Genomic DNA, 56,702 nt, shown 5'->3' with positions numbered 1-56,702 from the left:
CGCCTAGCCCCGGGACGGCCCGGCAACGGCGCCGCCGTCCCTGTCTTCTCCGGGAAGTCCCGGGATTGATTGTCCTTTGCGGACAACGCTCCCAGCCAAGTCCGCGATGGCCTGTAATCAGCACAGCACGGGTTTCCCGCTGACGCAGGCAGGTCGGACGCACCGGTCGTTCCGGCGGAACCCGTTCTCCCACGGATTTCCCCGGAAGGACAGGTCATGCTCGACAACGGCATCCCGGTACGGATCCCGCCCGCCCCGCGTCCGCCGGGGCCCGGTGTTCACCGACGCTACGCGGCCTATTGCGCCATGTCTGCTTCGATCATGCTGCTCGCCGCGGCGATCTGGCTGTCGACGCGGGTGCAGCCGAACACCGCGTGGCACGACATCGCGCTGTTCGCGCACCTCGCGTCACTCGTGGTCGGTTTCGGCGCGGTCCTGGTGGCGGACTGGTTCTTCGCCCTGTGGGCACTCGGCCGGGTTTCGTTCGCCGAAGCCGTCCGCAGCGCGTCGCGCCTGCACCTGCTGGTCTGGGGCGGGGTGACGGGGCTGGTCGCGAGCGGCGCGCTGCTCTCGCCCGACCTCGGGTCCGCGGCCACGGTCGTGAAGCTCTGCCTCGTCGGCGTGCTGGCCGTCAACGGCGTGCACGCGACGGTGCTGGGCGGGCGGATGGCGCTGGTCGACGCCCCGGTCCCGCCGCGCCTGCTCGTCCAGGGCGGCCTCACCACGGCGGTCTCGCAGCTGTGCTGGTGGGGCGCGGTCGTCATCGGCTTCCTGAACGCGACGCGGTGAACGTGTCCGGATCCGGCCAGACCGGGGACACCGCCGACCGGCACGCTGGGTTTTCCCCCGAGAAAGGAAAAAAGGATGATCGCCAAACTGGTCCGCGCGGTGAGCGCGGCGATGCGGCCGGCGCCGTCGGCCACGACGGTGGCGCAGCGCATCGACGCGGCCCGCTCGCAGCCGGGTTACCTCATGACGATCGAGCTGTTCCGCCTGCGCGGCCTGGGCTGACCCGGCTCGCTCGCTTCGCCGGCCGGGCGCCGCCCGGGCTGGGCCACTCCCCAGCCCGCCCGCCCGCCTCGACGAATCGAGTGAACCCTTGACGCACCAACGGCTTCTGATGTGTTCCGCGCGGTACTTCCGCGTCGACTACGAGATCAACCCGTACATGCACGTCGCGGTCCAGCCCGACGTGGACGCCGCCCTCACCGAGCACGAGAACATCGTGGAGGCGCACCTGGCCGCCGGCCGCAAGGTCGAGTTCGTCGACGCGGACCCGGCGTGTCCCGACATGACCTACACCGCCAACGCGGCGGTGGTCCAGGGCGACCGCGCGGTGCTGGCCACGCTCCCGGCCGAGCGGGCCGCGGAAACCCCGCACCACCGCGCCTGGCTGGAATCCCACGGGTTCGAGGTGGCCTCGACGCGGTACGCGTTCAGCGGCCAGGGTGACGCGCTGGCGTGCGGCTCGCTGCTGCTGGCCGCGTACGGGCAGCGCACGGACACCCGGGCGTTGCGCACGCTGGCGCGTCACCTGGACTACGACGTCGTCCCGCTCCGCACGACGAGTTCTCGGTGGTACGACCTGGATCTGGCGGTGGCGGTGATCAGTTCCGGTGTCCTGGCCTACAACCCGGAGGCGCTGGACGCACCGAGCCTGCGCACTGTGCGCGGACTGGGCGTGGAGCTGATCGAGGTGGCCCCGGCCGAGGCGGCGGCGTTCGCGCTGAACCTGATCAGCGACGGCCGCACGGTGACGATGACGTCGGGGGCCCCGCGGCTCGCGGCCGACCTGCGGTCGATGGGCTTGACGGTGACGGAGCTGGACACGACGGAGCTGCGCAAGGGCGGCGGCGGGATCCGCTGCACGGCGCTGACGCTGGACAACCCCTGACGGCCGGGTGCCCGGCGGGCTCGCCGGGCACCGCGGTTCGCCGCCGCCGTCCCGCTGACCTGCGCCGCGGCGGGAAACGGCCGGTCATGCCCTACGGTGATCACCGTGGACAACGGCATGGCGAGGGACCACGAGCCGGGTGAGGTCGCCTACCGGGTCCTGTCGATCCGGATGATCTGGTTCGCCTCCGCCGTGATCGTGGTGCTCGGCGTCGCGGTCGCGGTGTGGTTGCTGGCGGCCTTCGGCCACGGCGACGCGTAGGAGCGCAACCAGCTGGAGGCGATCAAGACGGCCGGCACCGTCGTGGTCGGGGACGGGCGGGGCGGCGGCACTGCTGCTCGCCGCGCGCCGGCAGCGGAGCGCCGAAATCGGCCTCAAGCAGAAGGACCTGGACCAGGCGGCGGTGGCGCGCACGCACGCGCTGCAGGAGCGGATGGCCGAGGACGCCCGGCTGGACGCGGCGGAACGGCGGCTCACCGAGCTCTACAGCACCGCCGTGGACCAGCTCGGTTCGGAGCGGCTGGCGGTGCAGCTCGGCGGCCTCTACGCCCTGGAGCGGCTCGGCCAGAGCAGCCCCGGCCAACGGCAGACGATCGTCAACGTGTTCTGCGCGTACCTGCGGATGTTCACCGACGCGGCCGCCGACGTCGTCGAAAACCCGCTCGGGCAGCAAGGCCGCGTCCGGCAGGCGGTCGGCGAGGTGCTGGCGGCGCACCTGCGTCCCGACGCGCCGGACCACCGCTTCTGGCCGGACGTCGACCTCGACCTCGCCGGCGCGAGCCTGCTCGGCTTCGACCTGAGTGGCTGCCGGGTCCGGTCGGCGGCCTTCGGGGCGGCGACCTTCGTGGGCCCGGCCCGCTTCGGCGGCACGACGTTCACCGGCGCGGCCGGCTTCGCTTCGGCGACGTTCACGGCGGACGCGGACTTCACCGGGACGACATTCGGCGGCCACGCGAATTTCGCGGCAGCGAGCTTCCGCGGCGACGCGGTGTTCGAATCGGCGAGCTTCGCCCACGGCCCGGAGTTCGCCGACGCGGTGTTCCTGACCCGTTCCCGCTTCGATTCGGCGGTGTTCACCTCGGGCTCGGTCTCGTTCGAGGACCTGCCGGACGAGCTGACGAGGCAGTTGACCGCGCTGCCGGCGCACGTTCCCTACGCCGCGGTGCCGTCGGCCGAGGCTCTCCCGATCGGGTTGCGCCTCGACGGAACCGCGGCCGTCTGGGATCCGCGGGCCGACCCGCACTTCGTGGCGTTCATGGGCCCGGAATCGGGCAAGACGACGCTGCTGCGCAGCATCCTCCGCGGCATCGTCGAGCGGCACACCCCGGCGGAGGCGGTGATCCTGCTGGTGTGGTGTAGGTGCCCGCCGACGCGGGGAAGGCGACCTGCGAGCCGTCTTCCTGCCGGATCGTCACCCCGCCGTCGGCGGCCGTCGGCGCGCTCAGGTTGTACGAATGGGTCCAGCCCCAGCCGAACGGCCCGTCGGCGGCCGGCGTCTTGTTGGGGCCGTTCGGATCGGCGATGCCCTCGGCGTAGCTGCGGGTGAAGTCCAGCGCCTTGCCGCGGCCCGGTGTGCTCAGGTCGGTGAAGGTGTCGCCGAAGTAGCCGGTCGAGGTGTCGACCGGCTCGCCCGCGGTCCGCCGCGCGCAGCCGCAGGCGATGAACGCCGGGTTCGAGCCCTTGGGCGCGTCCTGGATGCCCGGCGGGCCGCCGATCGGCTGGCCCGGGGTGCCGCTGCGCAGGTCAGTATCGCAAGGTCTGCGCCCTCACCACGCTCCGTACGCGCGGGCCTCGGTACACCCTCGCCCCTCACCGATGGGGGCACGTTGCGCCGGCCGGAGCACCTGGATGTTCGGCGACCATGTCGCGGTGGAGAGTGCCGGACATGCACTCCGGTGGCTGAATTCAGACGAGTTTCATCGTCGAGACATCAGGCAACCGATCGGGTGGTTCGTCGGTCACCCACGCGTATTCGATGGCTGACAGGTAACCACCACCGACCCAGACAAGCACCTCACCCAGGTACTTCCCGGCGCGGTCGCGGACTTCCGACCCGGACGGTATCTCGCCGTCCGGCACCCGCGCCGGGGCGACGGTCGCGGGCACGGCAAGGTCGACGCTCGGCTGCCCCGGCACCCACACCGCCACGACCCGGCATTGGGGTATTTGCGCACGAAGAAGGTCAACGCCGTCGAAATCCGACGACAACATGAATTCGAGAACTTCGCGTTCCGCACGCGTCAGATCCCGGGGAGTGATGGGTACCGGTGCCATGATACGAAGATCATAGCACCGGCACCGGTCGATTCACGGAATGAATGCAGTGCCGATTTTGAACACCCCGTTGATCATGGCGCCGCGAATGGTGACCGTGAATCCGTTGATGACCCGGATCAGCGGATTCGTCTTCCCGTAGATCCCGTCGGCCGCACCCTGGACGCTGTCGATGATCTGGTCCATCGTCGCGCCCTCGCTGCCGCATGACTGGATCAGCGCGCCGAGTTTGTGTTTCGGCACGAACACGTGGTCCATCTGGGACTGCTGGCGCCCGTAGTCCTTGGACGCCTGCCGGTTCGCGTCCGCCGCGCTGCGGGAGGATCCGTTGCCACTGCCGGAATTGCCGGAGGACGTACCGCCGTGGCTGACGGAATACATCAGCCCGCCGTACGCGCCCGCTGCGGCGCCCCACGAAGCCGCCGTGCCGATGCTGATCCCGCCGGCCGCCACCGCGCCGCCGCCGGCGATCGCCAGTTCGCCGAGGCCGCACGGTTCGGCGATCAGGCAGGCCGCCGTGCCGACGATGGCCGCGCCGGCGAGCGCGCCCTGCCCGATGTTCTTCCAAGTGTCGCTCGACCAGGAGAACGGGTTCCACCAGTCGCGGCCGGACAGGTCGACCGCGTTCACCGGGTTGCCACCCGCGTAGGCGTACGGCGTTCCCGTGACGTCGACGTCCGGGTCCACGGTCAGGAACTCGGCGGTCGCCGGGTCGTAGTACCGCGCGCGCAGGAACACCAGGCCGGACTCGGCGTCGGTGTACTGCCCCGTGTACCGCAACGGTGTCGAGACCGTGCCGGTCGCACTCACTCCGCCGTACGGCGAATACGTGTACGCCGCGACTCGCGCGCCGGACGCGTCCAGCAGGGCGGTGGTCGAGCCGATCTGGTCGTGGACGAACCAGTAGGTGCCGGCCGCCGACGTCTGCTCCACCGGCAGGCCGCCCGGCCCGTACAGGTAGTCGTTCGTGCCGTCCGTGAGCAGGTTGCTCAGCGCGGCGTCGTCGTAGACGAACGACGTCGTCACGCCGCCGACCGTCTTCGCGACCCGGGTGCCGGCCCCGTCGTACCGGTAGGAGGAGGTCGTGCCCGGCTTGGTGAACGACGTCAGCCGGCTGTTCTGGTCGTAGCCGTAGCCGGCGCCGGTCCCGGACTGGGCGGTCCGCTCGCCGAGCGGGTCGAAGGTGAACGTCTGGGCACCGGCCGGCGCGGTGGCGCACGCCGGCGCGGGACCGGCGGCCGTCGAGGTCCAGCACAGCTGCCCGGCCGCGTCGAACGCCTGCGTGGTCGCACCGACCTGGACCGGGTTGTCCGCCTTGTCGTAGGCGAAGGCCGCCGTCGAGCCGCCCGCGGTCGCGGCCAGCTGCTCGCGGTCGGTGTAGGAGTACGTGGTCGCCGCCGCGCTGTTGTCCTGGCGGGAGCCGACCTGGCCCGCGTTGTCGCGGCCGAGGGTGAGCGAGCCCGCGCCCGGCCCGGAAACCGTGGCCGAAGTCAGCGTGTCGGTCGTGTCGTACCCGTTGGTCACGACGTCACCGTTGGGGAACGTCGTTTTCGCCAGGACCCCGTCGGCGCTGTAGTCGAACGCCGTCTTGTTGCCGCTGGTGTCCGTCACCGAAGCAAGGCGGTTGTCCGCGTCGAAGGCCCGCGCCACCGGCGTCGTCCTGCCGGGGTAGATGATGGCGGTCAGGTTCCCGCCGTCGTCGAAACCGTAGGAGACCGGGACGCCGGTCCCCGTGGTCTTCTTGACCAGCTCACCGAAGACGTCGTAGGTGTAGTTCGTCGTCCCGGTCGCATCGGTCATGCCGATCTTGCGGCCGGCCTGGTCGTACCGGAACGAGACGGCCGCGGTCGCGGGGTCGGCGTACGTCACGGACACGAGCTCGCCCGCGGCGTCGTAGGTCATGGTCGTGGCGCGGCCGGCGGCGTCGGTCGAGCTCGTCACGCGGCCCGCCGGATCGGACGTCGTCCGCACGACGTGGGAGTCCGGGTCGGTCCGGGACGCCTTGCGTCCCTGGCCGTCGTAGCCGTAGGTCGTCTTGGCGCCGAGCCCGTCGACCGCGTCGGCGACCGTGCCGTCCGGGTTGTAGTCGGTCTTGGTGTCGGTGCCGTCCGCGGCCGTGGCCTGGACGGCCTGGCCGACGGGGTCGTAGGTGACGGTGCCGGTCTTGCCGTTCCCGTCGGTCGTGCTCACGACGTGACCGTCGAGGTCGTAGGCGTTGGAAACCGAGTGTCCCAGCGCGTCGGTCGTCTTGGTGACCTGACCCCATGCGTCGCGGGTGTACGTCGTGACGTGGCCGGACGGCGTCGTGGACGTCAGCAGCCACCCACGCGCGGTGTCGAAGGAGCTCTCGGACCGGGCGCCGGTCGCGTCGGTGACGGAGGTCTTGTCCCCGAACGCGTCGTACGCCGTGGTCGTCGTCTTGCCCAGCGCGTCGACGACCCGGGTCGGGTCCGCCGGGTGGGCGCTGTCGTCGTAGTAGTAGTTCGTCGTCCGGACCGGCTCCGGGCCGAAGTTCCCGGTGGTGGACTCGACGACGTTGTTCGCCCGGGTGACGGTCGTGGACGTGTGGTCGAGGACCCCCGCGGCCCCGGCGGGGATGTGGCCGGCCTGGTCGAACTGCTCGACCTGGGCGACCCCGTCCGGGCCGATCGTCTCGACGAGGTTGCCGTGGTCGTCGTACTGGAAGTTCGTCGTGTTGCCCAGCGCGTCGGACTGGGAGGTCCGGTTGCCGTGATCGTCGTAGGTGTAGGTGGTCAGGTGACCGTCCGGGTCGGTCGCGGTCGAGACGCCGAGGGTCACCGGATCGTAGGTGTAGGACCAGGTGCCGGCATCCGGGGTGCCGAAGCCCTTGATCTCCTTGGTCAGCAGCCCGTTGGCGTAGGTGAACTGGGTCTGGTGGCCCGCCGGGTCGGTGACCAGCGTCGTGCCGTCGCCGCCGTAAGCGAAGGTCGTGGCGTGGCCGTTCGCATCCGTCTGCTTCGTGACGCGCTCGGCGTCGTCGTAGACCATCGAGGTGGCCGCGGAGGCCGGGCCGCCGTAGTTCGCGGGGCTGCGCATGGAGGTCATCAGGTGGTGCGCGTCGTACCCGTATTGGCTGTGCGCGCCGCCCGCGTCGACGACGTCGGTGAGGTTGTCGCCGGCGTCGTAGGAGTAGGTGACGACCCGGCCCGCCGAGTCCGCCAGCTTCGTGATGTGCGCGCCCGTCCAGGTGAACGTGTACACGCGCTGCGCCGGATCGGTGACGGTCGCCAGGTGCCCGGCGGCGTCGTAGGCGAGAGTCGTCGAGTACGGCGGCGAAGCCTTGCTCCCGGCCAGGTCCTGTTCGGACAGCAGGTGACCGGTCGCAACGTCGTAGGTGAAGGTGGCCTGCCCCTGGCGCGTGTAGATGTAGGTGCTGCCGGACTTGACGAGCGTGGCGTCGAAGCGGGGCGCGCTCGGTGTGTAGCTGCCGCCGGAGTTCACGAAGGTGACCGAGGAAGCGTCTTCCTGTCTGACGGTTACGTTCCCGTTCGCCGGATCGGTGGTGGCGGTCTGGTTGTAGGTGAACGTCCAGCCCCAGCCGAGCGGGCCGTCGGCGGCGAGGGCCTTGTTCGGCCCCTGCGGGTCGGCGATCGCCTCGGCGTAGGAACGCGTCATGGTGAGCTGCGCGCCGCGGCCCGGGGTGGTCAGGTCGGTGAAGTCCTGGCCGAAGTAGCCGGTCGTGGTGTCGACCGGGTCGCCGGCGGTCCGGCGGGCGCACCCGCACTGGATGTAGGCGGGATTGGAGCCCTTGGGCGCGTCGATCACGCCGGGCGGGCCGCCGATCGGCTGGCCGGGCGTGCCGCCCATGGGGACGAACGCGACGGCGTCGTAGGCGACGTCGAAGTCCGAATAGCCGAAGCCGCCGTTGTCCTGGGAGCTGCCATTGTTGTTCAGGGTGACGTTGCCGCCGTTTTCCATGGCGAACGTGCCGATGGTGACCCACTGCTCGGAGTTCCACGCCTGGTTGACGCGGATCTTCCACGGCGGGACACCGCCGCCCGGGTTGATGTCGTAGACGACGTTGGTCGCCTCGGCGCCGAGGCCGGGCAGGTGCAGCTTCACCTTGTAGTACTGCAAGGACGGCAAGTTCGGCGTCCAGACACCGGTGTTGATCAGGGCCGGGTTCGAGCCGTCTTCGGTGTGGGTGAACAGCACCCGGCCGCCGAGGCCGGTGCCGAGCTGGTGGGTGTCGATCGCGCCGATCGGGTCGCCCGCGGAGTTCGTGCCGTAGGTGTAGGTGAACGTGCCGTTGCTCGACCAGTTCGCGCCGCCGCAGCCCTGCAGGTTCAGCCGGTTCGGCTCGTCGTCGACGATGATCGACCCACTCGGCACCTTCGACGTGTCCTGACTGCACGTCGGCGGATTCTGCGTCGGGTTCGCCGGCTCACTCCCGCCGGACACGGCGTAGGGGCTCGTCGCGCACGTCGTGGCGCAACTGGGGATCCACGTCACCGGGTTGTGCCACCAGCACTGGAAGTCGTCGAGCATGCAGTGGCTGGCGCCCGGGTTGGAAGTGTTGGTGTTGTTCGGATCGCACTGGTTCGCGGACAGGGAGCACATCGTGGTGAACGGTGCGGGCTGCACCCAGTGCTGCCCGCCGTTGTACGTCGGCTTCGCATAAGCCGGGCTGCCGTAGCGGATCAGGGGACTCGCCGTCCAGCCGAGCACGCGCTCCTGATACGGCCAGCTCGCGGGGTGTGCGGCGTCGGCGTAGGTGTCCTGCAGGTACGGGTCGCGGTTGGGCGGGTAGTCGAGGTTGGCCGGGTTGTTGGTCCAGCCCAGGCCCCAGGTGCCGTGCGGGCCGGTGCAGGACGGGCCGGGTGTGCAGCCGGTGGTGTTGCCGTTGGCCGCGTTCGGCTGGATGCCGGAGTTGTACGCCCAGGCCGCGAAGTACCAGTTCTCCAGGTAGCGCGGGTCGGCGTTGTTCGCGGTGATCCCGGCGCTGTAGAGCTGGTTCCAGGTGGTCTCGAGGATCTGCAGGCCGGCGGCGATGTTCTCCTGGTAGTCGACCGCGACCTTCCACTGCCCGTGCTCGGACAGCGAGTGGTCGCCGATGTGCATGCCGTCGGTGACCTGGCTGATGCCGTAGCCGCAGTCGGAAGCGGCGTAGTTGATGGAGACGATGTCGCCGCCGGCGCCGTAGTAGCTGGCGATCAGCGGGTCGCCGGCGGTGCCGGCGGGGGCGTGCCACGAGGCCTGTGACCAGTTCGACTCCTGGGCCATGATGCCCTCGAAGATCGACCGCGGCACGGTGTTCGTGCCGCCGGCGGGGTGCGACAGCGGGATCAGCGGGAAGTCGCTGTTGGGCGCGTAGGCGACGAGGCCCATGTTGCCGAAGCCGGCCGGGCGCGTGTAGGCGCTGCCGGTGAGCAGGCCCTGCTCGGCCAGCTGCACCGCCCAGTTGACCTGCGCCGGGTTCGGCTGCATCACCTGGCGGTTGGCGTTCAACGGCGGCACCGCGCACTTCGGCGTCTGCGCCTGGGTGGTGTTCGTCGTCTGCGGGGCCGCGTCCGCCTTCGGGCTCAGCCGGTTCTGGTGCGGGGGCTGGGCGGTCTTCGGGGCGACGGAGTAGGTGGGCACGGCGGTGTTCGCGGCCCGGGTCGCGGCCGGGACGGCGGGGGCGAGCACCTTGCCGGTGTTCGTCGCCAGCAGCGCGGGTTCGGACTTGCGGCCGTCGGCGTCCGGGCCGAGCAGCGCGTCACCGTCCAAAGAAGACGCTTCGGCGCCGTGCGCGAGGCCGCCGTCGCCGACGCTGCGCACCCCGGCGGCGGCGAGCGCGCCGGGCGCCGCGGGGGTCGCGCCGGCCAGCACGGCGTGCCCGGCACGGCCCTGGAACAGCTGCACGCGGGTCAGGTCACCGGAGCCGAGCGGGGTGACGACGCCGGCGTGCGCGTGCGCGGCGGTCGCGGTGCGGGTGCCGGGCTTGGTGTGAAGGAACGTGACGCCGCCGTCGGCGGCCGCGCGGACGTCGTACACGTCACCGGGCAACGTGGCCAGGACAGTCTCGGCCGGGACGGAAACCAGCCGGTTGCCCGCGACGCCGACGACGCCGGCGGCGGTCGGCACGGCGGAGGTGAGCTGGCCCGCCGCGGTGACGTCCGCGTCGATCTTGCCGGTGGCGAGGTTCGCGGTGACCAGCCGGGTCCGTCCGTCGAGGGCGACGGTGAAGACGGCGGTGTCCCCGGTACCGCAGCCGGGCGAGTAGTACTTGAGGCCGACCCCGCCGGCGAGCGCGCGGACAGTACCGCTGCCGAGGTCGACGGAGTAGGCGAAGGCACCGTGGTCGCGCGCGGCCTGGGTGTTCACGGCCGTCGCGGGCAGGATCGCCACGGCGGCGTACTTCCCGTCGCCGGAGAGGCACTGGTAGCCGGTCCACGGGCCGTCGAACCCGGCCGGCTGCAGCAGCGCGACCTCCTGCCAGGCGAACCCGCCGGATTCCCGGCCCAGTTCGAGGTGGTAGCCCTGCGCGTCCCCGTAACCGTCGACGGCGAGATCGGCGGACTTCGCCGCACCGGGCCCGAAATCCGCGGGTTTGGGCGCCGCGGGTCTCGGTGTCGGCGGTTTCGGCGCGGCGCCGGCGACGGAAGTGATCCCGCCGGCGAGCGACAGAACGGCGACGAGCAGAACGAAAAGTCTCCACACCCGACGGGCACCACGGGACGAAAAGGACACGGTCCGGACCTCCCCCAAGATGGCCCGACCCGGGCCGCGCTCCGCGCAACCACCCGGAAACCCCGAGGCCGCAAGCGAAATCTAGCGCGGCGGCGGAAAAGGTCCATCAACCGTTGGAGTGATCTTGGTTCAAGGGAAGAGAAGGTCCCGACGTGGATCGATTACCTTTTCTTTGCCTTCGGCAGGCCTTTTCTCCGCCGGCTCCTCAAAACGACTGAAACCGTCATTTGAGGTTTCTTTCGTCCTTCGATACAGACTGTGGCCCTCACCTTGATCGCACGGCCCCGCGGCGGCGCACGCGGACACCAGAACTGACATCCGCTACCCCGCCCGAGCCAACCTCGGTGTCACGATCTGTGACACCAACGGGGTCGGCGCCGGCCAGGCGATCTCCGGGTTCGTCAGCCGGTCAGCGGTCGTATCCACGGATCTTCTCTCGGCGCGGCCGGGAAAACAGTGCCACCACTCCCGGATTCGCGGGGAGAGACCACCGACCGCCGGGCCAACCGACTGCCGCCGGACGCCGGCCGAGCAGCGTCCGCGCGAAGACCAGCTCGGCATTCCCGTCGGCCAGTGCACGAGCGAACGACTCGAACTCCGCCAGGTCATTCGCCGAAGCGGCGTCCACTTCGAACGGATCGAGATCATCGAGGAACAGCTCCGCGACAGTCCCGGTGGACCGCAGTTCCACCCGAGGCCCGCGCGACGTCACCGGCTCCAGCTTCGCGACCGTCTGCTCACCACTGCCGTCGACGGTCAGCGACACCACCCCGCTCTCCAGCAACCGGTGGTACGCGGACCTGAGGGTAGCCAGGAAGCGATCGTCCGGGTGGTTCATCGTCGGCGGCAGCGAGCCGAAACGCTCAGCGGTCGAGCCACGGAGCGAGCAGCTTCTCCAGATCGGCATCCGACAGCGCCCGCGGGCCGCCGTGGAACTCGTGCCACCGCGCCGCGTCACACGCCGCCGTGTACTCCACCTCGTACGCGCGCATCAGTACGTACATGAACGTCACCGAGCTGAACCGGTCGCCCAGCAACGTCCGCGCCTCGCGGGCGACGTCCGTGGCGCCGGTGAAGTCCGAGAGCTTCAACGATTCCGCAGCCGGGTCGAGCAGGCTGGGGGCATACATCACGACAATTTCTCCATCACTGAAACAGAAATCAGCCTTCGGCGGCCAGCTGGCCACAGGCCGCGGCGATCTCCTGGCCGCGGGTGTCCCGCACCGTGCACGCTACTCCGCCCGCGTTGACCAGCCGCACGAACTCCCGCTCCACCGGCTTCGGCGACGCGTCCCACTTCGAACCCGGCGTCGGGTTCAACGGGATCACGTTCACGTGCACCAGCTGGCCCAGGTGCTGGCGCAGCCGCTTGGCCAGCAGCTCCGCCCGCCACGGCTGGTCGTTGATGTCCCGGATCAACGCGTACTCAATGGACACCCGCCGACCCGACGTGTCCGCGTAGTACCGCGCCGCCGACAAGACCTCGTCGACCGACCACCGGTTGTTCACCGGCACCAGGGTGTCCCGCAGCTCGTCGTCCGGCGTGTGCAGTGACACCGCCAGCCGCACCTGCATCTTCTCGTCCGCCAGCTTGCGAATCGCCGGCGCCAGACCCACCGTCGACACCGTCACCGACCGCTGCCCGATCCCCAGACCACCCGGAGCCGGGTCCGTGATCCGACGCACCGCGGCCACGACCCGCTTGTAGTTCGCGAGCGGCTCACCCATGCCTACCCTCTTACAACAGCGCTACCAGCACCGATGACCCATCAGTCTCAGACGGCGACGCGCTGTGCGGATCGTCGCCTCCGACGCACCGCACAGCGCGTCGCCCTGTCCGGCCTCGTCGGAAGCCGAAAGGCCGATTCCGGTGCAAGCGATCGTGCGGCCCTACGGCGGCAGCACACCTGACCTGACGTGACGGGCAACCCGCCCACGAATACGCACTCTCAGCCGACGAGCGTGCGTTCAACTCGTGAACAGATGTCGAGCCGCCCAGTGATCCACCGGACCAGGGTTTCGACGTGGCCGGGCATCGAAGCCGTCCCACCATGTACTTGAACACCGTGGTGAGCCTGAGGTAGCAGGTCGACGGTCGAGGTGATCGTGGCGTTGGTCGGCCTCCTGCTGAACCGGCCGCTCGCCCGGCTGGCGTCCGACGGCTGAGTACCGGCTCCTCAGCGCCGGCCTTCCTCGATGAGCGTTTCGGCCAGCGCCGTTGCGGCCGCGGATGGCGGGAACCGCGCCGACGCGGCGAGGGCCAGAGTCCAGGTGATCACCGGCGTGACCGCGACGGTGCAGAGGTCGGGATAGCGACCGGCCGGGGTGGCGGGGAGGAGGGTGACGCCGAGCCGGTTGCGGACGAGCCCGGCCGCGGTGTCGTAGTCGGACACCTCGTACGGCGTGGCCGGGGTGATCCCCGCGGCGGCAAAGGCGTCGTCGGCCTGCCGGCGAATGCCCCAGCCCGCGGCGAAGCGGATGACAGTCTCGGTGGCGAGGTCCGGCACGCCCACCCGGTCGCGGGCGCCGAGCCGGTGATCGGGACGGCACAGCAGGACCAGCGGCTCCTGGGCGATCGTGCGGAGGGTGACGTTCGGCGGTGGTGCGGGTGCGGCCACCAAGGCGAGGTCGAGGGTTCCTTCGGCGATGGCGTGGAGATGCCCGGTGGTGCCGGCGACGCTTTGCCGCAACCGAACCGAGACCAGCGGGTAGCGGGTGTGGAAGCGACCGAGCGCGGCAGGCAGGTCGAGAGGACCCGAGGACATGAGGGTGCCCAGGTCGACGCGGCCGGAGAGCTGCTCCCGATAGGGCGCCACCACGTTCTTCGCGCGCCGGGCCGCGGTGAGCGTGGCGCGTGCTTCGGTCAGGAACGCGGCACCGGCCGGGGTGAGCGCGACCGGGTACACGGCTCGGTCGAGGAGCTGGATGTCGAGTTCGCGTTCGAGCTTGGCGACCGCGGTCGAGACGGCCGACTGGACGACGTGGGCTCGCTCGGCGCCGCGGGAGAAGCTGCGTTCCTCGGCGACCGCGACGAAGTACTCGAGCTGGCGCAGGTCCATGCCCCACTATCTCATAGTGAGATGCTGATTATCCAAACTCTTCGTTGGACGAGATGGGCTGCCTGCGTGATGCTCGTGATGAGCCGAACGAAGGGAGTCGAACGATGTCGATCGACCTGACCGAGGAAACGATCACCGAGGCGGTGCGGAAGACCTTCGACGGCGCCGCGGAACCGCGGGTCCGCGAGGTCTTCGTGAGCCTGGTGCAGCACCTGCACGACTTCGCCCGCGAAGTCCGCCTCACGAGCGAGGAATGGTTCGCCGCGGTGGACTTCCTGGAGCGTGTCGGCCGGATTTCCAGCCCGACGCGCCAGGAGTTCGTGCTGCTGTCGGACATCCTCGGCTTGAGCGTGCTGGTCGACCAGATCGACCACGGTGCGGGCTCGGCCACCGACTCGACCCTGCTCGGGCCGTTCTTCGTGGAGGGCCGCCCGCGCGTCGCCGACGGTGCCGACATCTCCGGCGACGTCAGCGGTATGCCGTTGTTCTTCACCGGCCGGGTCGTGGACACCGACGGCCGGCCGATCGACGGTGTCGACGTCGACACCTGGCACAGCGACAGCGAAGGCTTCTACGACGTGCAGCAGGCCGACAAGCTGCACGGCGAACCAGCGATGCGCGCCCTGCTGCGCACCGGCTCCGACGGCCGCTTCTCCTTCCGCTCGATCGTCCCGCGGTACTACCCGGTGCCCACCGACGGCCCGTGCGGGGAGATCCTCCGCGCGGCTGGGCGCTCTCCGATGCGGCCGGAGCACATCCACTTCTGGTTCCACGCACCCGGCCACGAGCCGCTGGTGACCATGCTCTTCCGCGCCGGGGACCCGTACCTGGAAAGCGACGCGGTGTTCGGCGCCAAGCGTTCCCTGGTCGCCGACTTCGTGCAGCACGACGCCGGGGAGACCGCGCCGGACGGCACCGTCATGACCGAGCCGTTCCAGACGGTCGAGTGGATCTTCGTCCTCGCCTGAACGCCCCCATTCCGAAAGGACATCTTCGTGCGCGCGCTTCGCTTCGACCGGTTCGGCGGTCCCGACGTCCTGCAGGTGACCGAGGTGCCACAGCCGGTCGCCGGTGACGGCGCCGCGGTGGTCGCCGTACGCGCCGCCTCGGTCAACCCCTCCGACCTGAAGAACGTTGCCGGCGTGATGGAGGGCACCGTGCTGCCGCGGGTGCCCGGCCGCGACTTCGCCGGCGTCGTCGTCGACGGCCCGGCCGAGTGGCGCGGCACCGAAGTGTGGGGAACCGGTGGCGACGTGGGGTTCACCTTGGACGGCTCGCACGCGGAGTACCTCCAGGTCCCGGTGACCGCCCTCGCCCGTAAACCCACGCGGTTGAACTTCGAGGAGGCTTCGGCCGTCGGGGTCAACTTCGTGATCGCCTGGCTCGGCGCCGTCGAAATCGCCCAGTTGGACCGCGGCGAAACCGTCGTCGTCTTCGGCGTCTCCGGCGGCGTGGGCGGCGCCGTCGCCCAGATCGCCCGCGCCCGCGGCGCCCGGGTGCTCGGGGTCGACCGGGTCGCGCCGGCCGGCGGAACCCCGGCGGCGGAGATCGTCGACGAGTTCGTCCCGTTCACCGGAGACACCGTCGAAACCGCCGACGCACTGCGCAAGCACACCGGCGGCCACGGTGCCGAAGTCGTCTACGACGCGGTCGGTGGCGTCACGACGCCGGCCGCGTTCGCCGCGCTCGCCCAGCGCGGCCGGTGGGTGGTGATCAGCGCCGTCGGCACGCCGGTGGTGGAGCTCAACCTGCCGGACTTCTACCACCGCGAGGCCCGGTTGCTGGGGGCTGACAGCCGCAAGCTCGACGTCACCGAATCCGCCGAGCGGCTGACCCTGCTCACCCCGTACTTCGAGCGCGGCGAGTTCCGGCCCCTGCCGGTCGCGCACCGGTTCGCCCTCGAGGAGGGTCGCGACGCCTACGCCGCGGTGGCGGCCCAGGTGCCCGGCCGCGTCGTCCTCACCCCCGACCCCCGCTCGTGACCGACCAGAAAGGCGAGACCATGACGCGCTGCGCCGGTGTCCGCATCACCGTCCTCGACGAAAACTTCATCGACATCCTGCTCCCGTCCACCCCCCGCCTGCGCCGGTACAACATGGACCAGCACTTCAGCTCGCGCTACGGCGAACTGCTCGCCGAGAACGGGCTGTGCTTCCTCGTCGAGACGTTCACCCCGACGACGTCGACGAAGGTTCTCTTCGACGCCGGCTTGACGGCCCCGGTGGTGCTGCACAACGCGCGGCGTCTCGGCGTGGACTTGTCCGAAGTGGACGCTGTGGTGCTCAGCCACGGCCACCCCGACCACTTCGGCGGGATCAACGGTGTCCTCGAGGCCATCGGCCACCCCACCCCGGTGGTGGTACACCCCGACGCCTTCGACCCGCGGATGATCGTCAAGCCGCACGTCACGCTGCCGATGATCAACATCGGCCTGACCCGGGACGGGGTGCGGCAGGCCGGCGGGCACTTGATCGAGGCGCGTGACCCGGTACCGCTCGGACCTGGGCTGATGACCTCCGGTGAAATGAAGACCAGCACGGAATTCGAGTTCGAAGCACCCACGGGACGGCTGTGCGTGCACGCCGGCGGGCACGTCGAAGCCGACGACATCAACGACCACCAGGTGCTCGGGATCGACGTCGAAGGCCACGGGCTGATCGTCATCGACCCGTGCGGGCACCGCGGGGTGATCAGCTCGATCGAGCACATGCGCTCGCTCACCGGCACCGAAACCCTGCACGGGGTCCTCGGCGGCTTCCACACCGGGCACCCCGGGATCAGCGCCAACCGCATCGACAACACCGCTAAAGCGCTCGCCGCCTTCGAACCCCGGCTGGTCGCCCCCATGCACTGCAGCGGCTTCCCCCTCAAGAAGGCCGTCGCGGACCTGATCCCGGACGCCTTCGAGATCCTCACCGCGGGCACCGTGCTCACCGTCGGCGACGTCCCGCCCGACACGCGCACCTGGCGCTGAGAACGCCCATCACCGGAGGTCAACGATGACACGTACGCTCATCCGAGGTGGCGCGATCTACAGCGTCGACCCCCGCATCGGTGAACTGCCGCAAGGGGACGTCCTGGTCGAAGGGGACACAATCGCGGCAGTGGGCGAGCACCTGCCCGCCGACGGGGCCCGAATCATCGACGCGACCGGCATGATCGTGCTGCCCGGGCTGGTCGACACCCACCGCCACCTCTGGCAGGCCGCACTGCGGCAGATCGCGGCCGACTGGACCCTCGGCCAATACGTCGACCGCATGCTGTCCACCCTCGGGCCCCGCTTCTCCCCCGCCGACGTCTACGCCGCCGAGCTGCTCGGCGCACTCGAAGCCGTGGACGCCGGCATCACCACCGTCATGGACTGGGCCCACATCATGCGCAGCCCCGAACACGCCGACGAAGCGGTCCGCGGACTGGCGGACTCCGGGGTGCGAGCCGTGTTCGGCTACGGCAGTCCCGGCGGCCCACCCGCCGAGTGGTACGCCCGCGACGTCACCCGGCTCGCCGAACGCTGCTCCGGCACCGGGCTGATCGGTTTCGCGCTGGCCAGCATGGGCCCGGAGTTCGGGCCGATCGAGGACACCGTCGCCGACCTACGCCTGGCCCGCGAACTCGGCGTCCGCGTCTCCCTGCACGTCGGCGTCGGCCTCCTCGGCCGGCAACGGTCGATCACCGAGCTGCACCGGCGGAACCTGCTCGGTCCCGACCTGATCTACGTCCACTGCAACACCTGCACCGACGCCGAACTCCGGCTGATCGCCGACACCGGCGGGCACGCCTCGATCTCACCACGGGTGGAGATGCAGATGGGGCACGGCTACCCGGCGACCGGCCGGCTCCGCGCGGCCGGGGTGGACCCCAGCCTCAGCGTCGACGTCGTGTCCGGAGTGGGCGGCAGCCTCTTCGCCGAGATGCGCGGAACCCTCGAAGCCGAACGCGGCTGGCAGAACCACCTCGCCCTCGCCCGCGGGGAAGCGCTGCCGGAACTGACGATCACCACCCGCGACGTCGTCCGGATGGCCACGATCGAGGGCGCCCGCACGCTCGGCCTCGACGACCGGATCGGGTCGCTCACCCCCGGCAAGCAAGCCGACATCGTCCTGCTCGACACCAACCGGCCGAACCTGACGCCGGTGAACCACCTGCCGGCGGCCATCACGTTGGCGGACAACGAGAACGTTCACACCGTGCTGATCGCCGGTCGCGTGGTCAAAGAAGGCGGGCGGTTGCGGCGACACGACTTGGCGGCGGTGCGGGAGCGGGCCAGAGCCTCCCGGGATCGCCTGCTGGCATCGTCGCCCGCTCGGGCGGGAGTGTGAAGGGGTGAACGCCGACCGCATCTTCGTCAACGGCCTGGTCTGGCCGGGGCGCACCCGCCCGCCGGGTCCCGAGCCGACCGCGCTCCTGGTCCGGAACGGCCGGATCGGCGCCTGCGGCACCGACGCGGAGATCCGGGCCCTCGCCGGACCCGGCGCGGTGCTGACCGACCTCGGTGGCCGCCGGGTGATCCCCGGCCTCATCGACGGCCACATGCACGCCGTGCGGGCCGGCTCGACCTGGACCGGCGAACTGCGGTGGAACGGCGTCCCCGACCTGCCCGCCGCGCTCGCCGGGATCCGCGCCGCCGCCGGCCGGACACCCCCGGGCACTTGGCTGCGCGTCGTCGGCGGCTGGCACCCGTCCCAGTTCACGGAAGGACGCGAACCCACCCGGGCCGAACTGGACGCCGCCGCCCCGGATCACCCGGTCTACGTGCAGGCCCTGTACGAGGTCGCGGTGCTCAACTCGGCGGCCATGCACGCGGCCGGGATCGACGCAACGGCCACGGACCCACTGGGCGGGCAGATCGACCGGGACCCGGCGACCGGCGAGCCGACGGGACGGATCTTCGGCATGGGCGCGTTCAACCGGATCCTGGCCGCCGTGCCGCCGACGACGCCGGAGGAGGAACGCCGATCGACCGCGGCGATGTTCGCCGACCTGCACGCCCTGGGACTCACCGGGATCGTCGACGCGGGCGGATTCGGCATGTCGCCGCAGCGGTACGAACCCCTGTTCGCGTTGTGGCGCGACGGCATCCTTTCCATGCGGATGCGGCTGTTCCTCTCGGCGACCGACCCCGGGCAGGAGTACGCCCAGCTGGCCACGTGGATACGGCACACCCCGCCCCGATTCGGTGACCCCATGCTGCAGTTCCTCGGCATCGGCGAGGTGGTGCACTTCGGCTGCCACGACTTCGAAGGGCTCGAGGACTTCACCATCACCGACGACGCCGCGAAAGATCTGTACGACATCTGCCGCCACGCGGCCGAACGCGGCTGGCCGGTGAACATCCACGCCGTCCTCGACGAATCGATCGATCGGATCCTCACCTGCTGGGAAGCGATCGACGAGCACATCCCGCTCCGGGACCTGCGGTTCACGCTGTCGCACGCGGACCGGATCAGCGTTCGCAACCTACGGCGGCTGAAAGGGCTGGGCGCCGGCGTCGTGCTCGACGATCATCACGTGTTCAAGGCCGCGCACGCCGAACGGGTCTGGGGCTCCGGGGCGACGGCCGGCGTCCCGCCGATCGCCGACCTCTTCGCCGCCGGGATCCCGACGGCGGCGGGCACCGACGCCACCCGCGCGTGTTCACACGATCCGTGGCTAGCGCTGTGGTGGCTGGTCACCGGCAATTCCGCGGACGGCGTGCCGCGCCGCGCCGGCCGCCACCGGATGACGCGGGAGCAGGCATTGGAGTGCTACACGACCGGCAGTGCCTGGTTGAGCTTCGAGGAGACCACCCGCGGCCGGCTCGCGCCTGGTGCTTGGGCGGACTTCGCCGTGCTGAGCGAGGACTACTTCACCGTTCCGGTGGATCGCCTGCCGTCGATCCGCTCGGAACTCACCGTGGTGGGCGGCGAGACTGTCCATCGGCCAGGGTGAACCTCAGTCGCCATCATCCAGCTCTACCTGGCGAGGACCATGCACGCGACATGGGACTGGGTGCTGCCGCGACTTGCGCTACTGCCACGGCGGAATTCGGGGTCGCCGCTGACCTCGCCGGCCATGTGTCGCCCGCTTGGATACCGCGTACGCCGGTCAAAGCACGTTCGCGCAAGCGGCGACGGCTCACCCCGGTGACCGCTCCGACCGCGGCACCTGACCGAGCCCGGTTGTCGTCCGGGACGCAGTTGGTCTCGCCGACATCGGGCCGATGACGTCGCCGGGCAGACGACTGACCTGCACCCTGACGATGGTCGAAGTGGTCAGCGACCAACCCACGGAGCGAGCAGCTTCTCCAGATCGGCATCCGACAGCGCCCCCGGCCCACCGTGGAACTCATGCCAGCGCGCTGCGTCGCACGCCGCCGTGTACTCCACCTCGAACGCCCGCATCAGCACATACATGAACGTCACCGAGCTGAACCGCTCACCCAACAGAGTCCGGGCCTCACGCGCCACCTCGGTCGCACCGCGGCCCACCACGTCCGCGAGCCTCAGCTCCTCCGCAGCCGGATCCAACAGGCTGGGGGCATACATCACGACAAACACTCCATCATCGAAACCAACAACTCAACCTTCAGCAGCCAGCTGGCCACAGGCCGCGGCGATGTCCTGACCCCGGGTGTCCCGGACCGTGCACGCGACACCACCGGCGTTCACCAAGCGCACGAACTCCCGCTCAACCGGCTTCGGCGACGCGTCCCACTTACTGCCCGGAGTCGGGTTCAGCGGAATGACGTTGACGTGGACAAGCTGGCCTAGGTGCTGGCGCAGGCGCTTCGCGAGAAGCTGTGCTCGCCAGGGCTGGTCGTTGATGTCTCGAATCAGCGCGTACTCGATCGAGACGCGCCGTCCGGAGGTGTCGGCGTAGTACCGCGCGGCCGAGAGGACCTCGTCGATCGACCACCGGTTGTTCACGGGCACCAGTGTGTCCCGCAGCTCGTCGTCCGGCGTGTGCAGCGACACCGCCAGACGGACCTGCATCTTCTCGTCCGCCAGCTTCCGGATCGCCGGAGCCAGACCCACCGTCGACACCGTCACCGACCGCTGACCGATACCCAGACCACCCGGCGCGGGGTCTGTGATCCGGCGAACAGCCTTCACAACTCGGGCAAAGTTCGCTAAAGGTTCACCCATGCCAACCCATTTACAACGCTTCTGTCAGGGAGACGCTGCGCGCGCTGCCCGGAAGCACGACGCGGCGCCGGCGCACTGGCCCACCTCTCGCCGATCTTCGAGGTACACCTCAACCGGGCGCGGAACCCGTCGGACGTCGACTGGGCGGCCTACGACTTCGTGGGCCTGATCCAGCTGAGCATGGACACGGTCGCGCTCTCGTCTGGATTGGACGGGAACCCGGGGGCGCCCTGGGAAATGGTGCCGGACGAAATGACCCGCGGTGCCGCACGGATGGCACCGCACCGGTCGGTCGCCGAGCACGAACGGGTCGCCCGGTTCATGCTCGGCCACCTCGTCCGGCACGACGAACCTTCCCCCTCCCCCGGACGGCCGACCTCGCGCGCACGTTCCCGAGCGGTGTCGGCGATCCGGGGACTGGTCGCGGAGCATCCGGTCGAGATAGGCCGCACGCGAAGAGACCGAGCCCTTGATGACTCGCCGGAGTTCCGCCGTCCCCGCCGCCTGCGCGGGATCGGTCACGTCGTCGAACATCCGCCGCAGCGACGTGCACAATGGCTCGTCCAGCGGCCGCGCCTTGAGAGCCTTCGACGAACTGGTCGCCGAGGCGCTCGTGCTTGCCGGGATTGACGTCTTCTTCCTGCCGAAGCAGCGGAAGAAGCTGCGCTTGGACATGCCGGCCGCGGCGGCGATCTCGTCCACCGTCGTCTGCTGTCTGCCTGCCCCCACGGGCAAAGGTCCGCGCGTAGGCAATCCGGAACGCCCGTTGAAAGGGGTATTGTGCCGCCATGATCAATGCTCTGGACCTCATTCCCGGCGCCATCGACCGGTTTGGCGCCCGGGTGCTCGAGGTGCCCGCCGGTGCGTGGAACGACCCGACGCCGTGCACCGAATGGAGCGTCCGCGACCTGGTCAACCACCTGGTCGGCGAGCATCTTTGGGCACCGCACATCCTCGCCGGCGAACCCTTGGAGCAGGTCGGCGACCGCTACGACGGCGATCTGCTCGGCGACGACCCGGCAAAAGCCTGGGAACAGGCGGCACAGCGGTCCGGGAAGGCCTGGCTCGACACCGACCTGTCGGGAAACTACCGGTTCTCGTTCGGTGAGGCTCAGTTGACCACCTACGCGGACCAGATGCTCGTCGACCTGACCGTCCACGAATGGGACCTGGCCCGCGGCATCGCCCAGCCCGGCTCGCTCGACCCGGACGCCGTCGAGCTCTGCCTGGCCTACGCCCGCGCCAACGTCAAACGCTGGGACGGCCTGGGCATCATCGCCCCGCCCATCCCCACCGACAGCACCGACCCTGTCGTCCAGCTCCTCTCGCTGACCGGCCGCGCCGTCTAGTGCGCCGGCTTGGAAAGGGCACCTTCTCTTCAGGCCTGCTGTGACTGTCCCAGGGGTGGCGGTGTTCGCTGCGGACGCGGGCAGGTTGCGTCAACGCAAGCAGGCGTGGAGGTCATGGACCAGGACGAGCCGACGGTCAGGCTTCGGGAATTGTGGCGAACGCACTGATCAACGGGAGCAGGATGATGACGGCTTCCCGGGTGGCGGCTTCGGCGCTCCGGCGCGCCGGAATACTCTCAAGATAAGTGATCTCGTCGCCGAGTTCCAGACCTTGAAACCATTCCCCACGAGGCAGCCCATCCTCGAATAGGTCATGTCAACTCACCATAGATGATCTGTTATACACCGCAACAAAACTCGCGTCGCTGTCCCTCGTCCTCCGCCGGTGACGAGGTGCGCCGCAGCGGCTTGGTCCGCCCGGTCATGCGCCGCTCGGCAGGGATTCGATCAGCGCTGGTGCTCGCATGGTTCCCCGACGCGCGTAACCCGACGCCTCGACGGCCACTCACCCGGTCAGCGGTCGAGCAACTGTGCCGAGGGCCACGCGCCGTCCGCGACGGCCGCGCGGATGATCCGGGCCAGTTCCGTCGCGACCGCCTCGACGGCTGGTGGTGTCCGGCCGGTCCGCGGCAAGCCGAGGCCGATGGTTCGCGGGATCTCAGGGTTCCGCAGTGGAGCCGCGCTCAACGTGCCTTCGGCCAAGTCCGTCGCGACGCCGGAGGCAGGCAGGACGGTCCAGCCGCGTCCGGCCTTGACCAGGACCTTCTGCAGTTCCATGGAGTTCGCCTGCACGACCGTGTTGGGCTCGACTCCCGCGGACAGTCGTGCCTGGTCGAACAGGATCCGCAACCCGTGGCCGGGCACCGGGACGATGAACGGCTGCAGCAGCGCGTCGCCGACGTCGACCGGCTGGTCGGGACGCAGTCCGGCAGCCGGCGGCCCCACCACCCACAACCGGTCCCGCAGCAGCGGGATGACGCGCACCGCGGGGGTGTCGTCGAGGTTGTACACCAGGGACAGATCGAGCTCTCCGGTGTCGAGCCATTCGCGTAGATGGCCTGAGTACGCCGTCGAGATGCGCAGATCGATCCGCGGGTACTTCTCCGCGACGACCGCAACCAACGGCGGGACCAGCAGGTCGATGGCGCCGCCCAGGATGCCGACGTGGGCGATGCCCGTCACGGCGCCGCGCACCGGGCTGATCTCGGCGCGGGCCCGCTCGAGCTCACCCAACGCCCGGCGCGCCCGTTCCACCAGCCTCGCGCCGGCGGCCGTCGGGCGCATGCCCTGCCGGGAGCGGTCGAACAGCGGTACGCCGAGTTCTTCTTCGAGGCCGAGAATCTGGCGCGTGACAGCGGACTGCACGAGGTGCAGGAGTTGCGCGGCCTTGGTGACGCTGCCCGTCTCCGCCACGGTCACGACCGCGGTCAGTTGCTTGAAATCCATCTTCCGCCCTCCCCATGTCTCCTCGGCATCCGGTAATGAAATCTTGTCATTCGACTTCAGGCAACATGCTCCTTCAAGATGGATCCACCTGCGCGGCCGGCGCGAGCGTGGCGATGGAGGAACGTTGGCGATGACAGTGGAGACGAACTGGCCAGACTGGATCGGGACCACCCGTTCCAGCACGACTGTGCTCGACCCCGGACCGGCGAACGGGCTGGCGGTCACGCTCGACCGCGCGCCGCTGTTCAAAGCCGGTGACACTCTTCCGCCCGCGTGGCACTGGCTGTACTTCCACGACACGGTTCGGGCGTCGCAGCTCGGCGCCGACGGGCACCCCGCGCTCGGTGTCACGATGCCGCCTGTGCCCTTGTCCCGGCGCATGTGGGCAGGCGGCGACCTCGCGTTCCACTCCCCCGTCCCGCTCGGCGCCACGACGACGAAGATCTCGACCATCCGCGCCATCTCGGAGAAACAGGGTCGCACCGGCCCGCTGTACTTCGTCGACGTCGCCCACGAGATCAGGGTGGCCGGCCGGACGGCGATCACCGAGACGCAAACCATCGTGTACCGGGAACCGCCGACCGGGCCGGCCGGGCACGAAGGGCCACCTGCGCCGGGCGATGCGGAGTTCAGCCAGACCTGGCAGCTCGACAGCACCGCGCTCTTCCGGTACTCCGCGCTCACGTTCAACGGCCACCGCATCCACTACGACGCCGACTACTGCCGGGCCGTCGAGGGCTACCCGAACCCGGTGATCCACGGGCCGCTGCTGGCCACGTTGCTGCTGGACCTGACCGTCCGCCGGCACCGGCCCCTCGCCTCGTTCCGCTACAGGGCCCGCTCCCCGCTGTTCCTGCCGGAGGCGTTCACCGTCAACGGGCGGCGCGACGGGGACACGACGGTGCTCTGGGCCGCCTCCGCAGACGGCCGGCTCGCGATGGAAGCCGAAGCTCTCGACCGGGAGGACTCCTCCGATGCCTGAACTGACCGCGGACGAAGCCGAGCTCGCCGCTCTGGTGCGCACTTGGGTGGACCGGGAAGTCCGGCCCGTGGTGCGCGAGCTGGAGCACGCCAACACCTACCCCGGACGGCTCATCGAGCAGATGAAGGAGATGGGCGTCTACGGGCTGGCCATTCCCCAGCCCTGGGGCGAGGTCGCGGTCAGCACGTCCTGCTACGCCGCCGTGACCACCGAACTCGCCCGCGGCTGGATGAGCCTGGCCGGCGCGATGGGCGGCCACACCGTCGTCGCGAAACTGATCCTCGAGCACGGCACGCGCGAGCAGCAGGACCGTTACCTGCCGAAGATGGCGACCGGCGAGATCCGCGCCACCATGGCGCTCACCGAGCCGGGTGGCGGATCCGACCTGCAGGCCATCCGCACCACCGCGCGCGCCGACGGCGACGACTACGTCATCAACGGCACCAAGACCTGGATCTCCAACGCCCGCCACTCCCAGCTGGTCGCCTTGTTGTGCCGCACCGACCCCGGTGCGCGCCCGGCCCACCGCGGGATCAGCATCCTGCTGGTCGAGAAGGGCCCGGGGTTCGAGGTTTCCCGCGATCTGCCCAAGCTCGGCTACAAGGGTGTCGAGTCCTGCGAGCTGTCCTTCGCCGACTTCCGCGTCCCCCGCGCCGCCCTGCTCGGCGGGCAGGAAGGCCGCGGCTTCGCCCAGATGATGCGGGGCCTGGAGATCGGGCGGATCCAGGTGGCCTGCCGCGCACTCGGCGTCGGTCAGGCCGCGCTCGACGACGCCCTCCGCTACGCGCAGGAGCGCGAGGCGTTCGGGAAACCGATCTGGGAGCACCAGTCGATCGGCAACTACCTCGCCGACATGGCCACCGAGCTGGAGGCCGCCCGCCAGCTCGCCTTCCACGCCGCCCGCACCTACGACTCCGGGCAACGTGCCGACCTGGAAGCGGGCATGGCCAAGCTGTTCGCCTCCGAAACCGCGATGAAGATCGCCCTCAACGCGGTCCGGATCCACGGTGGCTACGGCTACTCCACCGAGTTCGACGTCGAACGCTACTTCCGCGACGCCCCCCTGATGATCGTCGGCGAAGGAACCAACGAGATCCAGCGCACCGTGATCGCCCGCCAGCTCATCCAGCGGAACAAGGTCATCTCGTGACCGCGCTGCCCCTCGACGGCGTCACCGTGGTCGCCCTGGAACAAGCCGTCGCCGCGCCGTTCGCCACCCGCCAGCTCGCCGACCTCGGTGCCCGGGTCATCAAGATCGAACGCCCCGGCACGGGCGACTTCGCCCGCGCCTACGACCACACCGTCCACGGCGAGGCAAGCTACTTCGTGTGGCTCAACCGCGGCAAAGAAAGCATCGAGCTAGACCTCAAGAACCCCGGCGACCGCACCCTGCTGGGCCGCATGATCGACCACGCCGACGTGGTGGTGCAGAACCTCGTGCCCGGCGCGGTCGATCGGCTCGGTCTCGACGCCGACACGCTCCGTGCGACGCGCCCCGAGCTGATCTACTGCTCCATCTCCGGCTACGGCAGCGAAGGCCCGTACCGGGCGAAGAAGGCCTACGACCTGCTCGTGCAGTGCGAGACCGGCTTGGTGTCGGTGACCGGGACGCCGGACGAGCACGCCAAGGCCGGCGTCTCGATCGCCGACATCGCCACCGGGATGTACGCCTACAGCGGCATCCTGACCGCGCTGTACGAGCGAAGCCGCACCGGCACCGGCAGCACCATCACCGTCGCGATGATCGACGCACTCGGCGAATGGATGATGCAGCCCGCCTACTACTCCGTCTACGGCCGGCGCGCGAACGTGCGCACCGGCGCGCGGCACGCGTCCATCGCGCCCTACGGCCCGTACCGCGCCGGCGACGGCTCGACGGTCTTCCTCGGCGTCCAGAGCGACCGCGAATGGGCGGCCCTCTGCGCCGAGGTGCTGCGGCAGCCCGAACTCGCCGTCGACCCGCGGTTCGTGACCAACACCGACCGCGTAACACACAACGATGCGATCACCCCGCTGATCGAGGCCGCGTTCACGCAGCTGACCGCCGACGAAGCCGTTGCCTTGCTCGACGAAACCGGCATCGCGTCGGCGCGAGTCAGGACGCCCGCGGAGTTCTTCGAGCATCCGCAGCTCACAGCCCGCGACCGCGGGCGGGAGATCAAGACCACCGGCGGCACCGTCCGGGCGCTCCTGCCGCCGGTGACGGTGCGCGGCCGCGAAGCCCGGATGGGCGCCGTCCCCGCACTCGGCGAACACACCGAAGCCCTGCGCGCCGAGTTCGGCGCCTGACCACACTGTGGAGGAGACCGGCGATGGCGGCACCTGCCCTCGAAACGGCCCGGACGTTCCTCTTCGTCCCCGCGGACCGACCTGACCGGTTCGGCAAGGCGGTCGCCGCCGGAGCCGACGTGGTGATCATCGATCTCGAAGACGCGGTCGCGCCTGAGAACAAGGTCCACGCCCGAGCCGGGGTGACGCGGTGGCTGGCCGGCGGAGGACGCGCCGCGGTGCGGATCAACGGCCGGACCACGCCGTGGTCCGATGACGACGTAGCCGCGGTCAGCACGGCGACGGCGGTGGTCGTCCCGAAAGCGGAGTCGGCGGAGGACGTCGCGGCCTGCCACGACAACGGCGCCGTCGCGATCATCCCCATCATCGAAACCCCACGCGGTTTGCTGGCCGCCGGTGAGATCTGCCGCGCCCCGGGCGTGGTCAGGGTCGCCTTCGGCAACGTCGACTTCGCCGCCGAGCTGGGCGTCGACCCGGCCTCCCACGCGGCACTGGCCGCCGCACGGTCGCAGCTCGTCTACGCCTCGGCGGCGGCATGCTGCGCGCCGCCGATCGACGGCGTCACGACGGCTTTCGACGACCCCGAGTCCCTGGCCCTCGACGCACGACACGCCCGCGAGCTGGGGTTCGGCGCGAAGCTGCTCATCCACCCCGCACAGATCAAGCGCACCGCCGAGATCTTCGCCCCGTCGGCGAAGGACGTCGCATGGGCGCGCGGCGTGCTGGCGTCTCCGAACTCGGGCGTCGGTGCCGACAACGGACAGATGATCGACGATCCGGTCCGGCGGCGTGCTCGGCGTCTCCTTGCCGCTGCCGAGCTCACCTGATCGGTAGCACGGCCTGCTCCGGCGCTTCGGCGAGCCCGGGGTTGACTAACCGTATTACGGTATTATGGTTAGGACACCGACGACCGGAGGACCCAGATGACCACCACTGATCACGATCCGCAGACCTACATCGACGACATGGCGCGCAAACGGGGCTACGTCCTCGACTACCACAAGGTGATGGCCAAGCAGGACTTCGATGTGTTGCGGGCCGCCAACAGGCTGGTCAGCGCCGCGTACCTCGACCAGCGCACGCTGGACCGCAAGACGAAGGAGCTCATCTTCATCGTCAGCCTCACGGTGATGCGTGCCACGAAGGGGCACATCCAGAGCCACATCAAGGTCGCCCTCGAACTCGGCGTCACGCCCCGCGAGATCCTCGAAGCGATCGAGATTTCTTTGCCCGAAGCGGGGATCGTCGCGTTCCAGACCGGTTTCGAGGCCTGGCGCGAGGTCGTCGGCGCGGACGGCCTCGAGCCGACCGTCGCCGCCTTCCAGGGCTGACCCGCCGGACATCACGAAGGGAAGTGGTCATGGCAGCCGCCGTCACCTTCATCGGCCTGGGCACGATGGGACAGCCGATGGTCCGCAACCTCGCGCGATCCGTGCCGGTCGCGGTCCACGACGCCGACCGTGCCGTGGTCGACGCGGCCACCCGGAACGCGGGGGTGACGGCGTTACCGGGCCTCCTCGACGGAGCCGATGCCGACGTCGTGATCCTCATGCTGCCCGACAGCACCGTGGTCGAGCGGGTGCTCGGCGATCCCGGAAACCCGCGAAGCTTCGCCCGCCGGTTGAGACCCGGCACGCTGGTGGTGGATATGGGATCGTCGGCGCCCCGTGCGACTCAGGAACTGGCCGGGCGACTGAAAGAGGGCGGCGTCGCGATGGTCGACGCCCCCGTTTCCGGCGGCCCGCGCAAGGCCGCGACGGCCGAACTGACGATCATGGCGGGCGGCTCCGCCGAAGACTATGAACGGGTCCTGCCGATCCTGCGCACGATGGGGACGTCCGTGACACACGTGGGCCCCGTCGGGGCCGCGCACGCGCTGAAGGCGCTCAACAACCTCTTGTCGGCCATCGGCCTGGTCGGGGCGCTGGAGGTGCTCACCGCGGGCGCCAAGTTCGGCCTGGACCCACGGATCATGCTCGACGTCGTCAACCGGTCCACCGGCCGCAACCAGTCGACGGAGGTCAAGATCGGGCCGGAAGTGCTGGACGGGCGGTTCCAGGTCGGCTTCTCGCTTCGGTTGACCGTCAAGGACATCACCACCGCGCTGGACCTGTCGACTTCGCTCGGGCTGGCGCCGGAAGTGTCGCGGGCCTGTGTCCGGTTCTGCCGTGAAGCGCTCGCCGACCTGGGCGAGGGGAACCCGGACCAGTCCGAGATCGCCCGCCACCTGGCGAAGGTGACCGGCGTTGACCTGACGAGGCATACTACAGTGATACCGTCTTAGACCGATGACGAGGAGACGGCCGCGTGACAGGACAAAGAGTGCAGCGCGTGGCCGCTCCCTTGCGGGCGCAGGTCCTCGAAGCGCTCCGGCACGACATCCTGGCCGCGGAGTTCAAGCCGGGTGAGCGACTGGTCGAATCCCGGTTGTGCGCGCGGTACGAGGTTTCCCGCACCGTCGTCCGCGAAGTCCTGCGGCAGCTCGACTCCGAAGGCCTGGTGACCACGGTGCCCAACCGGGGACCGGTCGTCACCGAGCTGACCGCCGGCGACGCCGAAGCGCTGTTCGAGGTGCGCGGCGCACTCGAAGGCCTGGCCGGAGCCCTGTTCGCCCAGCGAGCCACCACCGAACAGCGTGAGCTGATGGGCAAGGTCGTCCGGCGCTACGCCAGGACGCACCGCAAGGCGGATCTGGCCGAGCGGCTGGAGATGAAGGACGAGTTCTACGACGTCCTCATCGACGGCGCGGCGAACCCGATCATCGCTTCGACACTGCGCGGCATCCACGCCCGCGTGCAGCTGCTGCGTGGCCTGTCCATGCAGGCCGAAGGCCGCGGGCCGGAAACCGTCCGCGAGCTGACCGCCATCCACGACGCCGCGGCCGTTCGCGGTGACGCCGCCGCCGCTCGTGAGGCGTGCGAGGACCACGTCCGCAACGCCGCGACCACCGCGCTGCGCGAACTCGCCGCACGGCAGTCGGGCTGAGCGGGACCCGGGAGTCCTAGAGCTTGTTTCCTTGTCGTAGCCACTCGTTGATCGCCGCGATGTGCACGGTTGCCGCACAGCGAACCGCGAGTTCGTCGAACCGTCTGGCGACGCCTCGGTTGCGTTTGAGCCGGTTGATGCCGCACTCCACCGCGTGCCGTTGCTTGTAGATCTCCGGGTCGAATGCCGGTGGCCGCCACCAGCCCGGCCGCGGTTGCGGCGCTGCCGGACCTGATCAGCGGGCTGGGGAATCGTGCACGCGATCCCGCGCCGCCGTAGATAGGCCCGGTCGGCGCGGCCGCCCGGTTGGTCGTGGAATCCACGCTCACCTCCCAGGTGATCAGCCCGGCGGCGTCGGCCCGGGTCGGCAACGCCGCCAAGACCAGCGCCCGCACACCGGCGCGCGGCCGGCGCCGGAACAAGCCATAGACGGTTTGCCAGCAGCCACGCACAGGTGGGACGTCACGCCACGGCGAACCGACACGAACCCGCCAGCGGATGCCGTTCAAGAGCCGGCGTTTGCTCCACGGTGGCGGGCGGCCGGGCTTCTTGCCGACGGGCAGCAGCGGTTCCAGGATCGCCCACTGCGCGTCGGTCGGATCGGCTCGCCCCGTCGCCGCCAGGCTGGGCACGAGGTCTCCGGTGTTCTTGATCAGCTTGGTCGTTGATCGGTCTACCGGAGACCTCGTCTATCTCGTCCAAGACACGCCGCACCCACAACGCCGGCCAGAAGCTCCGCTGGTCAGCACATCGAAACAGGCCCTAGGCGGACATCTCGGCGGCCAGCAGCGCGGCCGTGGCTTCGGGCGATTCGACGTGGAAATGGTGGCTTCCCAGCTCGATCGTCTCGATCCGCACGCGATCGCCGTAGCGATCGATGGCTTCCTGGGTGATGATCGCGCGCACGGCGAACACCACGATCGGCTGGGTCGTCTCGCGCAGCGCGGCGTCCATGTCCCAGCTCACCAGTCCTTCGAGGGCGGACAAGCCCGCCGGCTGACGCACGGCGCTCATCTTCTCGATGTAGGCGTCCACCAGGGCGGGGTCGGTGCCGGGCGGTGAGCCCGCCTCGACCATGCCCCGCATCGCCCCGGCGAAGTCCTCGCGGAAGGGGTGCAGCAACGCGTCGGCCGCGCATTCGTCCTGCGCGGGGAACAACGACAGGTAGTGCAGGGCATCGAGCGCCACTATGCGGGTGACCACCCCGGGCAGCAGCCTGCCGGTTTCGACCGCGACCGCCCCGCCCAACGAATGCCCGATGACGACGCACGAACCGACCGACTCGGCTTCGAGGACGGCCGCCACGTCGCGGGCGAATTCCTCCATCGTCCAGACGTCGCGGGTGGACCGCGAGTCTCCGTGCTCGGCGAGGTCGACCGCCAGCACGCGGAGATGTCGCGGGAGGAAGCCGGTGATCGCGTCGAAGTCGCGGCGGTCGCAGCCCCAGCCGTGGACGAGTGCCATGACCGGCCCGTCGGCCGGGCCGGTGACCGTGTAGTGGATCGTCGTGCCGTCGGGACGGACGACTTCGCGGTTCTCTTTGTTCACCATGATTTCCTTGTCATCCGGGAGAGGGTCAGAGCGCGCGGTGGTAGCGGACGGGCCAGGCTTCCTTGTCGGCGGGGCGGCCGCGCAGAGCGAGGTACGGGTCACGCAGCAGGGGACGGCCCAGCAGCACGGCGTCGGCCTCGCCGTCGCCCACGATCCGGCTCGCCGCCGCCAAGCCGTCGATCTGCCCGACCGGAGCGACCGCGAGACCTGAGGCCTGCTTGAGCGCGGCCGCGAACCCGACGTTCACCCCGGCCCGTGCGGGCGGCCGGGCTTCGAGGTCACGCACCAGGACACCGGACGTGACGTCGAGGAGGTCGATGCCCGCGGCCGCCAGTTCCTTGGCGAACTCGGCGGCGTCCTCGACGGTGATACCGCCTTCGGCCCAGTCGGTCGCGGTGATGCGAACGAAGACCGGCTTGTCCGCCGGGAAGGCTTGCCGGACCGCCCGGGCCACGCGCAGCGGGAAGCGCATCCGGTTGCGCGGGCTCCCGCCGTACTCGTCAGTGCGGTGGTTGGCCAGCGGGGACAGGAACTGGTGCAGGAGATACCCGTGCGAGGCGTGGATCTCGACGGCCTGGTACCCGGCGAGGTGGGACATCCGGGTCGCCTGGGCGAAGGCTGCGACGACCTCGTCGAGGTCGGCCTGAGTCGCTTCGCGGGGCACGGCCAGGTCGCCGAACGGGATCGCCGACGGCCCGAACACGCCCCAACCGCCGTCGGACACTCCGACCGGGCCGTTCTGCCCTTCGCCCTCCCAGGGCACCTGGTGTGATCCCTTCCGGCCCGCGGCCAGCAGCTGGATCGCGGGGACCGCGCCGTGTCCGGCGATGAACGACGTCAGGCGACGATGGGCGACGGCCTGTCCTTCGGTCCAGATCCCGAGGTCCGCCGAGGTGGTCCGGTGCTGCGGGCCGACCGCCGTGGACTCGACCATGATCAGCCCCGCTCCGCCGACCGCGCGCTGGCCGTAGTGCACCAGGTGCCAGTCGGTCGGCAAACCGTCGGGTCCCGCGGCGTACTGGGCCATCGGGGACATCCACAGGCGATTGGGGATCGAAACGTCCCGCAACCGCAACGGGTTCAGCTCCGGGGCGGGTGCTTCAGGGCTGGGCACAGCGAACTCACTTCCTCGCAACATTGTATGACCGTAGTACGGCCTGTTGACAGATGAGAATACCGTATTACGGTAATCCAATCGACCGGGCTGGCTTCGAACCTCAGGGAGAGCCGTGACTGCAGAACAGCACACCGTCGTGACCGGAAACCCTGGTGCCGCGGCACCTCCGGCCAAGATGACCGCCAAGCAGCGGAAGGCGGTCCTCGCCGGGGCGCTGGGCAACGCTGTCGAGTACGTGGACTGGGGGATCTACGCGTCCCTGGCGCCGGTCTTCGCGAACCAGTTCTTCCCGAAGGGCGATCCGGCCGCCGCGTTCCTGTCCACGCTCGCGATCTTCGCGGTGGGCTTCTTCGTCCGTCCGCTCGGTGGTCTCGTGCTCGGCGCCTACGCCGACCGGTTCGGCCGGAAGAAGGCCCTGACGCTGACCATCGGCCTGATGTCGGCCGGCGGTCTCGCCATCGCGGTGTGCCCGACCTACGAGCAGGCCGGCGTGTTGTCGCCCGTGGTCCTGCTGGTGGCCAGGCTGGTGCAGGCTTTCTCCGCGGGCGGCGAATGGCCGAGCTCGGTGTCGTACATCCTGGAGAACGCGGCTCCGGGGAGGCGGGCGTTCGCGGGATCCTTCCAGCAGGTGTCGACGGCCGGCGGGATCCTGCTCGCGTCGCTGTTCGCGCTCGCCGTGACCACCCTTCTGGACGATCGGCAGCTGCACTCCTTCGGCTGGCGGATCGCCTTCGCCGCCGCCGCCGCTCTGGGGTTGATCGTCCTGTGGTTGCGGCTCCGCACCGAGGAAACGCGGCACTTCCACGACGCGGCGGCGACCACCGCCCCGCACCGGCCGGTCCGGACGCTGTTCGCCGAGCACAAGCTGAGCCTGCTTCGCGTCGTCGGGATCACCGTTCCCGGGACGATCATCTACTACCTGTGGATCACGGCCATGCCCGGCTACGTCGCCGTGACCACCGGCCTGGACCTCGATCGGGCCCTGCTCGCGAATTCGCTGTCCGTCGTCGCGTTCATGCTGCTGCTCCCACTCGGAGGACTGCTGTCGGATCGGTTCGGGAGGCGTCCGACCTTCCTGTTCTTCCTGGTCGGGTTCGCGCTGTACGCGTGGCCTGCCTATCGCCTGCTCGACGGGGCAGGCTTCTGGACGCTGGTGCTCGTCGAGTTCGTCGGGGTGGTGCTGCTCGTCGGCAACTCGGCGAACGTGGCGGCGCTCTACGCCGAGTTGTTCCCGACCCGGGTGCGCACCACCGGGACCGGCTTGCCTTACGCGGCAACGGTCGCGCTCTTCGGCGGCACGGCGCCGTACTTCACGACCTGGCTGACCGGCATCGGGCACCGCGACAAGATCTGGATCTACGTGGTCGCCGCGGCGGTCGTCGGCATGGTCACGATCACGACGATGCCCGACAGCGCGAAGATGGACCGGCTCCCGTGATGACATACGAGACCTCCCCGGTGTCAGTCGGCCGCGAGCAGGTGACTGATTTCGGCCGCGGCGGCCATGACCAGTGGCGCGAGGGTGTTCTCCTGGTCGCGGCGGTATCGCGTTTCCGGAACAGCGAGCGTGACCGCCGCGATCGGACGCCCGAGCGGGTCACCGACCGCCGCGCCGATGGAGGCCACGTGCGGGCGGTACCACGAGGACGAGCCGTTGAGCGCGTAGCCACGCTTCGCGGTCTGGGCGATCTCGCGCCGGAGCTCCGCGACGTCCGGCAAGGGGGCGTCGGCGAACTCCGCGAGCTCGCACCGCAGCAGTTCGTCGACCTCGTCGTCCTCGAGCAGCGCCATGATCGCCGTGCCGCCCGACGTCGCGCGCAGCGGCACCCGCGTGCCGATTTCGAGGAAGACGCGAACGACCTGCGTGGTGTCCTCACGGGCGACGATGACGAGACACTCGCCGTCGCGCACGCCGAGCAGGACGGTCTCGTCGGTCGCGGCCGCGAGACGCTTGAGGACCGGGGCCGCCACGTCCTGGAGATCGCGCTCCCCCGTGCTGCGCAGCCCGAGGGCCAGCACCTTCCTCGTCACGCCCCACCGCGCGCGTTCGGTGTCCATGACCTTGAGCCAGCCGGCCTGCCTGAGCGTCACCAGGCAGCGCTGGACGGTGCCCTTCGGGATCTCCGTCACACGGGCCAGTTCCGAGACGCCGATCGGTTGTCGCAGGGCGACTTCTTCGAACACCCGCAAGGTGGTCAGGACGCTGTTCATCGACCGGACACTGCCGGACCGCCGATCCGCTTCTTCCTCTCGCATGACACCGAGCCTACCCGCAACTGGGCTACAATGCGATATGCCGTATCGCACTGTGAAACGGAGGGTCGATGGACCTCGTAGTGGTGGGAGACGTCGTCGCGGCGGGGCGACCGCGACGACCCGCGAGCGATCCGGCGTTCGGGCTGCTTCGCGGCGGCGACCTGACGATCGGCAACCTGGAGGTCCCGTACACCGATTCCGGGGTGCGTGCCGAGAAGCTGGTCACGATGCGGGCGCCGGTCGCGGGCGCGGCGGAACTGGCGGCACTCGGCTTCGATCTGGTCTCCTTGGCGACGAACCACGCGCTGGACTTCGGCGGCGAGGGGCTGCGTGACACGATGCGGGCGCTGGACGCCGCGGGTGTCCGGCACGCCGGGGCGGGTGCGACGATCGCCGAAGCGACCAGGCCTCGCGTCGTGTCCGCCGCCGGGCGGACACTGGCCTTCTTCAGCTTCTGCTCGGCGCTCCCGCTGGGCTTCAACGCCACGGCCGATCGTGCCGGGGTCGGGGCGATCCGGGTGCGCCAAAGCTTCGAGTTCGACAGCACGCTCCTCGACGAAACCCCGGGGATGCCGCCTTTCGTGCATTCGAGCGCGCACGAACCGGACGTGCGCGCGGCCGAAGCCCTGATCGATAAAGCCAAGCAGGACAACGATTTCGTCGTGGTCGCGCTGCACTGGGGCGTGCCGTTCTGCTACCTGCCCGCGACGCAGGGCCCGCTGGCGGAATACCAGCGCCCCCTGGCCCGGCGACTGGTCGAAGCCGGCGCGGACCTCGTCATCGGGCACCACCCGCATTGCCTGCATCCGGTGGAGTTCCACGAGAACGGGCTGATCCTGTACTCCACCGGAAATTTCCTCTTCGACTGGTGCGACGGGTGGAACGCGGAATCGATGACCGTACGAAAAGACGCGCGCCCGGCCCCGCCTTACCGAGCGGCCTTGCTCGACGGCCCCTGGTTCGAGAGCGCGGTGTTCCGGATCCGGCTGGGCGGCGCCGGCGGCCCTTCCCTCCGCCTGGACCCCATCGAACTCGATCCGGACAGCCAGCCGATCCTGCCGCGCCCGGAGGTGGCGGCCTCGATCCTCGCCCGGATCGCGGCGATGTCCCGGGAGCTGGATCCGTCCGTCGTGGTCGATGCGGGCGGGCGCCTGCGGCGAAACTTCGGAGAAACGGAGGAAGTATGAGTGAACCGTGGCAATGGGACGAACAGGTCTGGCGCGGGCACGTGGAGCGCGTTCGCGCCGGGCGTGCACTGCGGCCGGAGTCCTGGCCGGGCGGCGCCGAGGTGGCGGTGGCGTTGTCGTTCGACTCCGACCACGAGACGATCCCCCTGCGCGACGGCGAAGTGCTGCCGGGAAAGCTGTCCCAGGGCGAGTACGGCGCCAGGGTCGGTGTGCCCCGGGTGCTGAAGCTGCTCGACCGGTTCGGAGCGCCCTCGACCTTCTTCATGCCCGCGGTGTCCGCGCTGCTGCACGACGGCGAGGCGAAGTCCTATGTGGACGCCGGGCATGAGATCGCCCTGCACGGCTGGATCCACGAACGCAACACCCAGGTGCCGCCGGAAGCCGAGCGCGAACTCGCTTTCCGCGCCGCGGACACGCTCGAACGCCTGACCGGGACACGGCCGGTCGGCATCCGCACGCCATCGTGGGACTTCTCCGGGCATTCGCTCGAGATCATCCGCGACCTGGGGCTGACGTACGACTCGTCGCTGATGGCCGACGACGACTGCTACGAGATCGTCGCGAACGGCGAGCCCACCGGCATCGTCGAACTGCCGGTCGAGTGGATCCGTGACGACATGCCGTACTTCATGATGGAGCGCTTCGGGGCACAGCGGCCGTACACGCCGCCGCGCGGGGTGCTGTCGATCTGGCGCGACGAGTTCGATCTCGCCCGTGCCGAAGGCGGCGTCTTCCAGCTCACCCTGCATCCGCACGTGATCGGGCATCGCTCCCGCGTCACGATCCTCACCGAACTGCTCGAACACATCGCGTCGCACGAAGGCGTCTGGTTCGCCACCCACGCCCAGATCGCCGACCACGTCGGAAAGGAGCTGTCACGATGACCGGAATCGAGCAGCGCGTCGAGCGCACGTTCGAGCAAAACCTGGACTCGGTCCTGGAGCTTTCGCACCGGATCAACGCCAACCCCGAACTGGCCTTCGAAGAACACGCGACTTCGGCCGCGCTTGTCGCGGCCCTGGAATCCGGCGGGTTCTCCGTGGAGAAGGGGGTGGCCGGCCTGCCGACGGCGTTCGTCGCCTCGGCCGGGTCCGGCGGCTTCGTGTTCGGTCTGTGCGCGGAAATGGACGCGCTCCCCGGGATCGGGCACGGCTGCGGGCACAACGTCATCGCCGCGTCCGCCGTCGGCGCCGCACTGGCGCTGGCCCCGTACGCCGGCGAACTCGGGCTGACGATCCGGGTTTTCGGTACTCCGGCGGAGGAAAGGGGGACCGGCAAGGAAATCATGGTCAACGAAGGGGTCTTCGACGGCACCCACGCGGCCATGATGGTGCACCCGACGCTGAAGGACGTCGTCGTCCCGCACCTGCGGGCCTCGCGCTCCTGGCAGGTCACCTACACCGGGGTCGGCGGCCACGCCTCGCGTCCCTGGAGCGCGTTGAACGCGGGGGACGCGACGGTCGTCGCCCAGACCGCGATCGGGTTGCTGCGCCAGCAATTGCGCGACGGCATCCGCGTGCACCACATCGTCAAGGAAGCCGGAGCCGCCGTCAACGTCATCCCCGACCACGCTGTCGTCGACTGCATGATCCGGGCCGACACGATCGACGAGGTCGACGAGGTGTGGGAGCGGGTGCGGCGCTGCTTCGAGGCGGGAGCGGTGGCCACCGGCACCGGCGTCGAGTACACCGCGCTGCCGTCCATCTACCGCGAATTCCGGCACGATCCTGATCTGGCCCCGCTGTTCGAGAAGCACGCGAAGCTCGTCGGCCGGACCTTTCCCGACTACCCGGACAAGATGTTCGGTTCGACCGACATGGGCAACGTTTCGCTGCGCGTGCCCGCCATCCACCCGATGCTCTCCTTCGACCTGCCCCCCGAGGACGGCAACCACACCGCCGCCTTCGCCCTCGCGGCGGGCGGCCCCGAGGGCGACCGGTTCGTCCGCGACGCGGGTTTGGCGATGGCTCTCACCGTCGTCGAGGTCGCCCGGTCAGGACAGACCCGGGAACGGCTGATCGCCAGGGCACAGGGAGGCTGAGCCCGGCAGGGCGCCGGCCCGATCGACCCGACTCGGCCGGCGATCGTCCCCGAAGTCACCGGATATGGGCACAGGACGCGGACCGGCTCCCGAATCGACAGCTGTGACCTGCTCGTCGTCGGCGCCGCCACCCTGTTTCCCAAGCTTTCGTTCCGCCTCACCGCGTCCCAGGTCGGCCTCGTGACCGCGGCGGCGTTCGTGGGCGGGCACGGCGCCCGGCCTGCGCCAGAGGTGGCGCGGACGAGCACCAGACCAAGACCCGGATCTGCTGCTCACCCTGTTCGAAGCAGCGCGCCCCTGCGGGGGCGCGCTGCCGGGGCGGGCACCCCGGAACCCGCCCAGCACCCGCACTCCGACGGCAGCCTGGAACCGGCCCGGCCTGCCGCCGCCTGCGTAACCTGCCGGTCCTGGTCGTCGATCGGGGGCAGTCGTGGCGAAGACGACGCAGCAGCGGCGGGTCGAAGACCGGCTCTGGGAGCTGATCGACCCCTGATCCCGTCCCGACCAGCGCCGCGCGGTCCAGGTGGGCGGCCCCGGATCGATGACCGTGCCGCGCTAGAGGGATCTTGTTCGTGCTCGACACGGGCTGCCGCTGGCGAGCCCTGCCAGAGCAGCTCGGATGCGGTTCCGGGCACACCGCGTGGCGGCGGTTACGTGAGTGGCAGGACGCCGGTGTGTGGGACCGGCTGCACCAGCTCGTGCTCGACGAGCTGGCCAACATCGACGGGGATGAACGAGCGCTCTCGTCGGGAAGTGATCAGCCATCGGTGGGGCCGCCTCGTCAGAGGCGTTCGATGCGGTCGGCCTGCGGGCCCCGGTCGCTCTGACGCACCGTGTACCGGACCCGGTCACCCTTCTGCAGCGGCTCCGACCCCATGATCACGGACACGTGGGCGAAGAGATCGTCGCCGCCTGCGTCCGGGGTGATGAAGCCGAAGCCGCGGTCGGCGTCGTAGCGCGCGACGACGCCCTCGCCGCCTCGTACGGGCACGTCCCGCGCCGCCGGCCCTGCGGCCGCGGCAGGTGCCGACCGCTGCGGCGCCGTCTGGGGCTCGGCGCCCCGGACCAGGTGCACGTCGCGGGCCTGCGGGCCCTTGTCTCCACTAGCCACCTCGTAGGCGACGCGGTCGCCCTCCGCGAGCCACGTCAGCCCCTCGGCCAGGGCCCGGGCGTGAACGAAGACGTCCCCGGCACCGGAGTCGGGATTGATGAAGCCGAAGCCCTTGTCCTCGTCGTACCAGGCCACCGTGCCGTCGGCACCGTCCGCAGTACCAGCCGCAGCGGGTGAGCCGGCCCCTGCTCCCAGCGGGATCACGTGCCCGGCCTGCGGGCCGCGCTCGCCTTCGACGATCAGGAAGGCCACCCGCTGCCCCTCGGTGACCACGCCGCCGGTCACGATGGCGGAGCTGTGCACGAAGATGTCGGCGCCGCCGCCGTCCGGCGACGCGAAGCCGTACCCCTTGCCCGGCTCGTACCAGTTGATGGTGCCGAGCAGGCCCACGGCGCTGCCGGTGGCCGCATCGGCGGTGACGCGAACGCGCAGCGCCTGGGGCCCGCGGTCGTTCTCGCCGACCTCGAACACGACGGCCTGACCCTCGCGGAGCACTTTCGCGCCGCCGTCCCCGACGATCTCGGAGGCGTGCACGAACACGTCCGGCGAGCCGTCCTCGGGCGCGAGGAAGCCGAAACCCCGTTCGGCGTCGAACCAACGGACGGTCCCTTGCGGCATCAACGGCTCCAGGTCGAGAGGGCGGGCACTGGCCCCCAGTCTCCCTGACAGACCTCCGGTCCGTCGGGCCGGGCCCCACCGGCGGGCGGTGCGGAGCCACGGGCGGGCCGTTGGTCCACCTGGCGACACGCCGAGTTTCGAGACCAGGTCTCAGCGCGCTCGCCGCCGCCTACGGCGTAGCGCCACCATCCAGCCGCATCTCGCGACAACCATGCAGCGCGCTGAACCTGGATTGTCGCCACGATACGGACTGCCGCCATTACCGGACGCAGCATTGCCGCCAGCCGCCGGGTCAGGCCTGCCCTCGAAGCCGGGTCGAACAAGTGGCAGCTAGACACGCTCAGGTGCCCGGCGGTGTCCAGCTGTTATGGGTTCGAGCCGACGAGGTCGCGGGGCCCACCTCGGAAGCTCGATCAGCGGTCAAGCCACGGAGCGAGCAGTTTCTCCAGATCAGCGTCCGACAGCGCCCGCGGCCCACCATGGAACTCGTGCCACCGCGAAGCATCCCGCGCCGCGGTGTACTCCACCTCGAACGCCCGCATCAGCACGTACATGAACGTCACCGAGCTGAACCGCTCACCGAGCAGCGTCCGCGCCTCACGAGCCACCTCGGTCGCACCGCGGCCGACCACGTCCGCGAGCCGCAGCTCCTCCGCGGCCGGATCCAGCAGGCTGGGGGCATACATCACGACAAACTCTCCAAGATCGAAACGAACAGACTTAGCCTTCAGCGGCCAGCTGGCCGCAGGCCGCGGCGATGTCCTGGCCGCGGGTGTCCCGGACCGTGCACGCGACGCCGCCGGCGTTGACCAGGCGGACGAACTCTCGCTCGACCGGTTTCGGCGAGGCGTCCCACTTGCTGCCCGGCGTCGGGTTCAGCGGGATGACGTTGACGTGGACCAGCTGGCCCAGGTGCTGGCGCAGCCGCTTCGCGAGCAGCTCCGCCCGCCACGGCTGGTCGTTGATGTCCCGGATCAGGGCGTACTCGATCGAGACCCGGCGTCCGGAGGTGTCGGCGTAGTACCGCGCGGCCGAGAGAACCTCGTCGATCGACCAGCGGTTGTTCACCGGCACCAGCGTGTCCCGGAGCTCGTCGTCCGGCGTATGCAGGGACACCGCGAGACGGACCTGCATCTTCTCGTCCGCCAGCTTCCGGATCGCCGGCGCCAAACCCACGGTCGACACGGTCACCGACCGCTGGCCGATCCCGAGGCCGCCCGGCGCAGGGTCTGTGATCCGGCGAACAGCCTTCACAACTCGGACAAAGTTCGCTAAAGGTTCACCCATCCCCATGAAGACGATGTTCGACAGCCGGCCGGGGCCACCCGGCATCGCGCCGTCGCGCATGACCGCCGCCGCCGAACGGACCTGGTCCACGATCTCCGCCGTCGACAGGTTGCGGTCCAGACCACCCTGCCCGGTCGCACAGAACGGGCACGCCATGCCGCAGCCGGCCTGGCTCGAGATGCACAGCGTCGCGCGGTCCGGGTAGCGCATCAGGACGCTCTCCAGGAGCGTGCCGTCGTGGGCGCGCCACAGCGTCTTGCGGGTCGCGCCGTCGTCGGCCGCCAGCGCGCGGACCTCGGTCAGCAGCGTCGGCATCAACGACTCGACCAACGTCGAGCGCGACGCCGCCGGGATGTCCGTCATCTCCGCCGGGTCGACCGTCAACCGCGAGAAGTAGTGGTTCGACAGCTGCTTCGCGCGGAACGGCTTCTCCCCCAGTTCCGCCACCGCGGCGGCGCGCTCGGCCACGGACAGGTCGGCGAGGTGGCGCGGCGGCAGGCCGCGCTTGGGGGCGTCGAAGACGAGCGGGAGGGCAGTCATAACCTGACCAGTGTCCCACGCGCCCACCAGCACCGCCCGAACCGCCCTGGCCGAATGTACGCCAGGTCACCGGCGAAACCGGGAAGGCCGTCCGGGAGTCCAACAGCGGACGAAAGAGGTGAGCCCGTGTCCTTCCGGCACATCGTCCTGGCCATCGCGGTGGTCCTGAGCGCCGCCGCCTGCAGCACGTCGACCGGCGGGCAGGCGCAGCCCGTCCCCACGGTGACGAAGGCCGCCGGGCCGCAGGTCGTCGTCGGGACGATGCACGTCACGCTGCCTCCGGGCGCGAAGTACACCCAGGCGAGCGAAGACGGCCTGCTCGACGGCTGCGTCGCCGAAGGCACCGTCATCTGCGAAGCACGGCTCCTCGACCTGCACGAAGCGACCGCGGACCCCAACGCGCCCATCAACCTCCCGAGCGCGAAGCGGCCCTTCGGCTGGTACACCGGCACCGACGTGCCGACGTGCATCACGGCCGCGTCGCCGCCCGGGCAGGCCGCGGAGGCGACCGGCAGCAATCTCGTCGAGTCCGGCTTCAAGCCGATCGGCCCGAAGACGGCCGAGTACGGCCGCTGGGAAGTCACCTGCAAGGACGAGACGCAGAACAACCAGGTCCGGATGTGGTGGCTGCCGACGAGCAAGATCCTCGTCGTCCAGTACGGGGCGTTCGAAGGCTGGAACGAGAAGATGGACGCCCTGCTCGCCGGCGCGACCTTCAGCTGACGGCGTCGAGCGCGGCCCGGATGATCGCGTCCGTGTCGATGCCGTGGTAGCGGTAGACGTCCTCCAGCGAGCCCGACTGCCCGAACTTCGTGACGCCCAGCGCGACCGACGGCACCCGGTTGACCCCCGCCAGGAACGCCAGCGTGTGCGGGTGCCCGTCGAGGACCGTCACCAGCGGCCGAGCCCGCGAAGCCGGGAACACCTGGTCCAGGATCCACGACTCGCCGGTGCCCCGGCCCGACCGCGCCTGGACGGCCTCGAACAGCAGGCCCGGGCTGGTCACGCACACGACGTCCGCCTCGACGCCGACCTGGGCCAGCCGCTCGGCCGCCGCCAGCGTGTCCGGCACCAGCGCGCCCATCGCCGCCAGCGTGACCGAAGGCGCCGAAGCCCGCCGCAGCAGGTACGCCCCCGCCACCACCTGACGGCGACGGCGTTCGCGCGCCGCCGGGTCGGTGGGCACGGCGGCCAGCGTCTGGTCGACCGGGCGGGTCGAGAGCCGGAAGTACGACGACGTGCCGCCCGGCTTGCCGAGCCGGCCGAGCGCCGCCAGCAGCGTCCACTCGGTGTCGATCGCGAACGCCGGTTCGTAGCTGACGCAGCCGGGCTGCTCGATGCCGATCGACGGCGTGGTGATCGACTGGTGCGCGCCGCCTTCCGGGGCGAGCGTGACGCCGGACGGCGTGCCGATCAGGATCGACTGCCCGCCCGCGTAGATGCCGAACGACCACGGCTCCAGCGCGCGCTCGACGAACGGGTCGTACATGACGCCGATGGGCAGCAGCGGCTCGCCCCAGCGGCTCCACGTCGCCCCCAGCTCGCCCAGCAGGCCGACCAGGTTCGTCTCGGCGATGCCCAGCTCGACGTGCTGGCCGGTCGGCTTCTCCCGCCAGTGCATGATCGTCTCGGGGTCGTCCTCGAACCAGTCGCGGCGCTCGGTGGCCGACCAGACGCCGACCTTGTTGACCCAGCCGCCGAGGTTGGTCGTCGAGCTGACGTCGGGGCTGACCGTCACCACGCGCTTCGCCGCTTCGGGCGCTTCGCGCGTCAGGTCGAGCAACACGCGCCCCAGCGCCGCCTGCGTCGTAGCGGTCCCAGAAGGCGTACGTCCGATGTCGACGGGCAGGTCCAGCGAAGGCGCCGAAGGGACGTCCGGACGGCGAAGGCGCGAAGCAACTTCGGCGCACAACGCGGCTTCAGGCGAGTCCGAGGCGAAGCCTTCCCACGGCGAAGCGAGGTCCGTACCCAGCGAAGCAGCCAGTTCTTCCATCTGCGCAACGGTCAGCAGCGAAGAGTGGTTCTGCGGGTGTCCCTGCGTGGGCAGCCCGCGGCCTTTGACGGTGTAGCAGAAGATCACCGTCGGCCGGTCGTCCGAAATGGACGCGAAGGCCTCGTCGAGCGAGCCGAGGTCGTGACCGCCCAGGTTGCGGACGGCGGCCAGCAGCGTCTCGTCGTCCAGCGTTTCCACGAGCGAGGCCAGCGCGGCGTTCCCCGCGGGCAGCCGGTCGCGCACCTGGGCCGCGTCGCAGCGCAGCAGCCGCTGGTACTCGGGGTTGGGCATCCCGTCGATGCGGGCGCGCAGCTCGGCGCCGCCGGGCCGGGTGAACAGCTCCTCCAGCAGCCGCCCGTACTTCAGCGTCAGCACCTGCCAGCCGGCCGCGTCGAACATGCCCTGCAGCCGCCCGGCCGCGATGTTCGGGACGACGCGGTCTAGCGACTGGCGGTTGAGGTCGACGATCCAGACGATCTCGCCCAGTTCGGCGACGGCCGGGTCGAGGATGGCCTCCCAGATCGCGCCCTCGTCCAGCTCGGCGTCGCCGACCAGCGAGTACTGGCGGCCGGTGCCGGCCGAAGAGCCCCGGGTCGTCAGGTAGCGGCGCGCCAGCGCGCCCCAGATCGGGGCGGTCGCGCCGATGCCGACCGAGCCGGTCGAGTAGTCGATCGCGTCCGGGTCCTTGGCGCGGCTCGGGTAGCTCTGCAGGCCGCCGAACTCGCGCAGTGTCGGCAGGTAGGCCTCGTCCAGCTCGCCGAGCAGGTAGTTGATCGCGTGGAGCACCGGCGACGCGTGCGGCTTCACCGAGACGCGGTCCTCGGGCCGCAGGTGCCGGAACCACAGCGACGTCATGATCGAGACCAGCGACGCGCACGACGCCTGGTGCCCGCCGACCTTCAGCCCCGACGGGTTGGGCCGGACCCGGTTGGCCTGGTGCACGATCGCGGTGGCGAGCCAGAGGACCCGCTGCTCGATCGCGGTGAGCGCCGGGGCGGTCACGGGGGCTTGGGTCATCGTCGACACACCTTTCGTGCAGGAAGCGCACACCAGGACAGCACTGGTGGACGCATCGCACAACCGATGCCATCGCGAGTGCGCAGAATGCACACCGGACGCGGACGGCTCAGGTCTCCGGGTGCGCAGAATGCACGCGCTCCAGCAGGGGCGTCAGGCGGTACGGGACGAGCTCGCGCATGACGAGCGAGATGTTCGTCCGCTCCACGCCGGGCGAGGCGAGGATGCGCCCGGCGATGCGGTAGAGGTCGTCGGCGTCGACGGCCACCACCTGCACCATCAGGTCGCTCGCCCCGGTCAGCCCGCACACCTCGGTGACCTCGGGGATCGTGGCCAGCGCGTCGGCGATCTCGGCCAGGCGCCGCTGGTCGACCATCGCGTTGACGAAGGCCCGCAACGGGTAGCCCAGCCGCGCGGGGTCGATGCGACGTTCGAACGACCGGAGGACGCCGCGCTGCTCGAGCCGCACGAGCCGGGCCTGCACGGTGTTGCGGGACAGGCCCAGCCGCTCGGCCAGCGCGACCGCCGTGGCCCTGGGGTCCTCCCCCAGGGCTTCCAGCAGGCGCGCGTCGATCTCGTCGATGATTTCCGGCACGCGCCGATCTTCTCAGCCCAAGTACTTCTGCAGGTCGTCAAGGACCTTCATCGCCCCGATCGGGCCGAGCCCGAGGAACCACACTTCGTCAGCGACCGGGATGGCGTGCTTGGCCTTGACCGCGCCCAGCCCGGCCCACAGCCCGCTGCTCGTGACGGCCTTCTCGTCCGCGCTCGGGCCGGCGCCGTAGCTGGAGTAGAAGATCCAGTCGGCGTCGGCCTCGTCGATGCGCTCCTTGGAGATCTGCGCGGCCAGCTCGTCGATGTTCTGGTTCGCGGGCCGCTCGAGGCCGACGTCCTTGAGGATCACGCCGATGAAGGACAGGTTGCCGTAGAGCCGGATGTTGCCCGACAGGAACCGCAGCAGCGAGATCTTCGGCGCGCCCTTCACCGAAGCCTTCACCTCGTTCGCGCGCTTCTGGTAGTCGTTCAGCAGCCCGACGGCCTTGGCCTCGTCGCCGAGCGAAGCCCCGACCAGCAGCAGGTTCTCCTTCCACGGGAACCCGGGCCGGATGCTGAACACCGTCGGCGCGATCTTCGACAGCTGCGGGTAGAGGTCGTTGCTGCGCAGCTTGCTGCCGACGATCAGGTCCGGCGTCAGCGCGGCGATCTGCTCGAGGTTGAGGTTGTTGATGTCCCCGACCGTCAGGATGCCCTTGACGCGGTCGGCGAGGTAGGACGGCACGCCGCTCTGCCCGGCCGTCGTCGCCATCCCGACGGGGGTGACGCCGAGCGCGAGGACGTCGTCGAGCTCGCCGCTGTCCAGCACCACGACCCGCGTCGGCTTCTTGTCGAGCTTCGTCTTGCCCAGCGCGTGCGTGACGGTGCGCGGGAAGACGCCGGGGCCGGCGTCCGCGCCGAGCTTGGCCGTCTCGCTGTCCGCGGTCGAGAACAGCCGGCCGCCGGTGGCGACGTCCTGGTCGCCGACGCCGGAGCTGCTGGGTTTCGCCGGCTGCCCGCACGCGGCGAGCAGGGTGACGACCGCGAGCGCGGCGGCCGGCTTTGTCCACTTAGGACGCATGGGAGGTTCCTTCTTCTCGGGGAGCGGCCCGCCGCCTGCCGATCGGGACGACCAGGGGCGTGGCGGAGACCGGGTCCGGGATGACCTGGCAGGGCATGCCGAAGACGTCGGCGACGAGCTCGGCGGTGAGGATGTCGGCGGGGGCGCCTTCGGCGGCGATCCGGCCGTCCTTCATCGCGATGAGGTGGTCGCCGTAGCGGGCGGCCAGGTTGAGGTCGTGCAGGACGATGACGATCGTCCGGCCGTCCTCGGCGTTCAGCTCGGCCAGCAGGTCCAGGACTTCGACCTGGTGGGCGATGTCCAGGAACGTCGTGGGCTCGTCGAGCAGCAGCAGCGGCGTCCGCTGCGCCAGGGCCATCGCGATCCAGACGCGCTGGCGCTGCCCACCGGACAGTTCGTCGACCGGCCGCTCGGCCAGCTCGACGGTGTCGGTGGCGACCATCGCCTTCGCGACGGCGTCGTCGTCTTCGGCGCTCCAGCGGCGGAACATGCCCTGGTGGGGATAGCGCCCACGGCCGACGAGGTCGGCGACGGTGATGCCCTCGGGCGCGGTCGGCGACTGCGGCAGCAGGCCCAGCACGGTGGCGACGTCCTTGCTGCGCAACGTCGTGATGCCCTTGCCGTCGAGGTAGACCGCACCCTTGGTGGGAGTCAGCAGCCGCGCGAGGCCGCGCAGCAGCGTCGACTTCCCGCAGGCGTTGGTCCCGACGATCATGGTGACCTTGCCGGGCGGAATCCGCACCGACAGGTCCTTGACCACGCGCAGCGGGCCGTAGCCGAGCTCGAGGTCCTCGGTGTGCAGTGTCACGGCGTTCCCCTCACATCCGCCCCGCGCGGTTGGCGCTCGCGAGCAGCCACAGCAGGTAGGGCGCGCCCACCGCGCCGGTCACGACGCCGACCGGCAGCTGGGCGCCGAGCAGGTGCTGGGCCGCGAAGTCGCCCAGCAGGACCACGAGCGCGCCGGTGAGCGCGGCGGGCACCAGTCCCGCGCGGGCGCCGCCGACGAGCCGGGTGGCGATCGGGTTGGCCACGAACGCGACGAACGCGACCGGCCCGGCGGCCGCCGTCGCGAACGCGGCGAGCGCGACGGCGACCAGGAGCAGGGCCACGCGGGTGCGTTCGACGTTCAGCCCGAGCCCGGCGGCGGTGTCGTCGCCGAGCTGCAGCCCGGTGAGCGCCCGGCCCAGCAGCAGCGCGGCGGGCAGCAGGACGACCAGCGCGGCGGCCGGCGGTCCGGCGTGGTCCCAGCCGCGGCCGTTGAGGTTGCCGGTCAGCCAGACCAGGGCCTGCTGGGCGAGCGTGACGTCGGCCCAGGTCATCAGGTACGAAACGACGCTGGTCAGCACCGCCCCGACACCGACGCCGACGAGCACCAGCCGGTAGCCGGGCACCCCGCCGCGGCGCGCGAGGAGGTAGATCGTGGCGCCGGTGAGCAGCGCACCGGCCAGTGCCGCGGCCGAGACGACCGCGCCGCCGGCCCCGAACAGCACGATCGCGACGACCGCCGCCGCGCTCGCGCCCTGCGTCACGCCGATGACGTCCGGGCTGGCGAGCGGATTGCGCAGCAGGCGCTGGAAAAGCGCGCCGGACGTCCCGAAGGCGACCCCGACGAGGACGCCGGTGACCGCGCGCGGCAGCCGCAGTTCGGTGACGACGTAAGCCGCACGACCGGTGCCCTGTCCGAAAACCAGGCCGGGCAGATCGCCGAGCGGCACCGGGAAGTCGCCCACCGCCAGGGAAACCGCGAAGACGGCGACGATCGCCAGCAGCAGCGCCAGCGTCACCGAGCGGGCCCGGACCGCGCCTCGGCGACGCGCGGCGGCGACCACCTCGACGGCGTTCACACCGCCACGACCTTCCGGCGGCGCACCAGGAAGACGAACACGGGCGCGCCGACGAGCGCCGTGACGATGCCGACCTGGACTTCGGCCGGGCGCGCGACCACGCGGCCGACGACGTCCGAAACGAGCAGGAGCAGCGGGGCCAGGAGCGCGGAGTACGGCAGCAGCCAGCGGTGGTCCGGGCCGGTGAGCAGGCGGGCGGCGTGCGGCACGGTCAGCCCGACGAACGCGATCGGCCCGGCGATCGCCGTCGCCGACCCGCACAGGACGACGACGGCCAGCGCGCACACCAGCCGCGCCACCGGGACGTTCTGGCCGAGTGAGCGGGCGACGTCCTCGCCCAGCGCGAGCGCGTTGAGCAGCCGGGCGGAGATCAGCGCGAGGACCACGCCGGCGGCCACGAACGGCACGGCCTGGGTGATCGTCGTCGCGTCGCGGCCGGTCAGCGAGCCGACCTGCCAGAAGCGGTACTGGTCGAACGTCGTCTGGTCGGTGAGCAGCAGTGCGCTGGTCACCGAGGCCAGCGCCGCCGTCACCGCGGCACCGGCGAGGGCGAGCTTCACCGGCGTCGCTCCCGCGCGCCCCAGCGAACTGACGCCGTAGACGACGCCACCGGCGGCCGCGGCGCCCAGGAAGCCGAACCAGACATACCCGCCGACGCTGGTGATGCCGAACGTGCCGATGCCGAGGACGACGAAGAGCGCCGCGCCCGCGTTGACGCCGAGCAACCCGGGATCGGCCAGGGGGTTGCGCGTCGCGCCTTGGATGACGGCGCCGGAGAGGCCCAGTGCGACGCCGGACAGGACCCCGGCGAGGGTGCGCGGGAGCCGGAGTTCACGGACCACGAGGTGGTCGGGGTTGCCCGGGTCGAAGTGGAAGAGCGCGTCCAGCACGGTGACCGGGCTCAGGCCACGGGTGCCGACGGCGATGCTGAGCAGCACGGCGGCGGCCACGGCCGCGGTGAGGACCACCAGCCCGGCCGTGAGCGGGAGCGATCGGGTCCGCACTGGTCGTTACCTCTGCTAACAGGTCTTAGGCTTGCCTACCCTATGGCTCGGAACTTGAAGGCTCAAGTTCCGTGAGCGGCATCACCGGGACGAGGTTGCCATCCGACTGTTTCCGATATATCGTGAACGTGTCGCAACAGTTCGAGAAAGGAACAACCGACATGCGTAGGCAACGACACCCCTTCACTCAAGAACACCCCTTCGCCCAGGAACGTGGGCGCGCACCCTTCGGTGGCTTCGGCGACTTCGGCCCGGGCTTCGGGCCGGGTTTCGGTCCGCGCGGCGGACGCGGCCGGGGCCACGGACCGGGCCGGCGGGGTCACGGCGGACGGCGCAGCCGCCGCGGTGACGTCCGCGCCGCGATCCTGGCGCTGCTCGCCGAGCAGCCCCGGCACGGCTACGAGATCATCCGCGAAATCGGCGAGCGCTCCGGCGGCTTCTGGCGCCCGAGCCCCGGCTCGGTCTACCCGACGCTGCAGCTGCTGGCCGACGAAGGCCTGGTCATCAGCAAGGACGAGCACGGCAAGAAGCTCTTCGAGCTGACCGACGCCGGCCGCACCGCCGCGGAGGAGCAGGACAGCACCCCGCCGTGGGAGCAGATCGCGCAGGACGTCGACCCGAGCGAGGTCGGGCTGGCCAAGGCGGGCAAGAACCTGGCCGCCGCCGTCGTGCAGATCATGCGCGCGGGCACCGAGAGCCAGCAGGCCCGCGCGGCCGAGGTGCTCAACGACGCCCGGCGCTCGCTCTACGGCATCCTCGGCGAGGACGAGGACGAGTCCTCGGCTTCCGAAGAAGCAGCCGAGTGACCTGGCAGGACGAGGCCGGTGGGCTTGACCCGCGTGTGCACGCGGTAGCCCACCGGCAGCGTCAGGTCCTGCGCGCGATTCCCGTTACGCTGCAAGGACTCCGCGATCGCCTGTTCGGCGACGCGCTTGCTGAACTCGATCTTCAGCACCGCTTCGAGGTCGGCGGCGGTCGCGAAACGCCACTCGGTGGCGACCCGGCGTAGGCCGAACCCGGCGCGGGCGAAGAACCGCTCCACCGCCACCGGGTCGTAGTGCGGCAGGTCGGCGCGCATCCAGCCGCCGTAGGGCTCGCTGGTCACGTCGAGGTCGACGATCGCGATCGCCCCGCCCGGCCGCAGCACCCGCTCGGCCTCCGCGAGCCCCGGCTCGCAACCGGGTCCGAAGAAGTACGCCGTGCGCGCGTGGACGACGTCGACGCTCGCGCTGCGGACCGGCAGCCGCTGGGCCCGGCCCATCCGGACGTCCACGTTCGACAGTCCCTCCACGCGCTTCAGCGCGCTTCGCACCAACGGCTCGTGCGGCTCGACCCCGAGCACCGAGCGGGCGTCGCGGGCGAAGCGCGGCAGGTGGAACCCGTCGCCGCAGCCGACGTCCAGCACGTCCCGGCCGGCCCAATCGACCTCTTCGCGCAGCACGCGCCAGATTTCGCCGGCGCTGTCCTGCGCCCGGTTCTCCAGCTCGTAGTCGGCCGGGTAGTACCAGATGTTCGGACTCGGCACGACCTCCGCGCGCCGGGACGACCACCGCACCGCTGCTCCTTTCGGGCTCTCCTGCGCCGGTAGTGATTTACCGGCGGCCGAATCTTGGCGGAAACCACACGGTTCACGCCTAGAATTCGGTGGGTCTCGGGAGGAGCACCACATGACGATCGGCCCGTCCAGTCCCCCGTCCCCGGTTCCGGCCGGGATCCCGTGCTGGATCGAGCTGGCCTGCCGCGAGCCGGCCGTGGCGGAAAGATTCTACGGCGCCCTCTTCGGCTGGGAGTACACCACTCAACGGGATCCGGCGACGTCCGACGGCCGGTACGCCATGGCGACGCTCAACACGGTCCCGGTGGGCGGGCTCTACCGTGCCGCGCCGGGCGCGCCGCTGGGCTGGATGCCGCACCTGTCCGTGCCGCACACCGCGAGCGCGGCCGAGTGGGTGGAGCACCTCGGCGGGCGGCTGACGCTCGGGCCGATGCCGATCCCCCAGCGCGGCACCATCCTGCACGCCTTCGACGCGTGCGGCGCGCCGGTGGTGTTCTGGGAGGTGCCGCCGGACTGGGAGTTCGTCACCGGGATCCCCAACACGTTCAGCGGCGCGGACCTCAACACGCACGACGGCGTCGCGGCGGATCACTTCTACACCAAGCTCTTCACCTACGGGAGCCACCAGATCGGCGACGGCGAGTCCCTCGACTACGTCGAATGGCTCATCGAACACGAGCCCGTGCTGTACCGGTACGTCATGGGCTCGGAGTACAGCCTCGACACCCCGCCGCACTGGCTCGTCTACTTCGACATCGACCCGGCGCGCGGGGTCGACGCGGTCGCGGGCGAGTCGCTCATGCACGGCGGCACCGTCGTGATCCAGCCCTACGACACGCCGTTCGGCCGGATGTCGATCCTCGCCGACCCGGAAGGCGCCGTCTTCGCGGTGATCGACCACTCGCGCGTCTCCGAGGAGTGGGGCCGCGCCGAGGTCGACGACCCCTACGACGACTGACGCTCGGCGAAGGCCAACCCCGCCACCAGCGCGTACCCGCCTGCCACCAGCCACATCCCCGCGGCGGGCTGCAGCGCGCCGACGAGCGCGACCCCGATCGCGCCGCCGGTCTGGCGGGACGCGTTGAGCACGCCGGCGGCCAGCCCGGCCTTGCCCGGCAAGGAGTTCATCGCCAGCGACGTCATCGCGGGCATGGCCAGCGAGCAGCAGCCGAAGACGACCGAGACGGCGACGAACAGCGCGAGTGCGCGCTCCGCGGGCAACAGCGCGAAGCCGATCGCGCCGGCGAGCCCGGCCACCGCGCCCGCGACCATCGGGACGCGCGGGCCGAACCGCCCGGTCAGCCGTCCGCTGAAGAACGCGTTGAGCCCGACCGCCATGGTGAGCGGCACCAGCGCGAGCCCGGCGGCCAACGCGCCGAGCGACCAAGCGCGTTGCAGGAACAACGCGAGGCAGAAGAGCGTGCCGTAGAGGCAGAAGTTGAACAGGCCGCCGATCCCGGTCGCCACCGCGAAGTTCCGGATCTTGAGCGTCTCGAGCGGCAACACGGGCTCGGCGACGCGCTTCTCGACCGCCACGAACACCGCGCCGGCCACCGCTCCCCCGGCGAGCAACGCGAGGGTCGCCGGGGCGAGCCAGCCGGCGTGCCCGGCTTCGATGAACCCGGCGACGAAGGCGGCCAGCGACGCCGTGCCGAAGAGCTGCCCGGCGAAGTCGAGGTGCGTCTCCCGGCGCGGTGGTTCCGTGACCGCGCGGCGCGTCAGGACGATGGCGACGATCCCGACCGGGACGTTGACCGCGAAGACGAGCCGCCAGCCGGCGAGGCCGACCGCGAGCCCGCCGAGCACCGGCCCGGCGGCCAGCCCGACGCCGCTCATGCCGCCCCACACGCCGAGGGCGCGGGCCCGTTCTCGCGCGTCCGGGAACTGGTGGACGATCAAGGCGAGCGACGACGGCAGCAACGCGGCGGCCCCCGCCCCCTGGACCGCGCGGGCGGCGACCAGCCAGGCCGCGTCCCCGGCGAGAGCGCAGGCGACGGACGCGACGACGAAGACGGCGACGCCCGCTTCGAAAACGCGTCGCGAACCCCACCGGTCACCGGCGGCGCCCCAGGTGAGCAGGAACGCGGCGAGCGTGACGGTGTAGGCGTCGACGACCCACTGCAGCGCGGCGGTCGACGGTTCGCCGAACTCGGCACCGATGGCGGGCAGCGCGAGGTTCACGATCGTCGCGTCGAGCGTGATCATCAGGAAGCCCAGGCAGACGGCGGCCAGGGCCAGTTTCGCCGGAGCGCGGGTCTCGGTGGTCATACCCCGAGTCAAACCCGCGGAAGCTTCGGCCGTCCACGAACCGTTGCCTCCGTGGTGGGAGGCTCAGGCTTCCACCACAGGTCAGCCGAGCGGGACGAACGCCGAAAGCAGCAGCCAGGACACGACGGCCGAGGGCAGCAACGAGTCCAGGCGGTCCATGATCCCGCCGTGCCCGGGCAGCAGCGTGCCCATGTCCTTGACGCCCAGGTCGCGCTTGATCAGCGACTCGACGAGGTCGCCGAGCGTCGCGGTGAGCACGATCGCGACGCCGAAGATGACGCCCTGCCAGACGTGGCCGTCCAGCAGCAGGCTCAGGGTGAGCGCCCCGGCCACGACCCCGCCGACGAGCGAACCGCCGAAGCCTTCCCAGGTCTTCTTCGGGCTGATGGTGGGGGCCATCGGGTGCTTCCCGCCGAGCACACCGGCGATGTAGCCCCCGGTGTCCGACGCGACGACGCCGATCAGGAAGGTGAGCACCCGCCCGACGCCGTCCGACGGCGGCACGAGCATGGCCGCGAAGGCCCCGAAGAGCGGCAGGTAGGCGGCGGCGAACGTCGACGCGCTGATGTCGCGCAGGTAGCCCTTCGCACCGCCGGGCAGACGCCACAGCAGGCAGGCGAGCACAGTGAGGACGAAGGCGGTGAGCGCGCCTTCGCGGCCGAACGGCCAGGCGAGCCAGATCATCGCCTGCCCGCCGACGAGCACCGGGATCATCGCGACCTTGATGTCGGCGACCCGGCGCAGCACCCCGGCGAACTCGAAGGTGCCGACCGCGATCGCGATCGCGATGATCCCGATGAAGAGGAAGCGCACGGTGAGCAGCGAAACGATGATGGCGGCGCCGAGCAGCAGCCCGACCCCGATGGCCGCGGGCAGGTTCCGGCCGGCTTTGGAGGCCTTCTTGCCCTCCGGCGCTCCGGTCGCCGGCGCGGCCGGCACCGAGGTCGCCTCGGCGGCCCCGGCAGCCGACAACCGGCTCGCTTCGCCGGTTTCCGAGCCCGCCGGCGTGGCCGCTTGGCCCGGCCGCGAGGTCGCCGAAGCAGCCGCCTCGCCGGTCCGCGAAGCCCCCACCGGGTCTGCCTCGCCGGTTCGCGAGGTCGCCGAACCGGCCGCCTCGCCGGTCTCGGCGCGCGCCGAAGCCCCGGCGGTTCCCGGGAACTCCGGCGTGGCCGGAGTGCCGGCGTCGCCCGGCCCCGGCGTCCCGGGAGCGCCGGCCGGTTGTTCTCCGGTCGCGTCCACCCGGTCCTCGCGTTCCTCGCTCACCTGTGCCATCAGACCTCGAGCAGCTCGGCTTCCTTGTGCTTGACCAGCTCGTCGACCTTGTGCACGTAGGTGTCGGTCAGGTTCTGCAGTTCCTTCTCCGCGCGCGCGACGTCGTCCTCACCGGCCTCGCCGTCCTTGGCGATGCGGTCCAGCTCGTCCTTCGCCTTGCGGCGGACGCTGCGGATCGAGACGCGGGCGTCCTCGCCCTTGCCCTTGGCGACCTTCACCATCTCCTTGCGCCGCTCCTCGGTGAGCTGCGGGATGACGATGCGGATGACCTGGCCGTCGTTGCTCGGGTTGACGCCGAGGTCCGACTCCCGGATCGCCTTCTCGATGGCGCCGAGCTGCGACTGGTCGTACGGCTTGATGAGCGCCATCCGGGCTTCCGGCACGTTCACGCTCGCGAGCTGGTTCAGCGGGGTCGGCGAGCCGTAGTACTCGACGACGATCCGCGAGAACATCGCCGACGAAGCCCGGCCGGTGCGTACCGACTGCAGCTCGTCCTTGGCGACGGACACCGCTTTTTCCATCTTCTCCTCGGCATCGAGGAGGGTCTCGTCGATCACGGTCACTCCCGTAGTTGTGATGGGTGGCGCTTGCTGATCCCAGCAGGTCTAGGCCGGCACCCCGTCGGCGGGGGTGCTGACCAACGTGCCGATTCTTTCACCACTCACCGCGCGGGCGATGTTCCCCTCGGTGAGCAGGTTGAACACGATGATCGGCATGTTGTTGTCCATGCAGAGGCTGAACGCCGTCGCGTCGGCGACCTTGAGGTCCCGCTCCAGCACCTCGCGGTGGGTGATCTCGCGGAACATCTCGGCGGTGGGGTCGGCCTTGGGGTCCGCGGTGTAGACGCCGTCGACGGCCTTGGCCATCAGCACGGCCTCGCAGCCGAGCTCGAGCGCCCGCTGCGCCGCCGCGGTGTCGGTGGAGAAGTACGGCATGCCGACCCCGGCGCCGAAGATCACGACGCGGCCCTTCTCCAGGTGCCGCTCGGCTCGGCGCGGGATGTAGGGCTCGGCGACCTGGCCCATCGTGATGGCGGTCTGCACGCGGGTGGGCAGGCCTTCCTTCTCCAGGAAGTCCTGCAGCGCCAGGCAGTTCATCACGGTGCCCAGCATCGCCATGTAGTCGGCGCGGTCGCGGTCCATGCCGCGCTGCGAGAGCTCCGCGCCGCGGAAGTAGTTGCCGCCGCCGATCACGACCGCGACCTGGACGCCGGTGCGGGCGACGTCGGCGATCTGCTGCGCGACCGAGTGGACGACATCCGGATCGACGCCGATCGAACCACCGCCGAACATTTCGCCGCCCAGCTTCAGCAGCACCCGCCGGTAGCCACCTTCGACCCGGTCACCCATCTATGTCGCCTCCTAGACCCCTCGACCGCTGTGAATTCCTCTGGACCCGACAGTGCCCCGTCCCCGATGGACGGAGACGGGGCACTGTGGGTGTGAAACCTACGCCCTGGCCTGAGCTCAGGCCTGGCCGACCTCGAACCGCGCGAACTTGGTCAGCGTCACGCCGGCCTCGTCGAGCAGGGCCTTGACGGTCTTCTTGTTGTCCTTGACCGACGGCTGCTCGAGCAGGACGTTGTCCTTGTAGTAGGCGTTGACCTTGCCCTCGACGATCTTCGGCAGCGCCTGCTCCGGCTTGCCTTCCTCGCGAGCGGTCTGGTCGGCGATGCGGCGCTCGTTCTCGATGATCTCGGCCGGCACCTCGTCGCGGGTCAGGTACTTCGCGCGCAGCGCGGCGACCTGCATGGCGGCACCGCGGGCGGCCTCGGCGTCGTCACCGGTGAACTCGACGAGCACGCCGACGGCCGGCGGCAGGTCGGAGCCGCGGCGGTGCAGGTAGGTCGCGGTCTGGCCCTCGAAGGCCACGACGCGGCGCAGCTCGAGCTTCTCGCCGATGCGGGCCGACAGCTCCTGGACGACCTCGTTGACGGTCTTGCCGTCGAGCTCGGCACCCTTGAGCGCCTCGACGTCGCTGGTCTTGAGGGTCTTCGCGACCTCGACGATCTTCGCGGCGAGCGCCTGGAAGTCGGCGTTCTTCGCGACGAAGTCGGTCTCGGAGTCGAGCTCGATGAGGACGCCGCCGTCGCCGGTGACCAGGCCCTCGGCGGTGGCGCGCTCGGCGCGCTTGCCGACGTCCTTGGCGCCCTTGATGCGGAGGAACTCGACGGCCTTCTCGAAGTCGCCGTCGTTCTCCTCCAGCGCCTTCTTGCAGTCCATCATGCCGGCGCCGGTCATCTCGCGCAGGCGCTTCACGTCAGCGGCGGTGTAGTTCGCCATTCTGGTAAATCCGTCCTTTGCAGGAAATCTGTGGGTTGCTACGCCGGTG

General features: G+C 70.4%; 52 protein-coding genes and 5 pseudogenes (1 of these 57 cut by a window edge). 27 read left to right on the top strand and 30 right to left on the bottom strand.

Annotated features, from left to right (window positions below):
- From ABFJ78_RS28455 to ABFJ78_RS28430, 6 genes and pseudogenes are all read left to right on the top strand, one after another.
- On the top strand, positions 1 to 7 hold the 3' end of the coding sequence (locus ABFJ78_RS28455) for a helix-turn-helix domain-containing protein (RefSeq protein ID WP_436389648.1). 1,319 nt of this gene lie to the left of the window's left edge; the window shows 7 of its 1,326 coding nt (coding positions 1,320-1,326); its start codon lies beyond the left edge, outside the window; its stop codon occupies positions 5 to 7.
- Positions 8 to 306: 299 nt separating this feature from the next.
- Positions 307 to 789 (top strand): hypothetical protein, encoded by a 483-nt coding sequence (locus tag ABFJ78_RS28450; protein WP_436389647.1) that lies wholly within the window; start codon positions 307 to 309, stop codon positions 787 to 789.
- 75 nt (positions 790 to 864) lie between these two features.
- The gene (locus ABFJ78_RS28445) at positions 865 to 1,011 is read left to right on the top strand and encodes a hypothetical protein (protein ID WP_372670665.1); all 147 of its coding nucleotides are present in this window, start codon (positions 865 to 867) and stop codon (positions 1,009 to 1,011) included.
- A 109-nt stretch (positions 1,012 to 1,120) separates the two neighbouring features.
- The gene (locus ABFJ78_RS28440; RefSeq protein ID WP_436389646.1) at positions 1,121 to 1,894 is read left to right on the top strand and encodes a dimethylarginine dimethylaminohydrolase family protein; all 774 of its coding nucleotides are present in this window, start codon (positions 1,121 to 1,123) and stop codon (positions 1,892 to 1,894) included.
- A 105-nt stretch (positions 1,895 to 1,999) separates the two neighbouring features.
- Positions 2,000 to 2,155, top strand: coding sequence for a hypothetical protein (locus ABFJ78_RS28435; protein WP_436389645.1), 156 nt, complete (start codon positions 2,000 to 2,002; stop codon positions 2,153 to 2,155).
- 172 nt (positions 2,156 to 2,327) lie between these two features.
- Positions 2,328 to 2,852 (top strand): annotated as a pseudogene (locus ABFJ78_RS28430) (pentapeptide repeat-containing protein); the annotation flags it as partial.
- A gap of 295 nt (positions 2,853 to 3,147) precedes the next feature.
- On the opposite strand, the gene ABFJ78_RS28425 reads toward ABFJ78_RS28430, so the two are convergent.
- The 7 genes and pseudogenes from ABFJ78_RS28425 to ABFJ78_RS28395 all read right to left on the bottom strand — a co-directional run bounded on the left by ABFJ78_RS28425 (position 3,148) and on the right by ABFJ78_RS28395 (position 13,920).
- Positions 3,148 to 3,474 (bottom strand): DUF6531 domain-containing protein, encoded by a 327-nt coding sequence (locus ABFJ78_RS28425; protein ID WP_436389710.1) that lies wholly within the window; start codon positions 3,472 to 3,474, stop codon positions 3,148 to 3,150.
- A gap of 325 nt (positions 3,475 to 3,799) precedes the next feature.
- The gene (locus ABFJ78_RS28420; protein WP_436389644.1) at positions 3,800 to 4,168 is read right to left on the bottom strand and encodes a hypothetical protein; all 369 of its coding nucleotides are present in this window, start codon (positions 4,166 to 4,168) and stop codon (positions 3,800 to 3,802) included.
- A gap of 33 nt (positions 4,169 to 4,201) precedes the next feature.
- Positions 4,202 to 10,831 carry an RHS repeat-associated core domain-containing protein gene (locus tag ABFJ78_RS28415; RefSeq protein ID WP_436389643.1) on the bottom strand — a complete coding sequence of 2,210 codons (6,630 nt, stop codon included), beginning with the start codon at positions 10,829 to 10,831 and terminating at the stop codon, positions 4,202 to 4,204.
- Between the two features lie 439 nt (positions 10,832 to 11,270).
- Entirely contained in the window at positions 11,271 to 11,768 is a 498-nt protein-coding gene (locus ABFJ78_RS28410) for a hypothetical protein (RefSeq protein WP_436389642.1), read from the bottom strand.
- The gene (locus ABFJ78_RS28405; protein WP_436389641.1) at positions 11,725 to 11,991 is read right to left on the bottom strand and encodes a hypothetical protein; all 267 of its coding nucleotides are present in this window, start codon (positions 11,989 to 11,991) and stop codon (positions 11,725 to 11,727) included. The genes ABFJ78_RS28410 and ABFJ78_RS28405 overlap by 44 nt, the downstream gene beginning before the upstream one ends.
- Positions 11,992 to 12,022: 31 nt before the next feature.
- Positions 12,023 to 12,595: pseudogene (locus ABFJ78_RS28400) on the bottom strand (radical SAM protein); the annotation flags it as partial.
- Positions 12,596 to 13,038: 443 nt separating this feature from the next.
- Positions 13,039 to 13,920, bottom strand: a complete 882-nt coding sequence (locus ABFJ78_RS28395; protein WP_331660141.1) for a LysR family transcriptional regulator — start codon at positions 13,918 to 13,920, stop codon at positions 13,039 to 13,041.
- Positions 13,921 to 14,024: 104 nt separating this feature from the next.
- Between ABFJ78_RS28395 and ABFJ78_RS28390 the strand changes: the two genes are divergently transcribed.
- From ABFJ78_RS28390 to ABFJ78_RS28370, 5 genes are read left to right on the top strand one after another with little or no spacing between them, the layout of a single operon-like run.
- Positions 14,025 to 14,888, top strand: coding sequence for a dioxygenase (locus ABFJ78_RS28390; protein ID WP_331660140.1), 864 nt, complete (start codon positions 14,025 to 14,027; stop codon positions 14,886 to 14,888).
- Between the two features lie 27 nt (positions 14,889 to 14,915).
- Positions 14,916 to 15,902, top strand: coding sequence for a quinone oxidoreductase family protein (locus ABFJ78_RS28385; protein ID WP_331660139.1), 987 nt, complete (start codon positions 14,916 to 14,918; stop codon positions 15,900 to 15,902).
- The gene (locus ABFJ78_RS28380) at positions 15,899 to 16,894 is read left to right on the top strand and encodes an MBL fold metallo-hydrolase (RefSeq protein WP_331660138.1); all 996 of its coding nucleotides are present in this window, start codon (positions 15,899 to 15,901) and stop codon (positions 16,892 to 16,894) included. The genes ABFJ78_RS28385 and ABFJ78_RS28380 overlap by 4 nt, the downstream gene beginning before the upstream one ends.
- Positions 16,895 to 16,919: 25 nt before the next feature.
- Entirely contained in the window at positions 16,920 to 18,239 is a 1,320-nt protein-coding gene (locus tag ABFJ78_RS28375; protein WP_331660137.1) for an amidohydrolase family protein, read from the top strand.
- A gap of 4 nt (positions 18,240 to 18,243) precedes the next feature.
- Positions 18,244 to 19,848, top strand: coding sequence for an amidohydrolase (locus tag ABFJ78_RS28370; RefSeq protein WP_331660136.1), 1,605 nt, complete (start codon positions 18,244 to 18,246; stop codon positions 19,846 to 19,848).
- 323 nt (positions 19,849 to 20,171) lie between these two features.
- Here ABFJ78_RS28370 and ABFJ78_RS28365 read toward each other — a convergent pair whose 3' ends face one another.
- The 3 genes and pseudogenes from ABFJ78_RS28365 to ABFJ78_RS28355 all read right to left on the bottom strand — a co-directional run bounded on the left by ABFJ78_RS28365 (position 20,172) and on the right by ABFJ78_RS28355 (position 21,746).
- Complete coding sequence (locus tag ABFJ78_RS28365; RefSeq protein ID WP_331660148.1) at positions 20,172 to 20,447, bottom strand: hypothetical protein; 276 nt, start codon at positions 20,445 to 20,447, stop codon at positions 20,172 to 20,174.
- A gap of 30 nt (positions 20,448 to 20,477) precedes the next feature.
- A pseudogene (locus tag ABFJ78_RS28360) lies at positions 20,478 to 21,053 on the bottom strand (radical SAM protein); the annotation flags it as partial.
- Positions 21,054 to 21,068: 15 nt separating this feature from the next.
- Positions 21,069 to 21,746 (bottom strand): hypothetical protein, encoded by a 678-nt coding sequence (locus tag ABFJ78_RS28355; protein WP_436389640.1) that lies wholly within the window; start codon positions 21,744 to 21,746, stop codon positions 21,069 to 21,071.
- Positions 21,747 to 21,832: 86 nt separating this feature from the next.
- Between ABFJ78_RS28355 and ABFJ78_RS28350 the strand changes: the two genes are divergently transcribed.
- On the top strand, positions 21,833 to 22,393 hold the full coding sequence (locus tag ABFJ78_RS28350) for a TIGR03086 family metal-binding protein (RefSeq protein ID WP_436389639.1): 561 nt from the start codon (positions 21,833 to 21,835) through the stop codon (positions 22,391 to 22,393).
- Between the two features lie 513 nt (positions 22,394 to 22,906).
- On the opposite strand, the gene ABFJ78_RS28345 is transcribed toward ABFJ78_RS28350, so the two are convergent.
- Positions 22,907 to 23,839, bottom strand: coding sequence for a LysR family transcriptional regulator (locus ABFJ78_RS28345; RefSeq protein WP_436389638.1), 933 nt, complete (start codon positions 23,837 to 23,839; stop codon positions 22,907 to 22,909).
- Positions 23,840 to 23,969: 130 nt separating this feature from the next.
- Between ABFJ78_RS28345 and ABFJ78_RS28340 the strand changes: the two genes are divergently transcribed.
- From ABFJ78_RS28340 to ABFJ78_RS28310, 7 genes are all read left to right on the top strand, one after another.
- Positions 23,970 to 24,821: an FAS1-like dehydratase domain-containing protein gene (locus ABFJ78_RS28340; RefSeq protein ID WP_436389637.1), complete on the top strand. Its 852-nt coding sequence runs from the start codon at positions 23,970 to 23,972 to the stop codon at positions 24,819 to 24,821.
- Positions 24,814 to 25,971, top strand: a complete 1,158-nt coding sequence (locus ABFJ78_RS28335) for an acyl-CoA dehydrogenase family protein (protein ID WP_436389636.1) — start codon at positions 24,814 to 24,816, stop codon at positions 25,969 to 25,971. The genes ABFJ78_RS28340 and ABFJ78_RS28335 overlap by 8 nt, the downstream gene beginning before the upstream one ends.
- Positions 25,968 to 27,110 (top strand): CaiB/BaiF CoA transferase family protein, encoded by a 1,143-nt coding sequence (locus ABFJ78_RS28330; RefSeq protein ID WP_436389635.1) that lies wholly within the window; start codon positions 25,968 to 25,970, stop codon positions 27,108 to 27,110. Before ABFJ78_RS28335 ends, ABFJ78_RS28330 begins: the two co-directional genes overlap by 4 nt.
- A gap of 23 nt (positions 27,111 to 27,133) precedes the next feature.
- Positions 27,134 to 27,937, top strand: coding sequence for an HpcH/HpaI aldolase/citrate lyase family protein (locus ABFJ78_RS28325; RefSeq protein ID WP_436389634.1), 804 nt, complete (start codon positions 27,134 to 27,136; stop codon positions 27,935 to 27,937).
- A 96-nt stretch (positions 27,938 to 28,033) separates the two neighbouring features.
- Positions 28,034 to 28,441: a carboxymuconolactone decarboxylase family protein gene (locus ABFJ78_RS28320; protein WP_436389633.1), complete on the top strand. Its 408-nt coding sequence runs from the start codon at positions 28,034 to 28,036 to the stop codon at positions 28,439 to 28,441.
- A gap of 29 nt (positions 28,442 to 28,470) precedes the next feature.
- The gene (locus tag ABFJ78_RS28315) at positions 28,471 to 29,394 is read left to right on the top strand and encodes an NAD(P)-dependent oxidoreductase (RefSeq protein WP_436389632.1); all 924 of its coding nucleotides are present in this window, start codon (positions 28,471 to 28,473) and stop codon (positions 29,392 to 29,394) included.
- 23 nt (positions 29,395 to 29,417) lie between these two features.
- Entirely contained in the window at positions 29,418 to 30,095 is a 678-nt protein-coding gene (locus ABFJ78_RS28310) for a GntR family transcriptional regulator (protein ID WP_436389631.1), read from the top strand.
- 449 nt (positions 30,096 to 30,544) lie between these two features.
- On the opposite strand, the pseudogene ABFJ78_RS28305 reads toward ABFJ78_RS28310, so the two are convergent.
- The 3 genes and pseudogenes from ABFJ78_RS28305 to ABFJ78_RS28295 form a co-directional block, all read right to left on the bottom strand.
- Positions 30,545 to 30,727 (bottom strand): annotated as a pseudogene (locus ABFJ78_RS28305) (transposase); the annotation flags it as partial.
- Positions 30,728 to 30,857: 130 nt separating this feature from the next.
- Positions 30,858 to 31,643: an alpha/beta fold hydrolase gene (locus ABFJ78_RS28300; protein WP_436389630.1), complete on the bottom strand. Its 786-nt coding sequence runs from the start codon at positions 31,641 to 31,643 to the stop codon at positions 30,858 to 30,860.
- Positions 31,644 to 31,671: 28 nt separating this feature from the next.
- Positions 31,672 to 32,760 (bottom strand): NADH:flavin oxidoreductase/NADH oxidase, encoded by a 1,089-nt coding sequence (locus ABFJ78_RS28295; protein ID WP_436389629.1) that lies wholly within the window; start codon positions 32,758 to 32,760, stop codon positions 31,672 to 31,674.
- 115 nt (positions 32,761 to 32,875) lie between these two features.
- Here ABFJ78_RS28295 and ABFJ78_RS28290 point away from each other — a divergent pair, with 115 nt between their 5' ends.
- Positions 32,876 to 34,201, top strand: a complete 1,326-nt coding sequence (locus ABFJ78_RS28290) for an MFS transporter (protein WP_436389628.1) — start codon at positions 32,876 to 32,878, stop codon at positions 34,199 to 34,201.
- Positions 34,202 to 34,224: 23 nt separating this feature from the next.
- Here the strand turns inward: ABFJ78_RS28290 and ABFJ78_RS28285 are convergent, their stop codons facing one another.
- A complete protein-coding gene (locus ABFJ78_RS28285; protein ID WP_436389627.1) occupies positions 34,225 to 35,019 on the bottom strand; it encodes an IclR family transcriptional regulator in 795 nt (264 codons plus the stop codon).
- A gap of 80 nt (positions 35,020 to 35,099) precedes the next feature.
- On the opposite strand from ABFJ78_RS28285, the gene ABFJ78_RS28280 reads away from it, so the two are divergent.
- The 4 genes and pseudogenes from ABFJ78_RS28280 to ABFJ78_RS28265 form a co-directional block, all read left to right on the top strand.
- Positions 35,100 to 36,206, top strand: a complete 1,107-nt coding sequence (locus ABFJ78_RS28280) for a CapA family protein (protein ID WP_436389626.1) — start codon at positions 35,100 to 35,102, stop codon at positions 36,204 to 36,206.
- On the top strand, positions 36,203 to 37,090 hold the full coding sequence (locus tag ABFJ78_RS28275; protein WP_436389625.1) for a polysaccharide deacetylase family protein: 888 nt from the start codon (positions 36,203 to 36,205) through the stop codon (positions 37,088 to 37,090). Before ABFJ78_RS28280 ends, ABFJ78_RS28275 begins: the two co-directional genes overlap by 4 nt.
- On the top strand, positions 37,087 to 38,247 hold the full coding sequence (locus tag ABFJ78_RS28270) for a M20 family metallopeptidase (protein ID WP_436389624.1): 1,161 nt from the start codon (positions 37,087 to 37,089) through the stop codon (positions 38,245 to 38,247). The genes ABFJ78_RS28275 and ABFJ78_RS28270 overlap by 4 nt, the downstream gene beginning before the upstream one ends.
- A gap of 430 nt (positions 38,248 to 38,677) precedes the next feature.
- Positions 38,678 to 38,972: pseudogene (locus ABFJ78_RS28265) on the top strand (transposase); the annotation flags it as partial.
- 56 nt (positions 38,973 to 39,028) lie between these two features.
- On the opposite strand, the gene ABFJ78_RS28260 reads toward ABFJ78_RS28265, so the two are convergent.
- From ABFJ78_RS28260 to rlmN, 3 genes are all read right to left on the bottom strand, one after another.
- Positions 39,029 to 39,976, bottom strand: a complete 948-nt coding sequence (locus ABFJ78_RS28260; RefSeq protein ID WP_436389623.1) for a cold-shock protein — start codon at positions 39,974 to 39,976, stop codon at positions 39,029 to 39,031.
- 413 nt (positions 39,977 to 40,389) lie between these two features.
- On the bottom strand, positions 40,390 to 40,662 hold the full coding sequence (locus ABFJ78_RS28255) for a hypothetical protein (RefSeq protein ID WP_410596295.1): 273 nt from the start codon (positions 40,660 to 40,662) through the stop codon (positions 40,390 to 40,392).
- A 34-nt stretch (positions 40,663 to 40,696) separates the two neighbouring features.
- Positions 40,697 to 41,803, bottom strand: a complete 1,107-nt coding sequence (gene rlmN / locus ABFJ78_RS28250; RefSeq protein ID WP_436389622.1) for a 23S rRNA (adenine(2503)-C(2))-methyltransferase RlmN — start codon at positions 41,801 to 41,803, stop codon at positions 40,697 to 40,699.
- 126 nt (positions 41,804 to 41,929) lie between these two features.
- Between rlmN and ABFJ78_RS28245 the strand changes: the two genes are divergently transcribed.
- Positions 41,930 to 42,526, top strand: a complete 597-nt coding sequence (locus ABFJ78_RS28245) for a hypothetical protein (RefSeq protein ID WP_436389621.1) — start codon at positions 41,930 to 41,932, stop codon at positions 42,524 to 42,526.
- Here the strand turns inward: ABFJ78_RS28245 and ABFJ78_RS28240 are convergent.
- The 6 genes from ABFJ78_RS28240 to ABFJ78_RS28215 all read right to left on the bottom strand — a co-directional run bounded on the left by ABFJ78_RS28240 (position 42,519) and on the right by ABFJ78_RS28215 (position 49,276).
- On the bottom strand, positions 42,519 to 44,813 hold the full coding sequence (locus ABFJ78_RS28240) for a transketolase-like TK C-terminal-containing protein (protein WP_436389620.1): 2,295 nt from the start codon (positions 44,811 to 44,813) through the stop codon (positions 42,519 to 42,521). The genes ABFJ78_RS28245 and ABFJ78_RS28240 overlap by 8 nt on opposite strands.
- Positions 44,814 to 44,922: 109 nt before the next feature.
- On the bottom strand, positions 44,923 to 45,408 hold the full coding sequence (locus ABFJ78_RS28235) for an Lrp/AsnC family transcriptional regulator (RefSeq protein WP_436389619.1): 486 nt from the start codon (positions 45,406 to 45,408) through the stop codon (positions 44,923 to 44,925).
- A 12-nt stretch (positions 45,409 to 45,420) separates the two neighbouring features.
- A complete protein-coding gene (locus tag ABFJ78_RS28230; RefSeq protein WP_436389618.1) occupies positions 45,421 to 46,428 on the bottom strand; it encodes an ABC transporter substrate-binding protein in 1,008 nt (335 codons plus the stop codon).
- Positions 46,418 to 47,236 (bottom strand): ABC transporter ATP-binding protein, encoded by an 819-nt coding sequence (locus ABFJ78_RS28225; RefSeq protein ID WP_436389617.1) that lies wholly within the window; start codon positions 47,234 to 47,236, stop codon positions 46,418 to 46,420. The genes ABFJ78_RS28230 and ABFJ78_RS28225 overlap by 11 nt, the downstream gene beginning before the upstream one ends.
- A gap of 10 nt (positions 47,237 to 47,246) precedes the next feature.
- Positions 47,247 to 48,272, bottom strand: coding sequence for a FecCD family ABC transporter permease (locus ABFJ78_RS28220; protein ID WP_436389616.1), 1,026 nt, complete (start codon positions 48,270 to 48,272; stop codon positions 47,247 to 47,249).
- Positions 48,269 to 49,276 (bottom strand): FecCD family ABC transporter permease, encoded by a 1,008-nt coding sequence (locus ABFJ78_RS28215; RefSeq protein ID WP_436389615.1) that lies wholly within the window; start codon positions 49,274 to 49,276, stop codon positions 48,269 to 48,271. The genes ABFJ78_RS28220 and ABFJ78_RS28215 overlap by 4 nt, the downstream gene beginning before the upstream one ends.
- A gap of 161 nt (positions 49,277 to 49,437) precedes the next feature.
- Here ABFJ78_RS28215 and ABFJ78_RS28210 point away from each other — a divergent pair, with 161 nt between their 5' ends.
- Positions 49,438 to 50,082, top strand: coding sequence for a PadR family transcriptional regulator (locus ABFJ78_RS28210; RefSeq protein ID WP_436389614.1), 645 nt, complete (start codon positions 49,438 to 49,440; stop codon positions 50,080 to 50,082).
- Here the strand turns inward: ABFJ78_RS28210 and ABFJ78_RS28205 are convergent.
- Positions 50,022 to 50,831 (bottom strand): class I SAM-dependent methyltransferase, encoded by an 810-nt coding sequence (locus ABFJ78_RS28205; RefSeq protein ID WP_436389613.1) that lies wholly within the window; start codon positions 50,829 to 50,831, stop codon positions 50,022 to 50,024. The genes ABFJ78_RS28210 and ABFJ78_RS28205 overlap by 61 nt on opposite strands.
- Before the next feature lie 112 nt (positions 50,832 to 50,943).
- Here ABFJ78_RS28205 and ABFJ78_RS28200 point away from each other — a divergent pair, with 112 nt between their 5' ends.
- Complete coding sequence (locus ABFJ78_RS28200) at positions 50,944 to 51,789, top strand: VOC family protein (protein ID WP_436389612.1); 846 nt, start codon at positions 50,944 to 50,946, stop codon at positions 51,787 to 51,789.
- Here ABFJ78_RS28200 and ABFJ78_RS28195 read toward each other — a convergent pair.
- The 5 genes from ABFJ78_RS28195 to tsf form a co-directional block, all read right to left on the bottom strand.
- Entirely contained in the window at positions 51,777 to 53,099 is a 1,323-nt protein-coding gene (locus ABFJ78_RS28195; protein WP_436389611.1) for an MFS transporter, read from the bottom strand. The two genes, ABFJ78_RS28200 and ABFJ78_RS28195, sit on opposite strands and share 13 nt — an antisense overlap.
- An 81-nt stretch (positions 53,100 to 53,180) precedes the next feature.
- Positions 53,181 to 54,038, bottom strand: coding sequence for a phosphatidate cytidylyltransferase (locus ABFJ78_RS28190; RefSeq protein WP_436389709.1), 858 nt, complete (start codon positions 54,036 to 54,038; stop codon positions 53,181 to 53,183).
- Positions 54,039 to 54,370: 332 nt separating this feature from the next.
- The gene (gene frr / locus ABFJ78_RS28185; RefSeq protein WP_003065592.1) at positions 54,371 to 54,928 is read right to left on the bottom strand and encodes a ribosome recycling factor; all 558 of its coding nucleotides are present in this window, start codon (positions 54,926 to 54,928) and stop codon (positions 54,371 to 54,373) included.
- 48 nt (positions 54,929 to 54,976) lie between these two features.
- Positions 54,977 to 55,720: a UMP kinase gene (gene pyrH / locus ABFJ78_RS28180; RefSeq protein ID WP_003065595.1), complete on the bottom strand. Its 744-nt coding sequence runs from the start codon at positions 55,718 to 55,720 to the stop codon at positions 54,977 to 54,979.
- A 117-nt stretch (positions 55,721 to 55,837) separates the two neighbouring features.
- Positions 55,838 to 56,653 carry a translation elongation factor Ts gene (gene tsf / locus ABFJ78_RS28175; protein WP_372670637.1) on the bottom strand — a complete coding sequence of 272 codons (816 nt, stop codon included), beginning with the start codon at positions 56,651 to 56,653 and terminating at the stop codon, positions 55,838 to 55,840.
- Positions 56,654 to 56,702: the final 49 nt, after the last annotated feature.

The sequence above is a fragment of the Amycolatopsis sp. MEPSY49 genome (genome assembly GCF_051337345.1).
Classification (GTDB): Bacteria; Actinomycetota; Actinomycetes; order Mycobacteriales; family Pseudonocardiaceae; genus Amycolatopsis.
This window is presented reverse-complemented; position numbering and strand designations above follow the sequence as displayed.

Bases quoted from the DNA above. Each gene is read 5' to 3' on its own strand.
- ABFJ78_RS28320 (WP_436389633.1), top strand. From the start codon at position 28,034: ATGACCACCACTGATCACGATCCGCAGACCTACATCGACGACATGGCG.
- pyrH (WP_003065595.1), bottom strand. From the start codon at position 55,720: ATGGGTGACCGGGTCGAAGGTGGCTACCGGCGGGTGCTGCTGAAGCTG.
- ABFJ78_RS28375 (WP_331660137.1), top strand. From the start codon at position 16,920: ATGACACGTACGCTCATCCGAGGTGGCGCGATCTACAGCGTCGACCCC.
- ABFJ78_RS28390 (WP_331660140.1), top strand. From the start codon at position 14,025: ATGTCGATCGACCTGACCGAGGAAACGATCACCGAGGCGGTGCGGAAG.
- ABFJ78_RS28285 (WP_436389627.1), bottom strand. From the start codon at position 35,019: ATGCGAGAGGAAGAAGCGGATCGGCGGTCCGGCAGTGTCCGGTCGATG.
- ABFJ78_RS28420 (WP_436389644.1), bottom strand. From the start codon at position 4,168: ATGGCACCGGTACCCATCACTCCCCGGGATCTGACGCGTGCGGAACGC.
- ABFJ78_RS28275 (WP_436389625.1), top strand. From the start codon at position 36,203: ATGAGTGAACCGTGGCAATGGGACGAACAGGTCTGGCGCGGGCACGTG.
- ABFJ78_RS28255 (WP_410596295.1), bottom strand. From the start codon at position 40,662: ATGTATGCCCCCAGCCTGCTGGATCCGGCCGCGGAGGAGCTGCGGCTC.
- ABFJ78_RS28210 (WP_436389614.1), top strand. From the start codon at position 49,438: ATGCGTAGGCAACGACACCCCTTCACTCAAGAACACCCCTTCGCCCAG.
- ABFJ78_RS28450 (WP_436389647.1), top strand. From the start codon at position 307: ATGTCTGCTTCGATCATGCTGCTCGCCGCGGCGATCTGGCTGTCGACG.
- ABFJ78_RS28350 (WP_436389639.1), top strand. From the start codon at position 21,833: ATGATCAATGCTCTGGACCTCATTCCCGGCGCCATCGACCGGTTTGGC.
- ABFJ78_RS28230 (WP_436389618.1), bottom strand. From the start codon at position 46,428: ATGCGTCCTAAGTGGACAAAGCCGGCCGCCGCGCTCGCGGTCGTCACC.
- rlmN (WP_436389622.1), bottom strand. From the start codon at position 41,803: ATGACTGCCCTCCCGCTCGTCTTCGACGCCCCCAAGCGCGGCCTGCCG.
- ABFJ78_RS28200 (WP_436389612.1), top strand. From the start codon at position 50,944: ATGACGATCGGCCCGTCCAGTCCCCCGTCCCCGGTTCCGGCCGGGATC.
- ABFJ78_RS28405 (WP_436389641.1), bottom strand. From the start codon at position 11,991: ATGTATGCCCCCAGCCTGCTCGACCCGGCTGCGGAATCGTTGAAGCTC.
- ABFJ78_RS28325 (WP_436389634.1), top strand. From the start codon at position 27,134: ATGGCGGCACCTGCCCTCGAAACGGCCCGGACGTTCCTCTTCGTCCCC.
- ABFJ78_RS28335 (WP_436389636.1), top strand. From the start codon at position 24,814: ATGCCTGAACTGACCGCGGACGAAGCCGAGCTCGCCGCTCTGGTGCGC.
- ABFJ78_RS28195 (WP_436389611.1), bottom strand. From the start codon at position 53,099: ATGACCACCGAGACCCGCGCTCCGGCGAAACTGGCCCTGGCCGCCGTC.
- tsf (WP_372670637.1), bottom strand. From the start codon at position 56,653: ATGGCGAACTACACCGCCGCTGACGTGAAGCGCCTGCGCGAGATGACC.
- ABFJ78_RS28395 (WP_331660141.1), bottom strand. From the start codon at position 13,920: ATGGACCTGCGCCAGCTCGAGTACTTCGTCGCGGTCGCCGAGGAACGC.
- ABFJ78_RS28445 (WP_372670665.1), top strand. From the start codon at position 865: ATGATCGCCAAACTGGTCCGCGCGGTGAGCGCGGCGATGCGGCCGGCG.
- ABFJ78_RS28340 (WP_436389637.1), top strand. From the start codon at position 23,970: ATGACAGTGGAGACGAACTGGCCAGACTGGATCGGGACCACCCGTTCC.
- ABFJ78_RS28440 (WP_436389646.1), top strand. From the start codon at position 1,121: ATGTGTTCCGCGCGGTACTTCCGCGTCGACTACGAGATCAACCCGTAC.
- ABFJ78_RS28260 (WP_436389623.1), bottom strand. From the start codon at position 39,976: ATGCCGCAAGGGACCGTCCGTTGGTTCGACGCCGAACGGGGTTTCGGC.
- ABFJ78_RS28345 (WP_436389638.1), bottom strand. From the start codon at position 23,839: ATGGATTTCAAGCAACTGACCGCGGTCGTGACCGTGGCGGAGACGGGC.
- ABFJ78_RS28240 (WP_436389620.1), bottom strand. From the start codon at position 44,813: ATGACCCAAGCCCCCGTGACCGCCCCGGCGCTCACCGCGATCGAGCAG.
- ABFJ78_RS28410 (WP_436389642.1), bottom strand. From the start codon at position 11,768: ATGCCGATCTGGAGAAGCTGCTCGCTCCGTGGCTCGACCGCTGAGCGT.
- ABFJ78_RS28270 (WP_436389624.1), top strand. From the start codon at position 37,087: ATGACCGGAATCGAGCAGCGCGTCGAGCGCACGTTCGAGCAAAACCTG.
- ABFJ78_RS28315 (WP_436389632.1), top strand. From the start codon at position 28,471: ATGGCAGCCGCCGTCACCTTCATCGGCCTGGGCACGATGGGACAGCCG.